The organism is Maridesulfovibrio salinus, assembly GCF_055394525.1.
This window is the reverse complement of sequence record NZ_AP042461.1, coordinates 2808187-2865857: the sequence shown is the minus strand read 5'-3', so window position 1 is coordinate 2865857 and position 57671 is coordinate 2808187. Positions and strand designations below refer to the sequence as shown.

Genomic DNA, 57671 nt, shown 5'->3' with positions numbered 1-57671 from the left:
TGGGTATGGTCTATACCCATTAAGTACCCAATAGATCGCCTTGTGGGTAGAATGTTATTCTGATTTGATGCATTCATTGACTGGCTCTTTGTATTTTACTTTTTTCACTTTGCGTACAGATGACTCAGGAAGAAATAGCAGATACAAATATGAGAGATGCAACAATTAATATTGTAGTGTCATTAGTTGCAATGCTCATTTTTCTTTGTTTTTCATTTGTGCATCGTAGTGAAATTCAAAATTCCACTTCCACTTCCTCTGTGGTGGTATACAAAGGCGTATACCTCGATAATTAGTTCACATATTCAGGAGAAAACATGAGACGTTTTACTGCCTTATACCTTGCGCTTATTTCGCTGTTTATAGTCGTGTCTGTATGCGGCTGTTCTCAGCAGGAAAAGACCGGTCTTGAAAAAGTCAAAGACTCCGGTGAAGTCAGCTTTGCCATGAGCGGCGGTTATCCACCTTTCAACTATTTCAACAAACAAAATGAACTCGTTGGATTTGATGTTGATGTCGCCAAAGAAGTTGCCAAAAGGCTCAATGTAAATCTCAAGCCTGTTACCACTGAGTGGAGCGGGATTATCGAAGGACTGAGGTCCGGTATTTACAGCGGCATTCTCGGAAGTATGGCCGCGACAGAGCAACGCAAGATGGTCGTGGATTTTTCCACTCCCTATTATTATTCCGGCGCTCAGATGTTTGTTCGTTCCGATTCTCCATACACATCCCCGGAGGATCTGAAGGATAAGGCGATCGGACTGGTTACCGGAACCACTTTTGAGCAGGATGCCAAGAACCTTGGTGTCAGTGATATCCGTCTCTATAAGGATGATACCCATACTCTGACCGAGCTTTCAAACGGAGTCATTGAGGGTGTTATAACAGACCGTGTTGTAGGCGTTAACGCTATGAACAGTGGCAAATTCAAGATCAAGCCCCTTGGATCTCCGCTGCGAAAGGAAGACATTGCGGTAGCTTTCAGAAAGGAAGATAAAACCCTTACTGAAGAAGTTAATAAGATTCTTAAACAGATGCATGAAGACGGCACTCTTACTGAAATCAGTAAGAAGTGGCTTAAGGTTGATATTACCAAGAAATAATAAGGAAAGGGGGCTAAGAGCCTCCTTACTTTTTTGAAAAAAAGGAAAACAGATGTATTTCGATTTTTCAAGTCTGCCGGAGTATGTGCCATATTTTCTGCCGGCAGCATGGATGACCCTGGAGATTACCGTGTTGGGTATTCTGCTGGGGCTTGTCCTCGGTCTGATCACCGTGTTCATGCGGATCTCAGACAAGCGGATTTTGAATTTACCGGCCCATGCGTACATATACATTATCCGCGGTACTCCATTACTGTTGCAGTTGCTCTTTATTTATTTCGGTATGCGCAGTCTGATAGGACTTTCCGCTCTTCCGGCAGCAGTGCTGGCGCTTGGAGTGCATAACGGAGCGTATATCGCTGAAATTTTCAGAGGTGCCATAACCTCCATTGCGGAAGGCCAGATGGAGGCAGCGCGCAGTATCGGTATGAGCTACCCAAGAGCCATGCTAAGGATTATACTTCCCCAGGCTTTTAAGCGGGCGGTTCCGGCTCTGGGTAACCAGTTTATCATTGCCCTGAAGGATTCGTCACTGGCCAGTACTATCACCATCAACGAGTTGCTGCTTAAATCCCAGCAACTGGCCTCATCAAACTTTATGATGATGGAAATGCTGTCTATCGCCGGTGTGTTTTACCTTATTTATACCGGAGCTTTCACTTTCCTGTTTCATGGAATTGAAAGGAAGCTCGATACAAGCAGGGCATAGGGAGGACATATGCAGGATACAATCAGTATAGAAGGCGTTCACAAATGGTTCGACACTCATCATGTTTTAAAAGGGATTGATCTTAATGTCGGCAATTCGGACGTTGTTGTAGTCATTGGGGCAAGCGGTTCAGGAAAATCAACACTGCTGCGCTGTGTTAACCGCCTTGAGGACTACACCAAGGGTGAAATCTGTATCAATGGTGATAAAGTCCCCAGCAATGAAAAAGATATAAACAGTATGCGCAGCAGGGTTGGGATGGTTTTTCAGCACTTCAACCTTTTCCCGCACATGAATGTACTTGGGAACGTCATAGAAGGACCTACCCAGGTGAAAAAAATGTCCAGAAAAGAAGCGGCTGATCTTGGAATGTCCTTTCTCGACAAAGTCGGAATGGCAGACTGGGCGGACGCTTATCCGGAGACTCTTTCCGGCGGACAGAAACAGAGGGTGGCAATTGCCCGGGCGCTGGCCATGGAGCCGGAAGTTATGCTTTTTGATGAGCCCACATCGGCTCTTGACCCGGAGCTTGTCGGCGAGGTTCTCACCGTTATGCGTGACCTTGCTGAAGACGGTATGACCATGATGGTCGTGACCCATGAAATGCATTTTGCAAACGAGGTAGCGGATTCCGTGGCTTTCATGGATCAAGGTGTAATCCTTGAACAGGACAAGCCCTCTCAGTTGTTCTCAGCTCCTTCAGAGCCGCGAACTCAGGAATTCCTCTCTCAGATTATATAATTATAAACCCACAGGAAGTTATGACTGTTTACACAGAACGGCAAGAAGAATTGGCAGGCGTTATTGACGACGAATCATCCAAATCCGACTGGACTGACTGGAAATGGCACATTCGTAATACCATCAAAACAGTCTCCAGTTTCGAAAAAGCCCTTGGGATAAAGTTCAGCGACGGCGAAAGAAGAAAGCATGAGCTTACTTTGCGTAAATTCCCTCTGGCAATTACTCCATATTATCTGTCGTTGATTGATGTGAATGACTATGAAAACGATCCTGTTTTTCTTCAATCTTTTCCATCACCTGAAGAACTCAAGATTGATCGTTGCGATATGACCGACCCTCTGCATGAGGACGAAGACAGTCCAGTGCCGGGGATTACACACCGTTATCCGGACCGAGTACTTTTTCACATAAGCAACCTGTGTTCAATGTACTGCAGGCACTGCACCAGAAAGCGCAAGGTAGGTGATCAGGATTCTGTTCCGTCACGGGAACAGCTGGAACAGGGTATCGAATACATCCGCAATACCCCACAGGTACGTGACGTCCTGCTTTCCGGCGGTGATCCCCTTATGCTTTCTGATGAAAAGCTGGACTGGATTCTCACCAAGGTCCGGGAGATTGAACACGTTGAAGTTGTGCGCATTGGCACAAGAATGCCTGTGGTGCTGCCGTACAGGGTCACGGACAATCTGGTGAATGTGCTTAAAAAACATCATCCGCTATGGGTCAACACCCACTTCAACCATCCCCGAGAGGTTACGGATTCCTCAAGGAGAGCAATCGCCAAACTTGCTGATGCAGGTATTCCTCTGGGGAACCAGAGTGTCCTTCTGGCAGGAGTCAATGACTGCCCGAGACTGATTAAAACCCTGAACCAGAAGCTGGTAAAAAACAGGGTGCGTCCATACTATCTGTATCAGTGCGACCTTTCAGAAGGTCTTAGCCATTTCCGTACACCGGTAGGAAAGGGTATCGAGATTCTTGAAAGCCTGCGCGGACATACCAGTGGTTTTTCCGTACCTACTTATGTAGTTGATGCTCCCGGCGGTGGTGGTAAGATCCCAGTAATGCCGAACTATATTGTTTCCTGGGCCACAAACAAAGTTGTTCTCAGAAACTACGAAGGTGTAATCACTACTTACACTGAACCGGATTCATACGAGAGTAATTATTGTGACCGTAACTGCACTGATTGCAACCTCCAGCTCAAGGAAGAAGATGCTGAGGAAAAGGCAATCGGTATTGAGAAACTCATCTCTGATTGGGATGATACTTTGAGCCTTACCCCGGAAGACAATGAAAGAGCGGAGAGAAATTCAGATGTCGCATGATTCCATTTTAACTATTGGAAACAGTGATATTCAGGTCGGGACTTTCAACGACCGCATTTATCTGATGTCTTTATCTGACGAAGATGTTCCGGAAATAGTTGAAGATCTAATCGGTATGGCTGCAAATGATGATTTGTCCAAGATCTTTGCAAAGATTCCTGAATCACATGAAGCTCCTTTTCTTGCCAGCGGGTTTGAAAAAGAAGCAGTGGTTCCCGATATGTTTGCCGAAGATGATGGAGTTTTCCTGAGTCTCTACCGTTATCCCTGGCGTAGAAAGCAGGAAAACAAGTCTGACCTTGATCATGTGCTCTCTGTAGCCGAGAGCAAGAAAGGAAAAGGAAATGTCTCCACCCTGCCGACAACCCTTGATATGCGCAGGCTGGGACCGGGAGATGCGGACGCGCTCGCGCATCTCTACGGTCAGACCTTCAAGACTTATCCTTTCCCGATCAATGATCCGGAATTCATCAGTCAGGAAATGGTTGATGGAGTCCGCTTCATGGGAGTTTTCGAAGAGGATATTCTTGTCGGTGCGGCTTCCGCTGAAATCAGTGCAGACGGGCACAGTGCCGAGATGACGGACTTCGCTGTGAACCCTGATTATAGAAGCATGGGCATCGCGGGTGCTCTTTTGAGAGCTCTCGAAGATGAATGCGCAGAACTTGAAATCCGGTGCTGTTTTACTATAGCCCGAGCCTGCTCTCATGGAATCAATTCACTGTTTTCCAAGGGAGATTATTCCTACTCGGGACGGCTGGTAAATAATACAAATATCAGCGGCAGTCTTGAATCCATGAATGTTTGGTATAAAATATTATAGCTGTTATCCAGGCTAATAAGAAATGAGCCGGTTGTGCGCCTTATGTGTATGATCGGCTCGTTTGATTTTGTTCAGTTTAAAAATATAATGAACTTTACGTGCTTCATAATGGGAATGCCTCTGTCCGGAATGATTTCCGGACAGAGGCATTAATTTTGGTCTGTTCTCAAAGACAGTTGGCAATCAGTTTTTATTAGTTGTTATCCTTAGCCGTTTGCTGGGCGAAGTCAGGTAGTGGAGCTGGCGGCTTTTGCCAGTTTTTAAAGAGTCCAAGTATTACTGTCAGCAATACTACAGCCCCGTAAAAGACTCCCATCATCTGTATTCCACTAAGACCGACGGCATTTCCGCCAGTATAGATAAATGATGCCGCTGCAAATCCCAGTAATGTCGGGAAGATCATGGAAAACAGCATCCATTTATACGAACCAGTCTGAACCTTGATCATGATCGTGGTCGCGAGGCAGGGCGGATACAGTGCGAAGAAAACCATGACAGCCAGTGCGTGAAGCGGGGTGAACCCTCCTTCCTCGGATTCGTTGCCCATCCGTTCTTCCAGACTTTTGTTCTCGTCAGCTCCCTGCTGGTATAGGACTCCTATAGTAGCTACACTGGATTCCCTTGCCGCAAAGGAGGACAGAATTGCCACGTTGATTTTCCAGTTGAAACCGGCCCATTGTGTGACAGGTTCCAGAGAGCGTCCAATCATGCCAAGGAAACTGGTACTGATCTGGACTTCCTTCATCTGACGTCTCAGGGCCTTTCTTTTAGAACTCAGTCCTCTCATGGCTCTGTTGACTTTTTTGGCATCCTTATCTGATCCTGGTTTCAGGAATCTGAACATGTAAGGGTACTTTTCCTGATAGCGCTCAGAGAGAGCCAGTGATGCATCCTTACCCCTGATGGTCATTCTCTCAGCTTTGTAATCAGAGTAGACGTTAATCAGCGAGAGGATAGCTGCTTCGTCTTTGAATTGATCAGCATAAGAACTGGTTGCTATCCGTTTCTGGAAAGCAGTGATAGCTGAGTCCATCTGAGCTTCGAACTGCGTCATTTGCTGTTCCGGTACTCCCGGGAACTGGAGCAGGGTAAAAACGCAAACAGAAACAGCCACAACGATACTTCCGACTTTTTTAATGTACTGCCATGTACGCTCAAGGGCTCGTTGCCCCACGCCGAAAATGGTCGGCGGATGGTACTTGGGAAGTTCCATGACAAAAGGAGCTGTCTCTTTACTTTTGAGTACGGTGGCAGTCAGAAGACGAGCGATAAGCAGAGCCGCAAAAATAGTGAAGGTTGACAGGAAAAGCATTGCCCATGATTTATAAGGGGCAAAGAATACGTTTACTAAAAGGGTATAAAACGGAATTTTAGCGAGGCAGTTCATATACGGGACAGTGAGAATGGTAGCCATTCTCGATCGTTCGTCGGGTATGCCCTTGGTGGACATAACACCGGGCACGGCGCACCCGCCAGCAAAAACACCACCCAGAATATATGGAAGTGTTGATTGACCGTGTAATCCGAAAGAATGGAACAGCTTATCCAGAATAAAAGCGATTCTGGCCATGTATCCGCTATCCTCTAATATGGCGATCAAAGCGAAAAGGATCAGAAAGATCGGGATATAGTTCAGCAGCCCGTTGGCGGAGTCAACAATCCAGAGGCCCATAGAGCGGAGGTAGGGGTCCTGCAGAAGTCCTGCATCTGGAAGGGCCATGGCAATGAAACTTCTGATTTTCGCCAGATAAGGCCACCAGTAGTTGGTCAGTTCATATCCTTTAACAATGGAAAGCTGATAGATAATGAAAACAGTAGCAATAAGGAATATCGGAGCGGCAAAGCGGTTCAGAACAATATTATCGATCAGATCGGTAATAGTGTCCTTACCTTCTTTCTCTTCGGTAACGCACGACTCAATGATGTCTGTTGCAAGACGGTCTCGGCAGCCGACCATGAAATCAGCTACGCCCATGTAGTGTTCTTCTTCAAATTCCTCTTTGATCCTGGTTGCTTCCATCAGTGGCTCAGAACCTTTCCCTAAGGCCTTTGTAACTATGCTGACCGCTTCACTGTCTCCTTCTACAAGTTTTACTGTGAGCCAGCGCAAAGGGTATTTTTCTCCCAGTCCTGCTTCTTCAAGTTTGTTTTGAAGTAACTGCAGTTCCGGTTCAAGCTTCTCATAAGTAATATCAAGAGTATTATGTTCTGTTCTGTTAGCTGTCTTGAGTATGCAGTCCCTGAGTTCTTTTTTACCTTTTCCTCTGCGCCCGATAGTCGGTATAACGGAAACACCCAGACGATGCTCCAGTCGAGAAACATCAACATACGTCCCATTGCGCTTGGCAACGTCCATCATGTTAAGTGCAACTATTACCGGGAAGCCCATTTCCATAACCTGGAAAGTAAAATAGAGGCTTCTTTTAAGTGAAGAGGCATCTACCACATTTACGAGTACATCCGGCTTTTCATTAATCAGAAAATCCCTTGCAACACGTTCCTCTAATGAAAATGAAGTCAAGCTGTATGTGCCCGGGAGGTCGATTGTTTCAACTCGAATACCTTCGTGGCGGTAGATTCCGGATTTCTTATCAACAGTTACACCGGGATAGTTCGCGATATGCTGGTTGGCCCCGGTAAGCATGTTAAAGGTGGTAGACTTTCCTGCATTCTGCTGTCCAACCAGCCCCACCAGCAGTTCTTTTGAGCTGGGATCGGTAGTGGTAGTCATTTTTTCCGTCTCTGCGTTTAAATGTTAGTGGGCCGTTTACTGTTTAAGTGATTCCACTTCGATAAGATCCGCTTCAGATTCACGCAGTGCTACTTTGTAGTTAGCTACACGGCATTCGATGGGATCGCCCATTGGAGCTCGGCGAATTACTTCTATTTCTGTCTCAGGAACAAAACCAAGATCAAGAAGTCTTTGACGCACTGCGCCCTCGGAACGGTGGCAGATTATTTTAACACGGTCACCGGACTTGATGTTGCCCAGCAGGCAGCATTTCCCTTTCCGCTTTCTCATTCTTTTCTGTTCATGCATGTCTCTCTCCTTGTTTGAAGTTGAAAACGAATATCAACTCCAATTGATTAGTCAAGTAAAGCGAGGCATTTGTCAAGAATAAGAGTCATGTGATTTTGTATTTAATTGTATCGCAATGAGTTTAATGGTTCTGATGTGGGGTAGTTTTTTAAATAAAATAAATTAGTTAATGATGTTTAAAGTAGTGGCTAACTTGTACACCTCAAGGCAAAGGTAATAATTGGAACGTAATTTCAGTCTATGGGATTTCGTTCTGCTATAATTATAACTGATTGGAGGGGGAGGGGCGTATTTCTTATATGAATGATTATAAATTTAGTGACCTGTTCAAAACAGTATTATACAATGTAGAATATGAAAGACATAATTAAGGACTGCCCGTGTACCGGTAAGAGTTCAACAACCTATGCTGCTCCCTGGATATTACTGCTGCTGTTCGAGCATACCGAACTGCATGGGTATGCTCTGGCCGAAATGATTGGAGAATATCTTGAGCCTTTTGGCGCAGGGTTGAATATAACAGGAATCTATCGCCATCTGAATGCACTCGAAAAGCGAGGAATACTCACCTCAGAGGTGGATATTAGCGGTAAAAAGCCTTCCAGAAAAAAATATAGGCTGACCGAATCCGGAGAAGCCTGTCTGCAAAACTGGATTTACACCATGCAGATGCAGACAGGACTTATTGAGTCATTTATTGCAAAAGCAAAGAAAGAACTTCCCCCTTCCTTCTTTTTATCGAGACAATGATTTGATCATGTTCAAGTGTTTCCTGAAAAATTGTCATAAGATCCTTCCTGTAATCCTTGTTTTCGTGCTCTGGGAAGTTACAGCCCTGTCAGTTGAGTCTTTCCGAGGGGTTGAGTTCCCTGATCCTTTTGAGACAATTCATCGTTTATATGAATTGTTCAACGGGCAGAAATTATCAGGCCACAGTCTTTCAATGCATATCCTCGCAAGTCTGGAAAGATGGCTGTACGGATTCAGTATCGCCGTTGCCGGTGGAATCTCATTCGGTTTACTGGTCAGCTGGAGCAGGTGGTTTGAAAGGACTACCAGAGGAATACCGCAGTTTTTACTGCTTGTGCCCGGGCTTGCATGGATTCCGGTTGCAATACTGATTTTAGGTATCGGCGAGTCCGCCACGGTGGCAATGATCAGCATTTCAGCTTTCGCGCCGATCGCCATCAGTGTGATCGATGGCATCAGAGGAGTGGATTCAAATTATATCAGAGCTGCCGAAATGATGGGGACAGGCCGGGGCAGACTTTTCTTTCAGGTTCTGCTTCCCGCATCACTTCCTTCAATTATAAGTGGACTCCGCATCGGCCTTGGGACCGCATGGCGTGTTCTTGTTGCCGCAGAAATGGTCGTTGGAACCGGCACAGGTCTGGGCTATTCAATTATACAAGCCCGTTGGACACTGGATTATTCCGCGTCTTTTGCCTGCATCGGTATAATCGTGGCAATTGGATTGTTTTTCGAAAAATTCCTTTTGCGATGGCTTGAAATGAAAACTGTCGATCTTTGGGCAGCTTAGGCGGATACGGATGATTGGATTCAATAATGTCTGCAAGAGTTTCAGTGTGAATGGCGGGAAGCCTGTTTCAATTATTCATAATTTGAATCTGGAAGTTGAAAAAGGGGAACTGGTTTGCGTGCTGGGACCGAGTGGATGCGGAAAGACGACTTTTCTTAATCTTGCCGCAGGTTTTATTTCACCGGATTCAGGGAATATCAAAGTTGAAGGACTTCCGGTCAGCGAGCCCGGTCCTGATCGCGGTGTTGTCTTTCAGGATTCGAATTTATTTCCATGGTTGAGCGTCCTTAATAATGTTGAGTTCGGTTTGAAGCAGATGAAGTACAGCCGCAGTAAATGTACTGAAATTGCGTCAGAATATCTGAAAATAACAGGAATGGACGAGCATGCGGACAAATATCCCCGGGCTCTTTCCGGAGGGATGCGCCAGAGAGTAGCAATTGCCCGTGTACTGGCTCTTGAGCCGAAGATAATGCTCATGGACGAACCGTTCAGCGCTCTTGATGCAAATACGCGGGAGCATCTTCAGGAAAGTCTTGTAAAATCATGGAGAGGTAAAGACCGAACGATAATTTATGTAACTCACAGTGTGGATGAAGCTGCATACCTTGCTGACAGGATTATTATACTGGGAGATGCAGTCACCGGTATTCATGCGGATATGCACATCAAGCGTTCAGGGGAAAGGGACAGGTTCTCAAGCGAAATTTCCAGTATCCAAAAAGAATTGCGAGCTATTTTAACACGAATGCCATGCTGCATAAGCAGATAAGGATCAGTAAATGAAAATTAGATATTCAATGTTGTTACTATGTCTTTTATGCTTTTTAACGGTCTCCGATGCCATAGCTGATTCACGCGAGATCAGATTCGCCTTTCAGGACAGGATAGGAAGTGTCATACCGATTGTTGCAGTCAGTAAAGGTTTCTTTGAGGCTGAAGGATTGAATGTGACCCCCCTTACTTTCAGCAGCGGTCCCGCTTGCGCGGAAGCCATTTATTCCGGAGCTGCAGATGTCGGAGCTATGGGGGATACAACAGCTGTCATCACCGTAAGCCGAACGGACAGATTCAAGATTATCGCCAGCCACGCTACTGGAGAGCATCGGCACAGGATTATGGTTAGGAAAGGCAGTGCTTATTCGAGTCTGGAAGACCTTCGCAGTAAAAGACTGGCTGTCAAGAAGGGGACTTCTACATACGGTGGATTGTTGAAAGCTTTAAAGCAGGGTGGAGTGAAAGCCTCCGAAATCAGAATTACGGATCTTTCTCCAGCGGTTATGAATGATGCTTTGGCAGCCGGTTCCGTAGATGCATTCGTGGCCAGCGAACCTACTCCATCCCTTATGGAGGGCAAGGTTTCCCAAGAGCTTATGACATTGGGTGGGCTTGGAAATGAGTATCCCATAATGCTGCTTGCTTCTAACGAATTACTCGATAAAAATACTGATGAAATGGTCAGGCTTATGAAGGCTCTCAAAAAGGCTGAAAATTACGCAGCTGAGAATCCTGAACAGGTTATCGAGATAATGCGGCAGGAAACAGGCATGCCTGCTGCAGCTGTGAAAAGGGCTGTACAGCGCCATGAGTATCACCTTCGGTTAGATACAGGAATAATTAACAGCCTTGCTGATACTGCACTGTTTTTGAAAAATGAAGGGCTCATCGTTAAAGTCCCTGATTTTGATAAGGTCTGTGTCTTTTCCTATGTAGAATAGGATTTTGACTGGTCGCAATATAAATTTGATGCCGAGAATCGCGCGAATGAATCCCTTGTTATTCTTTTGAACAGCTGGGAATTTGTTTTCCGGGCTAGGTGTAGAGTATCCCAACATTCTTGGGGGGTAAAAATTTAGAGGCAATACGGCCTGAGTATATGTTTTAAGCTCTTTAAATTCAAAACCATTGCCCTTGCGATAAATTAAATCTACATTCGCCGCATTCAGTCCGGGGTAAATTCAGGCTCGGCTGAATGATCAAGACAAGGTAATCATTTGAATAAGAAAGAAAAAAGGTGAAATTATGAGTTTTTTTAAAAGACTGAATAAACTTGTTCCGACAAGTGGCAAGATATCAGCTATCTTTATCCCCTTGTTATTGTGGGGACTTTGGTGGGCCTATTCGGGCATTGGCTATATGTTTTCCGTTACCGAGTGGCCTGAGATATCCCCGTCTGTTCATTCGGAGATAACAGCGGTTCAGTCCGATCCTGCCTTCAATAATCCGGATGTATCTGATGCAGAGAAGGAACGTATTGAAACTTTGAAGGGCAGAGTTCTGGCATTGGCGATTGTGTCCCGTTTGGAGACCGAACTGGCTGACGGGTGGACCCCGCAGTATCTGTTCGTGAATCCTAAATCCCATTTTGATAACGCGGTCAATCGCAAACTTGGAGTTCTCACAGCTACAACTCTTTTGCAGAAGTTCTTCTCCACTACCATGGCTAAATATGGTTCCATGGACCCTGAGAATAAGTGGATGCAAGAAGCTCGTGAGCGTGATTTTACCTATGGTCCTCGTATATGGGGTTTCTTTGAGAGATCTTCCAATTCAGCATATCAGGATGGCGTGGCTAACGTGCACAAATACGCCGATAAGCTGATTGGTATGAAGGTAACCAAAAAGAAGAAGGATGATGTCCGTGCCATTGTCAATATTAAGGCCAATGAAATCTATGAGATGTTGACCTTTATCCTCTCCAAGAACTTCATTGACGTTCCACTCGGTTGGCTCTCCGCACCCGGCGGGACTTTGTCATGGTCCGAGCTGGATGATCGTGTTTACTTCGCGCAGGGCATGACTTTGGTTCTGCGTGATGTAATCACCGTGCTGAAGGAACTGTACCCCGAGAAGATTACTAATGTGGACAAGGGTGGAGCCCAGAACCTTGAAGAGGCTATGACGGCCATGAACAAAATCTGCACTTTCAACCCTGCGATTGTCTTGCGAGGTAAAGAAGATTCCATGTTCGCCGATCACCGCGGAAAAATGGCTCGCTATATGTTCACCGTGAGAGAGCGCCTGCTTGACGTGGCGGAGACTATCCGAAGATAATCTCTCCCTCTGTTTCATAATACAATTCAAATAAAGGGCTTACATCATTATGATGTAAGCCCTTTCAGATTGCTGACTAAGTCAGGCTTTATTTTTTCTAGCGGTGAAGAGTTGTTTAGTCTTCGCGGCTATCAATGATCAGCAGGTGGTAACCGAACTGTGTTTTTACGGGGCCGTGAACTTCGCCAACGGCTTCATTGAACACAACAGTATCAAATTCCGGGACCATCTGGCCGGGGCGGAACTCACCGAGCTCGCCACCGCGCTGACCGGAAGGACAGCTGGAGTGTTTCTTTGCGAGTTCACCAAAGTCTGCGCCGTCCTGAATTTGCTTTTTCAGGTCCAGACAGGTCTGTTCATCACTAACCAAAAGATGTCGTGCAGATGCTTTTGCCATTACGTACTCCTGTAAGTTTTAATATAATATTCTTAATTGGCCTTATCGTCTTGCCATTACGCTTTGATGCGTCGCAAAAAATGACCTTGCATGAATACGCAAGGACTGCAAGGTGAAATCCTGCATTAATATCTTACAGATCAATCCGGTCCAGGAATTCAACTAGCGTGCGCACGTTTACTTGCGGGAATTACAGGTGAAGTAGCAGTTACCGGTTGAATGTATTTCACGTGAGGATTATTAGTAAGTAGGATTATGCTTCGTGACAATTAGGCCGCTGAATCATTAAGGTTCCACTTTACAATTCGATACTAAGTCATCTTTATCCAGCGAATAGAGGGCATCGAGAAAATGCATTTGAAAGCTGCCGGGACCATCGGCCTTGGCTGCAGCCATCCCGCCAGCAGTATTCATTATAACCATACCCGCCACGCCTGCATCAAACGCAGATTCGGCTACTGCAGCACAGGCTCCACAAATGGCTGTAGAAGTGCATCCCATGCCGGTCACTTTGGGCATTAGAGGACTGCCGCCCCGCAACCAAACAGTATTTGCGGGGGAAACCACCATATCCAGCTCTCCGCTTACTACCACTACACAATCAAAGAGCTCTGCAAGATATCTAGCCGCTGCCTCGGCCGTTTGCGTCTCATGCATGGAGTCCACACCTTTGGTCTGTCCGTCTGCGCCAGCAAGAGCCATAATCTCTGAGGGGTTACCACGAATAATAGTAGGCCCGACTTCCTGAAGAATTTTTGTAGAGGTCTGCGTCCTGAATGAACTTGCGCCAACACCTACCGGATCAAAAACAACCGGCTTAGATTCCGCCTTTGCCGCCTTCCCGGCAACAAGCATGCTGGTAATCCATGGCTCGCTCAGCGTCCCGATATTCAACACGAGGCTGTTTGAAATGCCTACCATCTCCTGCATCTCTTCCTGCGCATGGGCCATGATGGGTGATGCACCAATAGCCAGCAAGGCATTGGCCGTATTATTCATCACCACATAGTTGGTGATACTGTGTACAAGCGGTGTTCTGGAGCGAATCTGTTCAACAACATTCCAAGCCCGGTCTAGTATAGTCATAATGCAGTTTCCATCTGTTTGTTTTTTCTAACATTTATCAGCGCCTTCTCTCCGTTACCCTGAACGCCCGTTGTGGTCCAGTAGTTGATTATAAAAAATGCCATAAGGAAAGTAGCAATGCTGATCGAATAAAAATGTTTTGAAGTAGTTTGATGGATGTCAACGGGGTTAAGCTAACTATAACGAACGTAGAAAAAACGAAAAAATCCTTGCTATTCGTATGAATAACAAGGGTTTAGCGTTCTTTGTAAAACTGTATGGGACGGTATGAAAATGATGGAATGGTGGAGGCGGGGGACATCTAATTTGGGCTGTATGGTGTCGGTATTGTTGGGTTTTTTAAGTTGAGGAAATTGGTGTACTCGTGTGGGTACTCGTGGTGTGGTAAAAAAATTAAATCTCTGGGTAAATTTGATGTAGGACTTTATGCATGCCTTGTGGTTTATATCCACGTTCAACCATTTTTGAAATTATCAAATTTTTTAATACTTCATAATTTAACCCCGGTAGTTGTGAGGTTAATTTTTTGAGAACTTTTCGTCCTATGCATTCATTTTCCCAACTCTCGTTAAATTTTTTTTCTAATTCATTTTTGATTTGGGAAATTTCACTTTGGAAGAATGATTCTTGAAAATCTCTTTCGAGTCCTTGTAGTTTTTCTAGGTTATGTAAGATGTTTTTGCGAAATGCAGCTGCAATATCGTCTTCATTTGGGTTAATTCCAATATTGATTTTGCTAACAATTTTTGAATTTAAATAATCTTGGAAATTATCAACTATTAATTTGGGAATACAATCATACGCCCAAGATTTTAAAGAATTTTCAACATCTTCTATTGAGTTAAATTTATTATTAAAACCTGCTGAATTTAAAACATCATATATGATTTCTGGGTTTAATAAATAATTTTCAATGTGATAAGCGTTCCAAGATAGTTTTTCCATAGATGATTGCAGATCAAAACCTCTATCTCTGTCGACAATACAGTACACTCTAGTTTTATCACCTCTTTCTTCTAGAATTTGTGTGTATAATTCGGCAAATAAATATACTTTTCGTTTAGATGTGCCAGATATGATGTTGAATTTACCTGCAATTTCTGGAAAAAGTTTAAGCACAAGTTCTTTGTCGAATTCGGAATTTTCGCCTTCTAAAAATAGAATGTCGGAAGCAGGGGAGTACTGTGACATGTCACCAACTAGATTTAGGATTGCCAATTCTATGTTGTCTTCTGATGAAATTCTATGAAGTTGTTGCGACTCAGGAATACATTGATAAGCTGGTAACATATGGTAGACTGAAGAGTCCTCGTAGCGAGCCACTTCCTTAAGTAAAGCATCAGAGTGGGTAATTAGCCATGTTTGATTTTTACCTTTACCTAACTCATTTTTGTAAAATATTGGTAATTCGCGAATTAGTCTTGGGTTTAAATGCAATTCTGGTTCATCGAATAGCAGGATTGAGTTTTTTACATTTAGGTTGTGCAGTCTAAGGTATCCCATGACAATTTCTTTTTCGCCAAGGCTAAGTTCATCTATGTCATGAATAGAACCATCGGAAATTTGAACGTTAAAACTTATTATTCCATCTTGTTGAACCAATGGTGTAAGAAATGTTTTATTTGGAAAAAATTTTGAAAAAAGTGATTGCATAGATTCTTCAAGGTTTTTTCCTTCATTATTCATGCCTTTCTTTTCTAACAACAGGCTTTTTAAGTATGACGCAGCTAGTTCTTGTTTTATTTGGCTGTATTTATTGGCAGTGTTGTAGAGGGAACTGTTTTTATAGTTTTCAAAATTATTAGAAAAATTTACATTTATATTTGTTGAACTTACTTTGTTAAAGGTGCGGTTTGCTCCAATTAAATCGATGATTCCAATTTTATTAGGTTCAAATGAACTGAGTGCAAAGTGAATAACTTTATCATTTCTGAATTTCACAGATCCATTTGGATCTATTTCAATCATCGCGTTATGTTTTTTTAGGCCAACGAGTATGATAAATTGCGAGGTTGCCTCATCTACCAGTTTTGAAAAATTGTCCTTCTCGTCTATCGAGATCGTATAGTTTATTGATGATGCTGGTTTTGAATATGGAATTTTATTGTGCTGTCGTATTAAATCAAGTTCATTGAAGCTTCTTGCATTGCTTCTCATGTATTCTTTTTCTTCATCAGTAAATTCAAAGTCTATTTCTATGTGGATTGGTTGGTTTGCATCTCTAAACAATGGCTTGATGTTGACTTGTGTTCCTCTTTTTAGTTGGAACTCATTCCAGAACATATCTGTTTCATCGTTTCCATAAGAACCGTAATAACTTTTTAGAAGCCTTATTGCATCAAATATTGTAGATTTGCCGCATCCGTTAGGGCCGGCAATTACTATAAAATCTTTTAAACCTTTGGCTTCGAAATGGGATATACCCTTAAAGTTTTTAATCAGTATTCTTTGTATCTTCATTATGTTCTCGTGTGTTGGTTAAGCTTGCTAGTGAGACTTGTATATACTCAATATTTGTTATTGTTAAGCTGTTAAATAAGTAAATGTTTATTTGTTTGTTGATTGTGTTTTTATTTGCCTTTGCCCCAAACACCACCTATAATCACCGCAAAACCTGCGGCGAATAACACCAACATTCACCGCAAACAAGGGCAAAAGCAATGTGGATACACGAACATCAAGACTGGCCGAACTTCTCTTGGAACGCGGAAAAGCTTATTTCCAAACTGGCAGACGTCCGCCATCGACAGGGCGTGCTGCTGGGTAAGATTGGGAATCTGGGCTTTGATCTGAGAAATGAGGCGGGCCTGAAGACTCTCACCAATGACATCGTTCATTCTTCAGCCATAGAAGGGGAACTCCTCAACCCTGAGGAGGTACGGTCCTCTATTGCCCAGCGTCTGGGAATCGACATTGCCGGGCTGAAACCGGCAGGGCGTGATGTAGACGGCATAGTCGAAATGATGCTCGACGCCACTCAGCGATATGCGGAGCCGTTGACCAAGGATCGGCTCTGCGACTGGCATGCGGCTCTTTTCCCAATGGGGCGCAGCGGCATTAAGCGGATAACCGTTGCAGACTGGCGTCCTGCGGAAGTTGGAGCCATGCAGGTTATCTCCGGGCCTATGGGCCGTGAGAAAGTCCACTTTGAAGCTCCACATGCTGACCGCCTTGAAGATGAGATGGCTCGATTTCTGGAATGGTTTGAGAGCGAAGATGATACTGATCCGGTTCTACGTGCCGGAATAGCCCACCTGTGGTTTGTTACCATTCACCCCTTTGAAGACGGCAACGGGCGTATTGCGCGTACAATCGCGGATATGGCCTTGGCCCGTGCTGATGCGGCGGCAGAGCGGTATTACAGCATGTCCACGCAGATTGAGCTGAAGCGTAAGGATTATTATTCCCATCTGGAAAGGCAGCAGCGCGGCACGCCAGAAATCACCAAATGGCTGGAGTGGTTTCTGGATTGCCTGAAAGAAGCCCTGATCAATGCTGAATCCACGCTGAGCCATGTACTCCATAAAGCCAGCCTGTGGGAACGGATATCCCAGCAGTCTCCTGTGAATGAACGTCAGCGGTCTGTGCTTGAGCGCATGCTCGACGAAAATTTCAAGGGCTACATGAACTCTTCAAAGTACGCCAAGCTGGCAAAATGCTCCACAGATACAGCCCTGCGTGACATCAAGGATCTGAAGGAGCGCGGAATACTGGTGCAGAACCCCGGAGGCGGGCGGAGTACTAGTTATCGTTTGAGTGAGGGGTAGGGATGTATTTTGAGTATTTTTTATATTTTTCCGCCACAGGACTGCCTTACGACTAGTCTGCTTTCAAGAACCACCTTCCGTGTCGGTCGTTTAGGATCATCAATACGTTTAAGCAGCAATTCACAGGCAGTCTGCCCAATGGCATAAGTCGGTTGCTCCACTACAGTGATTGCGGGTCGGGTCATGGAAGTCCATATGGATTCGTCGAAGCTCGCAAAAGCTACGGATTCAGGAACAGGCAATTCTTTATCTCGTATGGCTCTGAATGCTCCAGCTCCAAGTCTACCGTTACTGGTGATAATCGCTTCAGGTGGAGTCGCAAGATTCAATAATTGTGTGACTGTTTCATGGGCGGCCTGATCCGTGGCTGGGAGGGTTTTGGTCATTACGTTCTCATCTGCAAGTCCCGCCTCTCGTACAGCCTCGGCGAAACCAGACTTACGCTGCTGCCCTGTGGCGCTGTTGTCGCCGAAAAGAGCTGCAATGCTTTTGTAACCGTGTGCAAGCACATGTCTGGTTAATTCCACAGCAGCTTGATGGTTATCTATAAGAACCATGTCGGCAGCATATCCGCGAACCTCTCTGTCGATGACGACAATGGGCGATGTGTAATATCTGGTCAGTTCAAAGTTGTCTGAAAGTCGCAGGGTAGGAGCTAAGATAATTCCGGCAGCGTTTTCACTCTGCATCATTTCAAGGTACATACGTTCTTTTTCATGGTTTTCATCAGTATTACAGAAGATTACGCTGTAATTGTTCTTTTGGGCTACATCCTCTACCGCTCTTGCTACTGAAGCAAAAAATGGACTTTGAATATCAGCAACGATAAGTCCAATATAGGTAGATTTTTTAGAGCGTAATCTTTGAGCCGCTTTGTCTGGTTTGTAATTGGTTTTGGCAACTACTTTCAGTACTTTTTCACGGACTTCCTGCCGGACATTAGGTTTACCGCCTAAAACTCGCGAAACAGTAGCGGTAGAAACTCCTGCCGCTTCAGCAATATCTTTTATTCTCATATGTTACCTCACTTAATATATAAAAATGTAATCGATTTCATAAAAATTTACAACTTTTTTAATGCAAAATGGCGGTATTTTGTCTCTAATGGCTTATTTTTTAAAATATATTTTGAGCTATCCCCCTGTAGAACTCTATCTATTTACAAGATTTAAATTGTATGTATAATAAAACCAAATTCTTTAGCCAGTGGAGTATAAGGTGAAATAACAAATCTTTTTAAAATAAATTGTAATCGATTACAAAAAAATTTCAAAAATAAGAATTGTTACAGGAGGCAGGCATGATCAGTTTTGACCAGACAAGCATTGAGTTGGGAGCAACTGCTTCAGGAAAAACTGAAGCAATTGAAAAAGTAGGTAAGATTCTGGTGCGGCAGGGTTATATTGAGCCTGAGTATATCGATAGTATGAAACGCAGGGAAGGCGTTGCAAATACTTTTCTTGGAAACGGTATATCCATTCCGCACGGACTGCCCGAAAACAGGGATAAAATTATTAAGACAGGTGTTGCCGTTCTGCAGGTTCCGGAAGGAGTTGCCTGGAATCCCGGAGAAATTGTAAATCTGGTTATAGGCATTGCTGCCAAATCTGACGAGCATATTGAAATCCTGACCAACCTGACCCACGTACTTGATGATGAAGAGACTGTAGCCCGCCTTGTTGTAACTAAAAATGCGTCAGATATCGTGGGTGTTCTCAGCGGGGAATGCAAAACAGAATCCCGTCCGGCTCCGATTCTTGATGTATCAGATTTCGATTCGTCTATTGATGTGACTGTTATGGGTGAGCATGGATTGCACGCCCGGCCTGCAACTTATTTTGTGGATATTGCTAAGCAATTCAATGCTGAAATCCAGGTTGAGTTTGATGGTCGTTCCGGTAACGGGAAAAGTCTTGCCTCCCTTCTAAAACTTGGTGTTTCCGGCGGAAAAACTGTTCGTATTCACGCTAAGGGTTTTGATTCCGGAATTGCTCTTTCTGCATTGAAGGAAGCCGTGGATGCCGGTCTTGGTGAAGAGGCAGAGGACGCTATTGATACGCAAGTTTCGCATGGTTGGATGCCTGAGAATGTAAAGAAAACAATTCCCGGTTGTACTGCATCCCCCGGACTTGCTTTAGGTCAGGTGCATCAGTTGACTCAGAGGCGCATTGTGGTTGAAGCACTGGCTAAAGATCCGCAGCATGAATTAGACGAATTGAACCATGCAATTAATGCTGCACGTCAGAATTTGCACCATTTATATGAAGAAGTGCGGGCTAAGTCAGGTGAACCGCGTGCGGCAATTTTTAAGGCTCATGAAGCTTTTCTCGACGATCCTGAAATGCTGGCCGAAACCCATGACCTGATTCGCAATGGTAAAAGCGCAGGTTACGCATGGCGGCAGGTGATTGATGACCGTGTCCATGTAATGGAGCAACATGCCGATGAGTTGCTTGCAGCCAGGGCTATGGACTTACGTGATGTTGGGCGTCGTGTGCTGAAGCACTTGGCAGGAATTGTACAGGATGAACCGTTCACTCCTGAATCGCCAGTGATACTCATAGCTGAAGATTTAACTCCATCTGATACGGCACAACTGGATCCCGCTTTAATACTTGGTTTCTGTACAGCCAGTGGCGGGCCGACCTCACATTCTGCCATTATAGCCCGTTCGCTCGGAATTCCCGCCATAGTAGGAGCCGGTCCCAGTCTGCTTGAAGTTGCCAATGATACCGTTGCAATTTTAGATGGTGATTCCGGTAACCTTTATCTTGAACCATGCGAAGCAGACATCAAGACCGCAAATGAGACCAAGCTGCGGTTGGAAGAGCAGCGTAATGAAGAATATCGGACCCGGTTCGAACCTGCTTTAACCACCGACGGTGAACGTGTCGAAGTCGTTGCTAACATAGGTAAGGTCAGCGAGGCGGAAAAGGCCGTCAATGCTGGAGGCGAGGGTGTGGGGCTCATGCGTACCGAATTTCTTTTTCTGGAGCGGGATACCCCTCCGGACGAGGAAGAGCAGTACCAGAACTATAAGGCCATGGTTGAAGCTCTCAACGGCTTGCCCATAATCATTCGCACCCTTGATATCGGTGGTGACAAAGCTGTCTCATATCTGGATCTGCCGCCGGAAGACAACCCGTTTCTCGGTGAACGCGGAATCCGTCTCTGTTTAAACAGACCTGAAATGTTCCTAACCCAACTGCGTGCCATCTATCGTGCATCCAAGTACGGACCTATCAGAATCATGTTTCCCATGATCGCAACTCTTGAAGATCTTGATGCGGCAAAACGGCTTGCTGAAAAGGCCCGTATTGAGGTTGGTGCTGAGTCTATTGAGATCGGAATCATGGTTGAAGTTCCCTCTGTTGCTGCTATGGCCCCTGAATTCGCGAAGGAAGTGGATTTCTTCTCTGTAGGTACTAACGATCTGACTCAGTACACCATGGCTATCGACCGTGTTCACCCGACCCTAGCCGCCAAGGCGGATAGTCTGCATCCGGCAGTGTTGCGCCTCATCGAGCAGGTGGTCAAGGCTTCTGAGGAAGCCGGAATATGGACCGGCGTATGCGGCGGATTGGCCGGGGAACCTCTCGGAGCCGCCATTCTTGCGGGATTGGGTGTCAAGGAACTTAGTATGGTTGTGCCTAGTATTGCCGCAGTAAAGGCTCATATGCGTGCCATAAGCATGGAGTCGGCCCGTAAGTTGGCACGGAAAGCATTAGCCTGTCGCAACGGTAAGGAAGTGCGGGCTTTAAGCTTGCCTTAATGTGGAGAAGCTTATGTCCACTAAAACTAATATCGTTACTGTGACTATGAATCCGGCTATTGATCTGGCCTGTAAGATTCCGGATTTTACTGCTGGAAAGGTCAACAGGGTCACACAGTATCAGACTGATGCGGCAGGCAAGGGTGTAAATATTGCCGTTCTGCTACGCAAGTTTGATCTGCCGGTGATTGTGACCGGATTTCTTGGCCGGGACAATGCAGGTATATTTGAAAGGTTATTCAAGGAGAAGGGGCTTGTTGATGATTTTGTCCGTGTTCCGGGTGAAACTCGTATCGGCATTAAAGTCCTTGATCCGAGTACGGAATCAACCACTGATATCAATTTCCCTGGCCTGTCTCCGGGTGAGGAGCATGTAGAAGAGTTGATGCACAGGGTTGGCAAATTGGCCGAGGATGCGTCGATGGTGGTGATCGGCGGAAGTCTACCATCCGGTGTTTCTCCGGATGTCGTCGGGCGGCTGGTAGCAGTCATTAAGAGCAAGGGAGCAAAAGCCGTTGTTGATACCAGCGGTCCGGCTCTTGTCAGTGCGATTAAGGTGGGGCCGTGGTTGATTAAGCCTAATGACGATGAGTTGTCAGAGTTGGTTGGGCGTCCACTTAAGGATAGCCGGGACATATTTGATGAAATGAGAAACATGAACAGGGCCGGCATAGCCAACGTGGCTGTTTCCCTTGGAGCGCGGGGCGCCTTGTTCACAGATGGAGAAGAGGAACTTTTAGCTAAACCTCCGGAGATAGATCCGGTCAGCACTGTGGGAGCCGGTGATGCCATGATAGGCGGTCTGGTGGCGGGAGTTGCGCTTGGGCTTTCATTAAAGGAACGGGTGCGCCTTGCAACATCCCTGTCTGCCGCGACAGTGGCTCAGGCTGGTCCCAGTCTGGAAAGAATTGATGTTGCTAAGGGATTGGAAGAACAGGTAATTGTTGAATCAGTAAGCTTGTAAGGGAGAACTTTTATGTCAAAGATTGTTGCCGTAACGGCATGTCCTACCGGTGTTGCTCATACCATTATGGCTGCCGAAGCACTGAAGAAAGTCGGCGCCAGCATGGGACATAGCGTTGAAGTGGAGACTCAAGGGGCAGAAGGCGCAAAGGATGTCCTTAGCCAGCAGGTCATTGATGATGCCGATGTTGTTATCATTGCTGCAGATATTCATGTTGACCCTACAAGGTTTCAGGATAAGCCCATGCATGCTGTCTCTACAAGCGATGCCATTCGCAAGACAAAGGAAATTATTGAGATAGCTTTGAAGGAAGCTGAGGATTTTAGCGCACAGGCTGTGTCTTCTGCTTCAGAGGGTGGACGTAAGTATATTGTAGGGGTCACCTCCTGTCCGACCGGCATAGCACATACTTTTATGGCTGCTGAAGCATTACGTAAAGCTGCTGAAGCTCTTGGGCATGAAGTTAAGATTGAGACTCAAGGATCTGTTGGGGCCAAAAATGTTCTTAGTGATGACGATATAGCGCGTGCTGATGCTGTAGTTATTGCTGCTGATGCATTTGTCGATCTTAAGCGTTTTGCTGGTAAGCCACTTTATGAAACAGGTACCAAGGATGCCTTGAGGGATGGCGGATTGGTTGTCAAATCCGCATTGGCTGCTGTTCCTGTCGTTCAGCAGGATCTTGCCGGACAGGTTGAGGAATTGAAGAAAGAGCGTTCCGCAGCCCGGACCGGACCATATCGCCATCTAATGACTGGTGTTTCCTATATGCTCCCGGTTGTTGTTGCCGGTGGTTTACTAATTGCGTTGGCATTTGCCTTCGGTGGTATTTACGCCGGTGATCAACAAGGGACCTTCGGCTGGGCTCTTATGCAAATCGGTGGGGCAGGGGCTTTTTCCCTATTCGTTCCTGTTCTTGGGGCATTTATCGCATATTCCATAGCTCAGCGTCCCGGTATTACTCCCGGTTTGGTCGGTGGGCTACTTGCTACCAATGTCGGTGCCGGATTTCTCGGTGGTATTGTTGCCGGTTTCATTGCCGGGTATCTTACCAAATTTCTTAATGACAGGATTAAGCTCCCCCAGAATCTGCAGGGACTCAAGCCTGTATTGATCCTACCGTTTTTATCTACTCTCGTAGTCGGCTTACTTATGATTTATGTAATTGGTCCGCCGGTAAAGATTGCCCTGACATCCCTTTCCGAATGGTTGCAATCCATGCAGGGGACTAGTGCTTTAGCTCTCGGATTATTACTTGGTGCTATGATGGCATTTGATATGGGCGGTCCGGTAAACAAGGCTGCATACACCTTTGCCGTAGGATTGCTCTCCGCAAAGATTTACGGGCCTATGGCCGCGGTAATGGCTGCGGGTATGACTCCGCCGCTTGGTTTGGCTTTGGCTGCTACTCTTTTTAAAAATCGTTTTACCGAAGATGAGCATGAAGCAAGCAAAGCAGCTTTTGTTTTGGGAATATCCTTTATCACCGAAGGTGCAATTCCGTTCGCTGCGCGTGACCCGTTCCGGGTAATCCCATGCATCATGCTAGGTTCTGCTGTGACCGGAGCCATCTCCATGACCATGAAGTGCACCTTGATGGTTCCACATGGTGGGATTTTTGTGCTGCCAATTCCTAACGCCGTTACCGGTCTGATTCCATATACTGTAGCTATCATCATCGGAACAATAGTCACTGCAGGGGCTCTATTTGTAGCTAAAAAGCCTCTTGAGCAGGCAACATAGAATTTAACTGAAACAGCTAGCATAAAAGCTCCCCAACTTAACTTTGAGTAGGGGAGCTTTCTTATTGTTTGGGACGATTGTTTCATAGCTAGATAAGGAGGAGTGCAGGTCATATTGAGCTGGAACCTACTGAGATGAAAACACTTGTGCTTAAACATCAAGCTTGGTAGCATGAATTTAGTATTTGTATTACTTTGCATTTATGTGGTTTATGATCATGTAATTTAATGCTTGATTTAAAATGTATGTATCTATTTAGTGTTACTAAGTAGGAAATTGTTCGACGCATTGCGGCTCAATATGAGTGTTGTACTTCTCTGGTGTAAGGGATTTAAATATTTTTAAGGAATAATTTCGAATGGATAAATTGAAATGTAAGATCGAAAAATACTGGAATTGGCGGAGTTCAAGTTACGCATTAGATGTTGAGAAATCACCGGAAACGGAAAAGGCCTGGGATACGACAATAAAAACTTTGGCAAAGTCCGGTCAAAATCAAGATGCATTGGATATAGGCACCGGGCCCGGGCAACTAGCCTTTTACCTCGCCGGTGCAGGTTTTAATGTAACGGGGTTAGATATTTCCCCGGAAATGATCAATAACGCCCGGAAAAGGGCGGAAGAGATGGAGCTTTCTATAGATTTTCGTACCGGTGATGCGGAACATCTGGATTTTTCCGATAACAGCTTCGACGTCGTTGTATCCAGAAATCTTATATGGACATTGCCCAATCCTGATCTGGCACTCAAAGAGTGGCATCGAGTCTTAAAGCCCGGTGGGCGCATTATTGTTTCAGATGGTTTCTGGCAAAACCAGACATGGAAACGGTTTTATCAAATACCAACAAACCTGTTCAAGAGTGTCTTTCAAATGAACAGTAGGATCTCATTACGTTTTTTTCTTCATTACGCCAGTATGATGAAACATTTGCCTTTATATGAAGGTGTTAAAAAAAACGAAGTACAAAAATTATTACAATGTGCCGGGTTCAATGACGTTTCGTCATGGGATATCGGGCAGTGCTTTGGGAAAAATCCTTATGCATTTGCGTTGAGTGTCAGTCCTTCGTTCTTCATCGTTTATGCCGACAAATAACTACATTTAAAAATTCTTCCATAGAGGTTTTTATTTATTCGCACGGATTGGAGTTCCTACCTGAGCGACTCTTTTATCTGTATTAAACTATTTTATTTAAGGAGATTGCACGATGCTTTCAAAAGTAAGCACGAATTTTTCTAAGTGCTTGATTGTGTTTTCTATGATGCTAGTGGTTTTGACTCTTTCCGCTTTTAATGTATCCGCTGCACAGCCTAAAGTTGTACGCATCGGAGACCTTTTCGCTAACACCTATACCAGCCTTGATCCGCAGAAATCATCTTTCGGTTGGTATACGTCTACTTTGGGGCTTTCCGAGACTCTGTTCCGGATTGATGATAGGTATGCTGTTGTTCCTTGGCTGGCCGAGTCTGCTTCTGTTGATGGAAATACTTGGACCATTAAGCTTCGGGATGATGTAGTCTTTTCCGACGGCAGCAAGCTTACTGCTGATATCGCAGTAAAATGCATAGAGCGTGCAAATAGGGTAAATGAAAAGTCTCAAATGCTTAGGGGCGCGTCTTTAGCTGTAGTGGATGCGAAGACATTTACTATTTCTACCCCTAAGCTCCTGCCTACAGTTCTTAACGAGCTATGTAATGTCTATATGGCGATGGTAAACCTCGATGCCTCAAAAGATATAGATAATGCTCCTGTCTGTACTGGGCCGTTCAAGGTTGATAAGTTTGAGCCCGGTGTATCTACCAAGCTTGTGCGTAATGATAATTATTGGGGGGGAAAGGTAAGTCTTGATGGAGTTGAGGGGCTGTATGTTGCAGACGCGGATACTCTCTCCCTTGCTTTTCAGAATGGAGAGATTGATGCATATATCGGTCCCACAACCAATGATCTCAGCATCTTTTCTGCCTCTCCTGAAAAGTATAAGGTTGTCGCCATTCCTGCTTCCCGCCTGTATTATTACTACTTAAGCATGGAGCGGCTTCCGTCTAAAGAACTTCGTGCTGCAATCAATATGGCTATTAATCCTAGTGATGTATGCATTTTACTCGCTGGTCTGGCCAGTCCCACTGTAGGTGCCTATGGTACTACTACAGCATATGGTAATATTACAAAGCACGGTTTTGACCCTGAGCAGGCGAAGAAGTTTATTGAGGAACTCGGCTATACTCTTGATGAGAATGGCTACTATGCCAAAGATGGCAAGGAAATTGAGCTGGACATCGCTTACTACGCAGCTCGTTCAATTGATAAAATAGTTCTTCTTATGCAGGAACAGTTAAGATCTGTAGGCATTAGGGCCAAGTTGAGTGTTACCGAGGACCCGGACGGGACCTATATGAGTACTGGAGATTTCGATATCGGCGTATACTGTATGACCGCAAATCCTTCAGCTGACCCTTATTATTTTATGGAACGTGTAGTCGGCGGTGGTAAATATACTTCCGGCAGGTATAACAATGCCAGAGCCAAGAAACTTCTCAAGCAGCTTTATTCGGAACCTGTCGCAGCACAACGGGCAAAGCTTGCCGTTGATATTCAGCAGCAGATTGTCAACGATGAAGCTATGGGCTTTTTGGCAATCCTTAATAAGACTACGGTCATGAGAGCCGGGGTTGCAAATTGCAGTGAAAGAAACCCGATCAGTTTCTACTTTTTGAATGCCAATACCACTATAAATGACTGATGCATAAAGCTGATATGTTCTTCAACGGCGTGTGGAATTATACTCCACACGCCTTTTTGTGTCTTACAGGTTTACTATGCTGAAATATTTCCAAAATCGTCTACTAAGGCTCATTCCTGTGCTTTTAGTGATAACATTCATTACATTTTCTCTTATGTTCCTTGCCTCAGGAGATCCGGCACAAAAAAAGTTGATAGCTCAGGGGATAGCACCAACAGAGGAAGTGCTCGAAGCCACTCGGGAGAGCATGGGGTTGAATGATCCCTTTCTGGTTCGGTACGGAAACTGGTTATGGTGTTTCGTGCAAGGAGACCTCGGTGAGTCTTACGCAAAAGGACTGCCTGTATCCCGGCTTATGTGGAATGCAATGGGCAAAACAGCAATGGTGGCAGTTTCTGCGCTGGCACTTTCTCTGATTGTATCCATCCCACTTGGAATCTGGACCGCAGTCAAAAGAAACACAGTTGCAGATTATCTTGTCAGGTTTTTAACTTTTTTAGCCAATGCCGTACCATCTTTTCTGGCTGCTCTATTGTTGATTTATCTTTTTTGCGTGTTTCTTCAGTGGCTTCCAGTACTTGCGAAAAACAGTTTTCAGGGGCTTATCCTGCCTACGGTCGCTCTAGCCATGCCGACAATGGGTAAATTTATCAAGCAGATAAGAGCAGAGGTGCTTGGTGAACTGGGACAGAACTATGTAACCGGAGCTCAAGCAAGAGGGGTGAAGTCCGGTACTATCCTTGTTAAAGACGTACTGCATAATTCCATGCTTTCCATATTGACAGTTATAGGTTTTGCCGTGGGGCATCTGTTTGCCGGCAGCGTTGTCATTGAGGCTATTTTTCAGTGGCCGGGAATGGGAAAGCTGGTAATGGATGCCATTACAGCCAGAGACTACCCGGTTATACAGGGGTTCGTAGTTTATATTGCCATCATTTATGTACTCATTAATTTGCTGACCGATCTAGCCTACCGTTATTTTGATCCAAGGGTCACTGAGAGTTGAGAATAACCGTATGAAAACAATACATAAAGATTTTTGGATGTGGGTATTCATCGCTATAGCCCTTTTATTGATAGTAGGAAGTTTGTTTGCTCAGCACTTTGCTCCGAATGATCCGTATGCCACGCACATAATGCGTATGCGGGAGACTCCGGGTGCTGAGTATCCAATGGGTACGGACGCTATGGGGCGTTGTGTCTTTTCTCGTCTGCTATACGGTGCTCGGACGAGTATTTTTTCGGCTCTGAGTCTGGTTCTCGTCACTGCTACGTTCGGGGCTTTTGTGGGCATTCTTTGCGGCTATTACAGCGGTTCTGCCGATAAGATTGTTATGCGTTTTATCGATGGCATTATGGCCTTTCCACAGATGGTTCTGGCTATTTCTGTGGCCGGTATTTTAGGAGGAGGAATGGGCAACGCAATGCTGGCCATGGGATTTGCTAGCTGGACACCATATGCCCGCCTCGCACGCAGTCGGGTTCTCTCGCTAAAAAACGAGGAGTTCATTCAGGCCGCCAGAATTTCAGGCTGTAGTGATGGTGTAATTATGGCCAAATATATTTTGCCGAATATTTTTAATTCACTTCTCACCTTTGCAACTTCCCAGATTGGTACAGTCATGCTTGGTTTTGCAGGGCTTTCCTTCCTTGGGCTCGGCGTACAGCTTCCTCAGGCAGAGTGGGGTAGTATGATCAGTGAGTCCAGAGGAATGCTGCGTACAGCTCCATGGACTGTGATGTATCCGGCTGCGGCTCTGGTTATTACTGTAATGGTATTTAACTATCTGGGGGATGCCTTGCGTGATCGTATCGACGTTAAGGATCTCGGTGAGGATCGTGTATGAAAAATACAGTATTAAAGCTGCAGAATCTTAGCGCTGGATATAATGGAGAGGATGTCATACGAGACATTTCCTTTGAGGTAGGTACGGGAGAGATTTTCGCATTAGTAGGTGAGTCCGGATCGGGTAAGTCTACTGTCTTAAAGACTATAATGGGGCTTCCGTCCAATGGAGTACGGATTTCCGGCGGCGGATTAACTTTTAATGGGCGGAATGTAAGTAAGCTATCTGCTGAAGAGCGTAGGCAACTGCTAGGGGAAAAATTGTGCACGGTATTTCAAAATCCAGCTACTTCTATGAATCCCATACGGAAGATACGCAGCCAGTTTCTGGATACTATGCGTAGCCATAACCGTAGTGATACTGAAAAATCTCTCGCTGCAATACGGACTGCGTTCACCAAGCTTGGGCTGGGCGATGCTGATCGGGTGTTGGATTGCTGCCCTTTTGAACTTTCAGGGGGGATGTGTCAGCGTGTGTCGCTGGCCATGGCTATGGTAATGGAACCAAGCCTTATTCTTGCTGATGAACCTACCAGTGCTCTGGATGTGATGAACCAGAGGCAGGTTATAGAGGAATTTCGTATTTTGCGTGAAGAGTGCCGGGCATCAATCCTTTTGGTTACTCATAATATCTCTCTTGCATCGCATATTGCTGACAGGGTGGCCATCATGCACCGGGGGGAGATTGTTGAATGTGGAGTTACCGGAGAGGTTCTTAATTCACCGCAGAACTCATATACGAAAAAATTGATATCCGATGTTCCCTGTTTGCGGACAGCCTATCCTGTTCATAATTATTCATCTAAGTTTCTTGAAGTGAGCAATGTAACAAAACGGTACAGTGTTGCTGAACGGACGATAGAAGCAGTCAGGGACGTCGGTTTTACTCTTTCTCATGGTGAGGTGTTAGGAATTGTGGGGGAATCAGGATCTGGCAAGAGCACGCTTTCCAGACAACTCTTGCAGTTAGAGAAGACGGATGAGGGGAGTATTAGATATGATGGAGAAGAAGTTACGGCCATGAACAGGCGGAGCCTATGCACCCTTTATCGTCGGACACAGATGGTGTTCCAGATTCCGTTAACCTCTTTTGATCAGAATAAGAGAATTCGCGTAACCATGAGGGATGCTGTACGCAACCTTACTAATCGAAAAAGGAAAAATGCGGCGGATGAATATATCAATGAATTGATGTGCCGAGTAGGACTTACACCTGAGTTGGCGGATCGTTATCCTTGGGAAATATCAGGAGGGCAGTGTCAACGTGCAGCCATAGCCCGAGCCTTGATTGCTGAACCTGAACTCCTTATCTGTGACGAAGCAACCAGTGCGCTCGATGTTTCTTCTCAGGCTCGTATTGCGGACCTTCTACGTTCTTTGGTTCGAAAAAGTAACATGAGCATGATTTTTATTTCTCACGATATTGCCTTGGTCAGTGGCCTTTGTCATACCGTGATGGTGATGAAAGATGGTCAGTGTGTGGAGTATGGTCCGGTAGAAAAAATTATTACAGCTCCAGAAAGCGAATATACTATGGAGTTATTAAAAGCATCGTCTTTTTGTTAGAAGGATTAGTATCCAACTCCTTAAGTTGGGCCATTCATAAGTAGAGTTTTCTTGCGGTGATTAATACGTCTGTTCACCGCAAACAACCCCAAAAACAATACCCCTCCACGAACATCAAGACTGGCCGAACTTCTGATGGAACGCTGAAAAGCTGATTTCCAAACTGGCAGACGTGCGCCATCGGCAGGGCGTGTTGCTGGGTAAGATTGGGAATCTGGGCTTCGACGAATAAAGAATTTAGCGACAACTAATAGGATTGATTGATCCTCAATTAAGCTTTGCTCCGCAATTTCATCTCCTCAACCCCACAATAAAGCACAGGCACAACAAATACGGTAAGTATCGCGATAGTCATTCCTCCGAATGAAGGGATTGCCATGGGCACCATGATATCCGAACCGCGTCCTGTTGAGGTCAGTATTGGCAATAGAGCAAGGATAGTGGTTGCTGATGTCATCAGTGCAGGACGGATTCTGCGTTGCGCTCCGTAGATAATCGTCTGCCTGATCTCGGCTACGGAGTTCATTTTTTGACCTTTCTTGCTCTCATCAAGGTAGGTCGCCATGATGACCCCGTCGTCTGAGGCAATGCCGAACAGGGCCAGAAAGCCGACCCAGATGGCAACACTCAGATTTATGGGGCTGACCTGAAAAAGCTCACGCATATCTGTGCCGAACATGCTGAAGTCCATGAACCACGGTTGCCCGTAGAGCCAGACCATGAGGAAACCTCCGGACCACGCTACAAAGATCCCTGAAAATACCATCATGGTGGTGGCAATGGACTTGAACTGCAAATACAGAATCAGCACGATAAAAAGCAGGGCCAAGGGTAAAATTACAGCCAGCTTTTTCTGCGCACGAATCTGGTTCTCATAGCTTCCGGCAAATTCGTAGGAGACTCCTGCCGGAATTGTAAGTTCACCGGACTTGATCTTTGAATCCAGAAAAGCCTGGGCCTGTTCAACCACATCCACCTCGGCAAATCCGGGTCTTTTATCAAAAAGCACGTAACCGATGAGGAAAGTGTCTTCACTCTTGATAACTTGAGGTCCGCGTACATATTTTATTTCGGCAAGCTGGCTGAGCGGTATCTGCTCGCCTCCCGAAGCACTGACCAGAATATTGTTTATGGCGTCTATGTTGTCCCGCAGTTCCCGCAAGTATCTTACACGCACAGGGTAACGCTCACGGCCTTCGACCGTGGTGGTGACGACCTTGCCGCCCACAGCTACTTCAATAACGTCCTGCACCTGAGAAAGCATGACGCCATATCTTGCAATGGCTTCACGATCAATAATAATTTCAAGGTAAGGCTTGCCTACAATGCGGTCGGCTATAACAGCTTCCGGCTGAACTGATCCTACCTGTTTAAGCAGTCTTTCAAGATCTAAGGCTACCTTTTCCAGAGTTTGCAGATCAGGGCCTTTGACCTTTATGCCCATGGGCGCACGCATGCCGGATTGGAGCATAACGATACGGGCAGCAATGGGCTGCAGTTTTGGTGCGGATGTAACACCGGGAACTTCCGCGGCTTTAACTATTTCATCCCAGATATCATTGGGCGAGTTGATGCCTTTCCATGATTTGCGGTCCGGGTTAAGGCCGGGATTAAGGGACGGGCGCCATATTCTGAAAGGCTTGCCGTCAGGATCAGGAATCAGCTCTCCGTTGCTATCACGTTCAAAATAACCCTGCACAAGATATGGATAGCCATCATTGGCAGGAACCAGATCACCTTCCACATTGCGGAAGAAATCTTTTTGATCAGGATAGAATTTGAAACGCAACCTTTCACCGGATTGATCCACCAGATATTCCGACTTGTAATTGATGACCGTTTCAATCATGGAGATAGGTGCGGGATCAAGGGGAGTTTCTGCTCGTCCAAGCTTGCCCACGGCGGACTCGACTTCCGGGATGGACTGGATCATCATGTCCTGTTTGCGCAGCACGTCCATAGCCTCGCCGATTGATGCATGGGGCATGGTTGTGGGCATGAACAGGAATGCGCCTTCATCAAGATCGGGCATGAACTCCTTGCCCAGCCCGGGGAAAACATGGGCCAGCTTTATATAGGGCGGAGTGGACTTGATTGAATCAGGTAAAAATCCTGTAAGGTTGGCAAACCCGAGCCATATGGAAAGCCCAAGTGTGACAACTAAGGTCGGCAGGCTCAGGAAAAGCAGTTTGTGATTCAGGCACCAGCCCAGCATTTTGGGGTATCCGCGCCTGAACAGGTCAAAGAAGAGCATAAGCCCGCCAATGATGACAGCCACGAAAAGATAGTTGGTCCCCATTCCTTTTTCAGGTCCCAGCGGCAACCATGATTTGGTTAGCACGTAGGCAACCATGATAACTATGATCCATGTTTCTGCATAGTTGGCATATTTGTGGAATCTTTCGGGAACAAAAGGAAGTACGAGCTGCTTAATTCCAATATAGATAAAGAACAGCCCTGCCCACCATTTGAGCAGTATGGAAACAGCAATACCGCAAAGCATGTAAATTCCGGCAGTGAAGTATGTCCGCCTGTTCTTGAGGAACTTTCTGCGGGATGTGAAAAGCAATTCCGCAGCCGGGGGCAGTATTGTCAGGGCCACTATAATTGAAGCCAGCAGAGCGAAAGTTTTGGTATAGGCCAGCGGCTTGAAGAGTTTACCCTCTGCTCCGTCCATTGCGAATACTGGCATAAAGCTGACAATTGTCGTGGCAACGGCGGTCATGACCGCGCTGCCCACTTCGGCCGTTCCTTCGTAGACAAGTTTTAACCTGCTGACTCCCTCTTTGGCGTGCTCTATTTTCTTGAGGATATTTTCGCAGATGATGATACCCATATCGACCATGGTACCGATAGCGATAGCAATCCCCGAAAGCGCTACAATATTTGCATCAACTTTGAATATCCGCATACCCATGAAGCACATAAGTACAGCAAGAGGAAGCAGTGATGAAATCAGCAGTGAACTCTTTAAGTGAATCACCGCAATAAGTACCACGATGATCGTGATCAGGATTTCTTCAGTCAGTGCTGTGTTAAGGGTTCCCAAAGTCTCATGGATCAGCCCGGAGCGGTCATAGAATGGAACAACGGTTAGTTTGCTTTCAGTGCCGTCCGGCAGAATCTTTGAAGGTAGTCCCGGTGAAATGTCTTTTATCTTGTCTTTGATATTTTCAATGACCTGTAGCGGGTTCTCCCCATAGCGGACAACCGCCACCCCGCCCACAACTTCTGCTCCTCCTTTATCAAGCGCACCACGGCGCAGGGCTGGTCCTTCGGTTACTCGGGCAACATCACGAACATAGATGGGAATGTTGTTGACTACCTTGACCACTGAACTTTCAATATCGGACAGCTTCTTGATGAAACCGATGCCGCGAATTACGTATTCGGCATTGTTTATTTCAATGGTCCGTGCTCCCACATCGAGGTTGGACATCTTCACCGCGCGGTAAACGTCATTGAGCGTCACCTTGGCGGCACGCATGGCATCAGGGTCAACATCAATCTGGTATTCTTTGACGAATCCGCCCACAGAGGCAACTTCACTTACTCCGTCGGCTGAAAGTAAAGCATAGCGCACGTACCAGTCCTGAACAGATCGCAATTCATCAAGGTCCCAGCCTCCGGTAGGATTCCCCTGTGGATCGCGTCCTTCAATTGTGTACCAATAGACCTGCCCCAGCGCAGTAGCGTCCGGTCCCAGTGCCGGCTTGACATTGGCGGGAAGTGTTCCGACAGGCAGGCTATTCAATTTCTCAATGAGTCGGGAACGCGACCAATAGAAATCCACGTCCTCGTTGAAAATGACATAAATAGTGGAAAATCCGAACATCGAGTAACTGCGGACGGTCTTAACTCCGGGAATTCCGAGCAGAGCCACGGTAAGTGGATAACTTATCTGATCTTCCACATCCTGAGGTGAGCGGCCCATCCATTGGGTAAAAATGATCTGCTGGTTTTCACCGATATCCGGGATTGCATCAACAGGCACAGGGGAGCGGTCAATGCCTCCTATATCCCAATTGAAAGGAGCGGTGAAAATCCCGCCACCGATGACCATGAGCAGCACAATTGCAACAATGAGCTTTTGCTCAAGGCAAAAAAGAATGGTTTTCTCTGTGAAAGACTTTGGCTTGGGACGATTAATATCTTGAGTGTTGTTTTCGCTCATATCGTTCTCCGAACCCTATTCTCCGGCCTTGATCTGACGCTCAACTTCTCCGCATTGGAGCATGGCTTCCCCGAAATAGGGGTTGCGTATGTCCTCATCGGATTGCATCCACTTGGCTCCCTTGAAATCAAAGGCCATGGGGCAGAATATTTCGTATACCGGCTTGGTGGACTTGATGCCCAGTTTTTCAACGGCGTCAATCATGCCGTAAGAAAGCGGTTCCAGTCCGGCACGGACTTCCACGAGATCTTTTGCCTCACGAATAGCGGTCATACCGTCATTGATGTTTTCCAGTGCTTCCATCCATATTTTATGGGCTTCTCCGGAGAGTGATGCGTGATCTATTTTTTTTAGCTCTTCAGCTATGAGTGCGGATTGCTTCTGAGCATTTTGCAGATTGTCGGCTGCAAGAGCGTCAGTGAATGCTGAATAGGCATTAAAGACTTTGCCGAGTTGAATCTGGAAGGCTTCAGGGGCTTCAGCCTTGTTTGCAGAATTGGCGGCGAGCGCCGCAATTCCGAAAGTTGTATCCAGTCGCTTGAAGTGGTTCGCAGTTTCAGCTGTGATTGATTTCAGTCTTTGTTGGTCTTTTATATCACTGCCGAGCACGGCATCGTTCCTGAGCAGCATGGACAGTTCTTTCCATGCAAGAGATGCGTCACCTTTGAGACCGGAAGCATCAATCTTGTCGAGACTTTCAAAGAATGCGGAGAATTGTTTGCGGCTGTTCTCAAGGTCACCGAATTTGGCAATCTCCATGAGGGAATCAAAATCTTTTTTCAGGAAGACCAGTTTTGATGCAAAGATAGGCGGCAGGGTGCGATCAGCCTTTGCCTGTTGATCCATCTCCTGCATAGCTGCAGAGTCGGAGCTGTGGTCATGGACGACGCTTTTTACGCCGCTTTCAGGGTTCATCATGCTTGGTTTAGCAATGATCTGGATGGCGCTGTCGATCTTGAAGTTACCTTTGGTGACAACCTCTTCGCCTTCACTGAGACCGTATTTGACTATATAGAAGTCTCCGGCCTTGGGACCGAGTACTATTTCGCGTCCTTCGAAGACGCCTTCCTTACCGGGAACGGCAATGTAAACCACTGCCCGTTTACCAGTGATGAGCGGAGCTGAAGCAGGGATAACCAGTTCAGTTCCGGCCTGTTTTTCTTGCTTGTTCACAGCACGTACAAACATTCCCGGCTTGAGCTTCATTTCCTTGTTGGGAACTTCCAGCCGTACCCGGACTGTACGGGTTTTCTCATTAACCACTGGATCAATGTAGACAACTTTACCTTCGAAGTTTTTGCCGGGATAAGCTTCAGTGTTGAAACTTACCTTCATGCCCATTTTGATCCACGGCAGGTCGGATTCGTACGCTTCAAGAATAACCCAGACTCTTGAAAGATCGGCAATGCTATAGATCGGGGTTCCGGTTTTAACATAAACGCCTTCGACGACATCCTTTTTAATAACGATGCCGCTCATGGGTGAGTAGAGAGTTATGTGTTCAGCTGCTTTTCCCCGTTTGATAATGTTTGCTATCTGGCTTTTGGAAAGACCTAGCAGCCGCAGTTTTTCACGTGAGGCCTTTTCGGTGCGGGCCGCTGTATCCTTTACCACTTTCATGGAGCTGTCTTTAAGGGCGGATTTGGCCTTTACAGCCTGAATCAATTCAGCCTGTGCTGTAAGTAATTCCGGGCTGTAGATGGAAGCCATGGCCTGTCCTTTGCGTACGGAACTACCTGTATAATCGATATAAAGCTTGTCTATACGTCCACTTGTCCAAGCAGTGATGGTACCGATACGGGTTTCATCATAATCCACCTTGCCGAGCATGCGGGTTTGCACATTGACGCTTTGCCTTGTCACCGTGGTCGTGGCTATCCCGGCCAGTTTACGAGCTGTTGCGGTCAGGCTTATCTGGCGCAGGCTGACCGCTTCGTCTCCGGACTCGCCGCCTTTTTCAAGGGGTATGAGATCCATAAAGCATATGGGGCATTTACCGGGCTCAGGTAACTGTATCTGGGGATGCATGGAACAGGTCCAGACTACATCTCCGGTTTCTGTAACAGTGGCTTCAAGTCCATGGTCTTCGTGTTCGGCAACTAATTCTTTTTCCGCCTGCTGCCCCTTTGATCCTGAAATGATGTATCCGGCTGTAAACGCGGCGATAGCAACAAGGATGATTGGAATAAGTAAATGTTTAAATTTGTTCATGATGGTTCCGTGTATTTAATTCCCGGGGATGGAAATTTTTGATTGTGGCATGATCTGACCGTGGATGGAACAGGGTATTTCACGGCCGACCAGATATTCGATTGTGGCTACGCGCCTGGCCTGTTCGGCAAGAGCTTGATAGTAGGCCAACTGAAATTCAATGAGCGTTCTCTCGGCATCAATGAGATCTCCTGAAGTTGCTGTGCCGGACTGGAATGCTTCGATGGAAACACCGAGAGATTGCTCAGCCTTGGGGGTCAGGCTGTCTCGGTAAAGGCTGACTTTGCGGATGGCGTCCTGATATTTATAAATCTGGAGTTCCAGTTCAGCGGTCAGGTTACGCTCCAGACCCGCCCGCTTACGGGAAGCTGACTTTACTTTACTCTTTGCCTCGTTCAGCTGTGCATTCTGCTTGTCCATCCAGATAGGGAGATTGACGGACATACCAGTTATAATCGGGTCCTTGTCTTCATTGGTGACATTAGGGCTTCGTGAGTCTCCGGTCTGAATGTATTCAACACCGAATGAAAAGTCGGGGTAATAGTCTTTATGAGCCAGTTCTACGGATATTTTTTCTCTTTCAACAGCATGGGCAAGTTCTTTCAGGCGGGGGTTTCCGCTTTTGAATTCGTCTTTCAATTCATCAGCAGACATTCCTATTTCCATGACCGGAATTGATTTTGGAAAAGGCACTGTTTGTTTATCTGTATTGTTCATGATTGCCAGAAGTTTCGCCACAGTGGGTCCCTTACGCTCTTCAAGTGAGCGTAAACGCTCTTCAAGTTTGCCAAGCTCAACCTGAGTTCTGATCACCCCGTCGTACGCTCCGGCTCCTGTGGAATATCGGGCGCGGGCCACGCTTTCGAGGTATTGCATCAGTTCTATATTCTCGCGGGTGATGCGGATTGCCTGAGCGAGATAAGCATAGTCGTAGTATGTTTTTTTTACCTCGGTGAAGATTTTCAGCTTCAGATTGTCAAATCTGGCTTTTTTAATATCGGCATCCCGCAAAGCCTGCTCTCCTTTTAAATCGAGCTTGCCGAACCAAGGCAGGGTCTGGGTTAATCCATATTTAAATTCCTGCGGTCCGGTTCGTGTTTCAACGGGTTGGATGAACCATGCGAAATTGAATCTGGGGTCCGGGAGGCTGGAGACACTGGCTTCTCGCTGCAATGCTGCTTTCCAGCTGTAAAAAGCTGCGTACAGGTCATCGTTGTTACGGGCTGCATCCACGAGGTAGCCACTTAATTCTTTGAGTTCACTATGTGTATTGTGGATGCTCTGGGTATTGTTAGTTGCCGCCTGCTGCGCGAAAGTCGGTATTGATTGTGAAAGTATGCACGCGCTGAAAACAAGCGTAAGCGTATATTTTGTTATGGAAGTTCGATCCATGAAGTTCTCCCGTTGGTTGATCCGTAATGATGGCCAAACACTGAGCAATTACTATTCCATGCCAATGTTTTTAATTAATACTGTACATTAAGAAACTGGATAATTCATCAGTTCAGGGCAGATTTTTCGTTTTTGCCTTGTTTGTGCAAAATTTGTTTATAAAAAATCAATAATTTTAGATTGTTGAAAGTTGATTTGCACATATATATGCATTTTTTTGTACCTTAACTTCCTATAAAAACATACTAAAATAGGATGATATTCTTCAAGTATTTATTTTTTGTCGGGCGATGTGCAATTATTTTCACATTGAAGTGCTTCAAGTCGGAGTTTCTTGGCTCTTCTTTTTGGTAATGACTTGAAATAACATCTTAATTTTATGATGGAATGTTATGTGAAAAAAGTAGCTATAGCTCTGGGAAGATAGCTTTAAATGATGTACTCTGGACAGTGAAAAAATTTAAGGTCAGGGAAATCGCACCATAAAGGTCATTACATGAAAATACGTTTTAAACTGTTACTGCTTTTGCTCACTGTATCAATAATCCCCCTTGTTCTTGTTCAGGCCGGGGTTCTTGAATCTTTGCGGTCACTTTCCGATGATATTGGAGGGGAGGTTCGCAGAGAGTTGGTAAGTAAAAGCAGTGTTGAGCTCAAAAGACTTGTGGAAGATCATGCACGAGTCCTGTCTAAACAGCGCAGAATCGTGGAGCTTAACTTGCAGCATATTTCAGCTGAGCTTGCAGAGTGGATTGAAGATGGCAATGAGTTCAGTCTCCCTGAGGTTTTTCTGGGCGGCAACTTCGGGCAGGAAGATTTTGCACGGAGGGAAGATAAGTATGAGCAACGTGATCAGACCATGATGCACGGCCCATATGCTCTGGATTTCGATTCGGTCCGTTACACTGTGGGACGCCGTACCGGTCAAAGTGCAATTCTGCCTAACGGAACCTCCGATTCTGTGCTGCCCCTGCTGAAAGCTGTGGAATTGAAAAATCCAGAACTGACATTGTGGATCAGGGCAGTATTCAATTCAGGTGAAAGCCTTGATTACCCGGCAACAAGCGGAATGAGAATGAAGATGCACAGGGCTGTCCCGGTGATAAATGAGAGCCCGAATCCAAGCTGGTCCATACCGAAGAAGGATATACTGACCGGCCGTACAGTTCTTACTGCTTCCTTGGGTGTATTTGTAAATAAGAAGGCAGTCGGGAGCGTGTCCATTGATGTTCCTCTGGATACTCTCTTGCACGGTTACAATCATCTTGATGTCTTTTCACATAATATTGATTCCCTGTTGGTGAGGCTTGAACCAAACGGTAATGGAAGCGGTGGTGTTGAGGTTGTGGCAAAAGAGGTCGCGGCTTCCAGTCGTAAGAGCATGGGGCATATGTGGGAGCCCCCTTCCACACAGATGCTTCTTTCATCCACGGATGCAGCTCTGTTTTCTAGGTTTCAAGGGTTTCTTAAATCAGGGAAGTCCGGCGTTATGAGTATGCCGTATAATGGCCGTGACAGCATTTGGGCTTTTTCTGCTCCTGATGAGCGTGGAATTTCACTGGTGCTGATTCTCCCGCATGATGATGTTGTGGCTCCGGCAGATAAAGCAAGATCTTATGTCCAGTTGGCAATTAATGATCAATATCTGCAGACAGTCTTCGTTTTGATCGCTGTCATTCTGCTGGTTTCTCTGCTCGCTTTTATGTTCTCAAGAAGATTTACTGAAAACATTTTGATCCTTGCCAAAGGAGTAAAGCGTATTGCCTCCGGTGATTTTTCTGCACGAGTTGAAATCACAGAGGAAGATGAAGTCGGAGAACTGGCTCGAGATTTCAACTCCATGGCTCCGTCATTAAGGGAGCATATTGAAATAAAGAGTGCACTTGATGTGGCTATGGAAGTCCAGACCAATCTACTACCACAGAATTCTCCCTACATTGAAGGTTATGATATTTATGGTGAAAGCATGTATTGTGATGAGTTGGGTGGAGATTACTTCGATTACATCCGGCCTGAGCGGGATGGAGAGAATATGCGTTTTGCCATCGGTGATGTCAGCGGCCATGGGGTCCCGGCTGCTATGCTTATGGGGTCTGTGCGTGGGTATCTTCGGGCGCGGACACTTAGCGGCGGGGAGATGGGTGAGATTCTCACCGATGTAAACAGTCTTGTGGCGCAGGATACCTATAAGACAGGCCAGTTTATGACCATGCTCATAGTTGAGCTTGATCCTGCCAAAAGTGAATTGCGCTGGGTCCGGGCCGGGCATGAACCGGCACTCATATTCGATCCCGCAAAAAATGATTTTATCCGTCTTGAAGGTGAAGGGATTGTCCTCGGAGCTTTTGAAGATGTGGAATATTCCGAGAACTGCTGTGCAGGTCTCAATGAAGGTCAGATCCTCGTGCTGGGAACTGACGGCATATGGGAAGCTTCCGATAAGGATGGAGAATTTTTCGGTAAGGAAAGACTGTGGAATTTGCTTAATTCCATGCAGAATTCATCTGCAAAGTCTATTGTCTCCGGTATTTTTGCTGCAGTTCAGGATTTTACCGGAAAAGACAAACAGGAAGATGATTTGACCGTTGTGGTCATAAAGAAAGAAATCAACAACACGCCAGAGGAGTTGTAAAATGAAAAAAATTATGAACATTAGCGCAATTATGGCTTTTATTCTCGTTATGTCCACCGCAGCATTTGCCATGAATATGGGTAATTCAGGTCATTCCGGTCACGGAGATGGTGAAATGCAAGGTTCCATGCATGGCGAAAATGGTGGAATGCAAGGCTCTATGCATGATGGTATATCCATGATGGAAAGAGGTCTTGCCCACATGAAGCATGGGGCAGAACTCATGCATGACCCGGCCACCATGAAAGAAGGTATGGGACTCATGAACAAAGAAATGATGCCCATGCATAATGGCATGAAGATGATCGAAAAAGGATCCGAAGGTGGTAACCACCACTCAATGGTCAAAGGTTCAATGGGCCATGCCAATAAGGGGATGATGGAATTAATGAAGGGTATGGGCCTGGTCAAGAAAGGCGACAGCAAAGGATTTCAGATGATGGACAGTGGCCTTGAGAAAATGGAGAAGTCCCTTGAAGAAGTGAAGGGAATGTCTGGCATGTAGTTGGGAAATTGTTTTAATTTTAGTATTGTACTGAATACTGACAAGCAACAATTTATAAAAGAATCATTTTAAGAGACCCTCTTCATCTCGTTGGAGGGGGTCTTTTGTTGTATTCGTATCGATTAATCAAAAAACGTTGTGCATAGTCTTTGGACATTTCAACAATTGATTAATTCTTTTGAGATGAATGGAAAATACTAAGAATACACACAGCATCACCCTGAATCGCTTGGAGACATGACCCCAGTCGAGTTTGTCCAAACACATTCACCCCAAGAAATTTTACTTACGGATGGCACTAACTTGGGGAGGTTTACATTTCAAGTGCACCACGGCTTTCAATTCTTCTGAGAATTTTTAAGATATCCGGCGGTTCAATCTCACTGACAACCATTTTGCCGATCCAAGGGAAACAGTTTAGTTCAAGGCGGCTGATAATAGTTTGGGCGTGTCCTACGGTCCATGTGTTTTTGAATTTGGTGTCCATTCGCGGGCAATTGATTCAAATTCATCTTCTCCACTTGCCGCTGCTTGCTGGTCTTTTTTGTATTCGGAGGGGGTTATACCTCGTTCTAGAATTTTACGTTGTTCATCTCGCTTATCTCGTGCTTCTTTAAGGCTGTCGCAGGGAATGAGCCTATAGCCATCATTTTTTCTTTGCCGTTAAAACGATACCGGTATCTCCATAACTTTGTGTCCGAGGGGGTGACTTCAAGACACAGTCCGTTTGAATCCCCAAGGCGGTACAATTTCTTTTTGGGTTTTGCGGCTTGAATCTGCTTTACGGTAAGAGCCATGCGGGTTTCTCCTTTTTGCGAGTAGATTGGATGAGTATTTGCGATATACTCGATCGTCTACCCATATCAAACCACGGATGTCAACGGGGTTAAGCGTACTATAACGAACGAAAAAAAGAAAAACCCTTGCTATTCGTATGAATAACAAGGGTTTAGCGTTCTTTGTGAAACTGTATGGGACAGTATGAAATCAATGAAATGGTGGAGGCGGGGAGAGATTCCATAAAAGCGAACATCAAAAGGCCCGTAGCGTTTGCCGCCGTATATTTTGTACTAGGGTATGTACTAAACTGGAAATTTGTCAATTCGATTCCTGAAATGGGAATCGAATTAGATTGTTTGGGCTGAATACTATTCCTAATCCTAATGCCGCAGGTTAGATTTATGTCGGAACTCCATCTTGTACAAAACTTGATAATATAAAAGGGTTAACTCGTTTCCTTCGTTAACCCTTTTATGCGTTTTTTGCGTAATATGATTCTTTAGCTAGTTAGAAGTATCCACCCCTATTGACCTCTTTATTTCTCAGTTCTACGATGCTGTTATTTTGTAAAGTATAGAGAGTGTCATGTGTTTGAAGTCATTAAATAAATGGGAGAAAACATGCTTAGGAGTATTACGCTAGATAATGTTGCCAGCTATAAAGAGGAAGCCCAAGAGATTGGCCCTTTGCAACCCTTAAATTTTATCTATGGGGAAAATGGGTGTGGTAAAAGTACGATAGCGGAACTTCTTGATTGTGAATTCAATGAGAGGACTCCAAGGAAAAATTTTTCAAATTGTTCTGTCTGCTCAGGATGGGAAGAGGGAACCAGTAGGAAAATTTGTGTCTATGATGCTGATTTTGTGAAGAGTGTTATCGAGCCAACAACCTTTGATGGCGTTTTTGTTATGGGTAAAGATGCTCCTGAACTTGAGAAGGAGCTTGTTGATAAGGAAGTAGAGATAGGTAAGCAAAACAAGGTGATTTCTGATGCAGAAGGGAATATCACCCAAATAAGTGATGAAATAGCATCAGAAGTAAAGGAATTTACTGATTATTGTTGGAAAATAGGGACACCTTATAGCGGAATGTTCAATGAAGCATACATAGGATACAAAAAACCTCATAAGAAATTTATGGCGCGGTGCATTGAATTTGCCGAAAAAGAGGAAGAAAGTAAAAGTTTAGAAGAGTTACAAGAAGCTGCTAAATTATACTTCTCACCAGATGGTAGGCCAGAAGATTTAAATTCTCTTCCTATTTTTAGCTGGGTAGAATTCTCTAGTCTGGAAGGGCATTCAATTTTGGAAAAAGCCATAAAAGGGAAAGAAGATACCACTATTGCTGAGTTGATTGCGACTTTAGGCAACAATGATTGGGTTGACCAAGGTCGTGACTTTTTTGATGGGGTGAAGTGTCCCTTTTGTCAGCAGGAAGCTCCCAAGTCACTTCGAGAAGATTTAGAGAGCTATTTTGATGAGACTTATAAGCAGCAAAAAGAAATTTTGAGTGAGTTTGCGGAACAATTTGAAACTGAAATGCAGCAGCTTGTCCAGAGTATAAATGATTATGCTGAACTCGAAAATGAATTATTTAAATTTGAAGATGTTAAACTTGCCTTAAAAGCTATTGAAGCATCAATTATTAGAAATAAAAATGAAATTAATAGAAAAATAAAAGAACCTAGCGAAGTAATCTCATTTGAAAAAATTACGGAGCAGCTTGAATTTATCTTTGGCGTAATAACATCATCTAATAAGGCTATTGAAGTTTACAATAAAAAGCTAGGTACGTTTGATGATGGAAAGAAGCAGTTAAAGAAAGATATTTGGACTTACTTGGGTGCTAAGGTTAGTCCTGCTTACAAAGCATATAAAAGAAAAGTGAGTGGACAAAATAGGGGTATAACAAATCTCATTGATAAAAAGTCTGCTGCAGAGAGTGAAATTACTAACTTAAAATTGAGAATTAGTGAAATTGGTGAAAAACTGAAAAATATTGCAAAGCCAGCCCAAGACATCAACAATATACTTCAGCAATTTGGTTTTTCAAATTTTACTATAACTCAGGTAGATGAACAGGCTAAGTATTCAATAGTCAGAGAAAATGGAGATCTTGCAAATACCACACTAAGTGAGGGTGAGAAAACATTCATAGCCTTTTTGTATTTTTATCAGATGGTAAAAGGTGTTGATCCAGAATCAAACACATTGGACGATAAGATCATTGTTTTTGACGATCCTGTTTCGAGTTTGGACAGTAAGGTGTTGTATGTTGTTTCAAGACTCATTAATGACCTTATGAAAAGTCGGAGTGAAGTTAAAATTCACCAAATATTTTTGCTAACCCATAATATATATTTTTTTAAGGAAGTTACTCCAAGAAGTAACGATCATGCACTGCTGGCAATTTCAAATTTTTGGTTGATTAGAAAATCTGCTGACAAGTCAATTGTTGAAAACCATGAGTCAAATAATCCAATAAGATCAAGCTATCAAATGCTGTGGGAAGAAGTAAAATCCGCAGATAAGTATCCCGATCTTGACTTAAGAAATACTCTTAGGCGTATTTTGGAAAATTATTTTAAAATATTTGGTGATATGAATATTCGAGATTTAGCGACTGGATTTTCAGGAGATAATGAACAGATTTGTCATTCATTGCTGGATTGGGTGAATGATGGTTCTCACTACGTAGGTGATGATCTGTTTATTGCTCAAACACCACAAGCAAGAGAGAATTACCTCAAAGTTTTTGAAGCAATCTTCGCTAATAACGGACAGGGCGGTCACTTTGAACTCATGATGGGAAGGGTTCCTCAGCCTATTGGGTAGGTTGTTCACCAATCAACATTTGTTTTAGTGTGCCCAACCTACTCAAAACGATTGATATTAAATCGGCAATATAGATATAATGCAATTAACAAAAATAGAATAATATAAGTACTAAAACTTCATTTAAAATAAGGCTTAATATGCTCATCTGCTTCGACAATGGTTATGAAACAGAGTTTCATTGGGATGACTTTGAATCAATATTTAAAAGGCTTAACATCTCCAGATTCGGTCAATTTGATATATGTGACAATACATTCAATCATCCTAACTACTGTGAATATAGAGATAAAATTAAAAAATATAGTTTTATCCTTCACTACAAAGGCCAAGATACAAGGGTGATAAATTCTATATATGAAGTGGCTATAAAAGAAATTTTAAAAGAAGTTAAAGAAATAGGTCATTATAACCCTGCTATGCCTTTATCGTCATATGTTGTGTTTGAGTGTATTTATCCTCATAAGCCCAACAATAGTCTATATAATGCAATAATAGAAAAAGAAGAAGAGGACTTTAGATGCTATCTCGAAGCGCAAAAGATAGAGGACGAAGAGAAAAACAGAAGAAAAGAAGTTAATAAAAAATTTCATAAAACTAGATTAATAGCAAAAAATGTAGAGCATCAAATTAACAGTCAATTATTTAACATTCAAAAGACAGAAGAAGCCTATTTAAATGTCCTCTTCATAAGAATCATAAAACATGATGCTTCATTGTCTAAATTTAGAAAAACAGAGGAACAAATTAGCAGACAAGTGATTTTTGATAGAAAGACAACAAGAAAACAGATATTAAAAAAATTTTATTCTAATTTGAAAAAATATTTCCCGCATACAAATAAAAAACAGTCAACATAAACAATACGCCATCACATCTAATCAGTAGAATCAACACAACTATAACTACTCATTAAGATTACATTTTAAGTATACCCTAATTGGAATAGGGTGCTTTTGTTTTAAGTTTCCATTTTAGGTTTGAAAATAAGCTTAAAATGGAATTCCAATTGACATTTAAATTTCAATTGGAATATATGTAACTCATGGAGACATCGAATGAGTAAAATATATACCTATGCAAGAGTAAGTACTGCTGATCAGAATTTAATCGCCCAAAAAGAGGTTTTAGAGGCTGCTTACCCAGAAGCGATACTATTTGAAGAAAAGCAGAGTGGGACCAGCATGAAGGACCGCAGCGAATTAGAAACGATCCTCAAAGTCGTAGGTGAGGGCGATAAGCTTGTAGTTTGGAAACTTGACCGACTAGCTAGAAATATGGCTGATCTTTCTCGCATTGTTGAACATCTAGAAGGCAAGTCAGCAAGTCTTGAAATACTAGATCAGAAAATTGATACAGATACAGCTAGCGGTAAAGCCTTTCTTCAGATGCTTGGAGTCTTTGCTGAATTTGAAACTAACCTACGCAAGGAACGACAAGCAGTAGGAATTGCCAAAGCAAAAGCTGAAGGAAAATATAAGGGGAAACAAATTAATCAAAAGAAACACGAAAAAGCCAAAGAACTTCTCAGGGCTGGTTACAAAGTGGCTGATATTGAAAAACTTTCTGGGTTGAAAAAAAGCACCATCTACAACATCAAGTCAAAGTTTGATATTTAAAATAGTAATGCTTGTGTGAATTTTCGTTTGACATTCTATAGCTAGGCGTGTAAATGCTTACTTACGTAGGGTAGCGAAGACCTGTTTTAAAATTGGCCGCATATATTTTTTATGCGGCCTTAAACTATTTAATCGCTGAAAGGCACATGGAGAAGATTATGAACTTCGCCAAAATGAGAAACGGCACTCACCAAAACCGTGAACAAAATTTAAAACCAAGAGGTAATATTTATGATGAACATTTTTGCTCAGGAGTCTTCTATTGATGATCTAAAAATCCCAGTGCATTATTCTTATTTACTAGATGCATACAACAGAAAAGGATTTAAAAACCTTGGAGGACTAGTAGATAAAATATGGCAAAAAGCAAGAAGAAGCTTAAAGGGTAACCATAAAAAAACTAAAAAAAGATATAACAATGTATTACATCAATTTTTATTAAATCTATATATTACTTATTCAGCTTGTGAATATATGTATCTTGCCGTCCCATTAAGTGCTTCAGATTATAGTAAAGATTCACGACTTTATTCTTTGTCTTTTACCTATGAGGCTGTCAAAAACGTACTTACAATATTAAAGGAACAAGAATTAATATATACAATCAAAGGGGAGTGGGCAGGAGAATATTGTGAAGGAACCAGAACTAGAATTATACATACAGAAAAACTAAGAGATTATTTCAAAGAATACCATGTTGATCCTGATTTAACGATAGTCGAACACGAAGCAATAGTTTTAAGAAAAAAAACAAAGAAAAAGAGGAAAGGTAAGAAAACAATTAGGATACCGGGGGAAAAAATTGAGATTACAGATGAGCTGATAACAGAAGAATATCTTCAAATGTTGAAAAACATAAAAGAGATAAACGAATTTCAGAGCTCAGGTGTATGGCAATTAGATATGTCGAAAAGAGATTATATATTAGAAATCATAACTGTTAAAAATAAAGAAAAAAAACAAAAGAAAAAAAACTCTCAGCACACCAAAAATAAACGCAGAACCATTTATCCTCCAAATCCATATAGGCATAAATATTGTCGGGTGTTTAATTGTGACTTTGGACATGGTGGTAGATTCTATAGTTTTTGGATTCAGACAATACGAAGTAAGTTTCGGGAAAAAATACTTTGCAACGGACAACCAACCGTTGAGCTCGATTATATCGCTCTTCATCCTAATTTATTGTATAGCAGATCGGGAATAAAGCTTTCTACTGATCCTTATAAAATTACTGGATACAAAAAAGAGAGAAAAATTATAAAGTTGCTATTTAATATGCTCATTAATGCGAACACTGAGCGGGGTGCTATGTCTGCTCTCGTGGAAAAGATTGATGAAAGCGATGAATTAAAGAAAAAATTCGGACATTGTAAAGATAAAGAATGGATCAAGCAAGCAATTGTAGCTATAAAAAAGAAGCATGCTAAAATAAAACAATATCTTGGCACTGGTGTCGGCACAGAACTCCAGAAAGAAGACTCCGATATAGCAGAAAAAATACTCTTAGAATTAACACGAAGAAAAATTTATGCTGTATGCATTCATGATTCATTTATTGTTCAAGAGCAACATGAGAACATTCTGGAAGAGCTGATGAGAAAATACTCTAAAGAAGTATGTGGAATTGAACTCGATGTAGACAAAAAATAGCCACTTTTGAAGCACTGTAACTCGTTTAACCCAGTAGTTACGGTGCTTCTTTTTCCTCGTATAATGGAGTACAGCCTTATATCTTTCTCTATTTCTGTATCTTTGGAGAGAGAGGTGACCAAGAGAGATAGGGATAAAGAAGAAGAAGAAGAAGAAAGAATAGAATGAATTAGAGTTGATTAAATTAAATTACATAGATAGAGTTTGGTGACATAGATTGAGATAGATATAGTTATTAATTAATTTAATTTATTATTAAAGTAAAAAAAAAAAATTATTATTATTTTTAAACAATGCATAGGTACTGAGAGAGAGTTAATTAATAGGCTGAAAAAAAAATAAAAAAATAGTATATTATATGTAAAAAACTGTTTTTTAACATAACTTAAACCATCTATCTAAAACAATATATTTTTAATGTGTGATTAATATGTTTGAAACCTTGAGAAAAACGAGCTTGTGACCATGAAGCTCGGTTTTTTTATAATTTTTATACAGTTTTGAATGACTGTTTTTTGAACACCCTCAACAAAGAATCTATGTCCCATTTAGAGACTACTGCAAGATGATAAAAATACTCTTGATTTGAATCAAAAATATTAGTTCCTGTATTTCCAGACTCGTCCATATGCAAACATTGAACGCTCCTTAATCGTACTGATTGATCTTTTTAGAGAACATATTTTGATTTCATCAAATGCGTAAGGTCTAATTCTTGATCAAAGCTGATTTGTGAGACTATTTTTTCATACATGGTTTTAAGATTATATGCTTTACCATAGCGATCCATAGTCATACTTCCGAAGGAGTGTCCATCGAATTCATGAAGTAGCTTTAAGTCAACTTGCTTTTGCTTTAAGTGGTCAATAGCAGTGTGTCTAAAGCTATGGAAATCTTTCTTTGGTGTTTGGGTGCTCGTAATGCCACAAAGTGCCTTATAGCCCTGTTTAGAGCCTACTCCATGCCCATTGAACCAACGGCTAACTGCTTGTCCGTATCCATCTCGACCATAGTTTAATTCTGGAAACAAACGTTTGTGACCTTCTGATTTCAGTTTTTCCGCATAAGCAGGGAGATTGAGTGTTTTGCTTAAAAAATCATGAAGTGGAACTTTTCTTCTGGCGTTCTTATTTTTCAGTTTTTTAGTTTTAGTGTCGTCATTAATATCAATATACCAAATATCTCCTTCTTTCTTGATGTCATGGAGATGAAGCTGGGCTATCTCTGTTTGCCGCATTCCTGTGAATAGGGCTATTGGAATCACCCAGAACATGAAAGGTTTCTTAAAGCTATCGTTTAAGTATTCGTCTGAATTAAAAAGACGTTGAAGTTTATCATTGCTATATACAGCCCTTAATTCAGAATCTTTGGTTGCAACAGATAGTTCTAATCCTTCGGCAGGGTTAACGGTCATCTTTTCCAGCTTTATAGCGAATTTGAATAGGGATGAAAGTCTATTCAAATTTTTGTTTACTGTGGTCGTGGACATTGGATTTTTAACGTTCATTTTAAGAATTTCTCGAATTGATTTATTTCTGAATTGCTTGGATTTATTCCTGTTTGCTGGAAGTTTAGTCAATGCTTCCCGGTAGTCCCTAACAAGGTGATAATCGATGTCTGCGCAAAAAATGCTTTCCCCTGCGAATTCGAGAAAGTTGTTATAGCAAGCAAGGTTTTCTGATTTGGTTTTTTCAGACCATCTACCAGCGGATTCACGGTCAAAGGTGTATTCGGTTATAATGACAGATAAAGGGGTTTTCTCGACTGTTATTTCTTTTTGAGGAACCTTTTCAGTGATTGGAGCCGTTTTAGTTTCAGAATTATCAACTATGTGATTGGAAGAGGTCTGCATTCTATATTGTTCTGGTATAGGTGGATTTTCACCTTGGCTACGAGCGTAAATCAAGCGGTGTGCGTCAATATTTGCTAGTGAAACTTCATTGAGAAAATTGCCATCCATATCAGTTGCAGGGTAGTCAATTCCGCACTCATTAGCCGCAAATTTGGCAAGACGACGCGCACCAAAGAACTTTTTATTCTTATGTTTTTCAAGCATTTCATTGAGGGCATGCTTTTCGAAATCTTTAAAGTCCTTGAAGTCATATCCACTAAATTTTTCGAGAAATTTCATGTGACGATAACCAGTTAAGCTGTCATCAAGAACTTTGTTGTAAACAGTAAGGGTTTGATGAAATACAGTCTTTAAAATTTTGCGTTTATCGTCATTAGATAGTTTATTGTTATCCATTAATTCTCTCGCTTTGTTCAGTAGGGCTGATATTTTTTCATTCAATAACAAAGCCTTGCTCTGAGCTTCAAGTTTATTTCCAGTTCTCAGAGATTTTTTGATTTCTTGTTTACCGAGATAAGGACGAAGCATTGAAGGGATCGCCTTGCGGTAATGATATGTGTTGCCCTGAAGGCATAAAAAAAGGCTCATAACATGTCCTTTTGTACTAGCTTATGTACTAAACTTGTACTGGATATGCTACGAGCCTTTTTTTCTTTGAAAAAGTCCAATTATTTCAATTGGGTGGTGGAGGCGGGGAGAGTCGAACTCCCGTCCGAGAATGCTCCACCAAGATGTCTACAGGTTTAGTTCAAGTATTGTTTCTCGTCCACATGAACGCCCCTGAACAGGCAACACATGGACCAGCGCGTGCTAGGTTCTCACCCTCTCACGGACGTGCAACGCGAGAGTAGCCAGCCTGATGGGGTTGTTGTCAAAGCTAATATCAGACATCAAAGCTATGACATGGCAAGCTTAATTAAGCTGCCATTGCGTAATCGTAATTGTCGTTTGCAATTATGATTGTGCCGCTTTTTACGTGGCCAGCGGCGCCACGACCTGCAACCTTGGCTTCATTCACCCCCGTCGAAACCTGTGCGCCCCCATTTCAAAGAACTGCTTCTGTTAATATGATATGCATTAACAAAGATGATGCAAGGGTGTGCAACAAAAAGAAATTTGCAGCCCTTGCGGGTGAAGAGTGTTGTATCTATATCATTGTTCGGCTGTTGGCAAGGCCCTGTTAAGGAGACTGGTGATTTTCTTTCCAGCCATTTTTACACGGGCCGCAGAGTTTGTCGCACAAGGAATCGGCAAGAGGGTCAAATCCCCCTGTCCGCACTTCTCCGGTAAGCCTGTTGCGGCAGGAGTATTCAATTTCATATTCACAGACCCAGTCTGACAGAATATCTCCGTTAACGTCAGTGCATTTGATTTGAACTGCTCCGAAGTTAACTCTTTGATCAATACACCCCACCTGCTGATCACATCTGTATTCAATAGTTTCCGCATATGCGCCTGAATAAAACAAAGCAACTATCAAAAAAGGGAGCAGGGGGGATAAAAGGCAGTACAATGTTTTCATGTTTTCTCCCTGTGTCTGACTTAATGTGAAAATAATTCTAGAATATTAAGTCTTTCTTGTCACTGAACAAAGTGATAGAACTCTTTGATATTTTAAATTGAATCTCGGGAGGAACTATGCAGAATCCTTTTAAATTCTATCAGTATGAAGATAATGCCTACATTTACGATACCAACCAGAAAAGAGTTTTTCAGATGGGTGTAGATGAAAGTGCTGATGTTGATGAAGGCTTGGAAAAAACAATCCTTAATGAAGGTGAAGAAATCAGTAAGGAGAGAGCGTGGGAGATTTGTGGTCTGGATAAATTGCAGCCTTGTTGAGTGTTCCGGGGAAGTCTGGCTTAAGCTCAGTCATAACTTCCCCGAATGCTCCCACACATTCGCTGCATAATTCATCTGTGGACTTTTCCTGAATAAAATCCATTGTGTCAGAATGGGTGAAAGCCTTCTTGTAGGGGCGGTCAGTAGTTAGCGCATCATAAACATCCGCAACGGAGATAATCCTGGCCCAAAGAGGAATCTCAGATCCACTTAATCCGTGTGGATAGCCTTTACCATTCATTTTTTCATGATGATGCAATACCGCCGGGATAATGTCTTCCATACTGGGAATCGGCTTAAGTATTTCCGCACCAAGAACGGGATGCTGCTTTATGACCGCAAATTCCTGATCGGTGAGTGGACCGTTTTTCAGCAGGATATCATCACGTATTCCGATTTTGCCCAGATCATGAAGGCGGGCGGCAAACTCAATTCTTTCAACTTCAGTGGTTGAAAGAGTCAATTTTTCCGCAATTTTTACTGAAATATGCGCTACGGTATCTGAATGACCGCGAGTATAGGAGTCCTTAGCCTCAAGAGCTTGAATCAGGCTCGTGATACTTCCCATCAGCAATGTTCTTTCTTTTTTAAACAGCTCCCGTTGCTGCAAAAGAATCTGGAAATGGTCGCTTAAGAGCTTCTCGGCAGTAATTACAAGCTGATCAATATTGAACGGCTTCACCAGAAAAGCCGATGCTCCTTTATGAAGCAGTTCACGCATTGTCCTGCGGTCTGATCCGGAACTCATTATCACAAAAGGAATATGGGCGAGTTGCGGATGATTCTGGACTTTCTCACATAGAGTAACCCCGTCCATCACAGGCATGCAGATGTCGGAAAGGATCAGGTCCGGCGCAACTTCGCTGACAATTTCATAGGCTTCAGCTCCATTTCTGGCTGTCACCACCTTGAATCCTGCGGCACTAAGTCCTGTCTTCACTATCTTCAGAATATATTTGGAATCATCTACAACCAATACCAGTCTGTCCCGAAGCAGTTTTGATCGGTTCAGGATATCCTGTATATACGGCAGTAGATCGCGTCTGGCTTTATTCTTTGTGATATAGGCTGATGCTCCGACTTCAAACCCTTTTTCGATCTGGTCGTTCTTTTCGTTGCTGGAGAGAATAATGACAGGAGTAGACTGCGTTTCTGGGTTGTTTTTGATCTCAGTGCATAGCTGATACCCGTTGATCCCCGGCATGGTAATATCTGTTATGACCAGATCGTAATGATTCTCACGGGTAAGACTCAACCCCTGAAGGCCATCCTCGGCTTCAGTAACATCAATAGAGTGCTTACGCAGTTGAGAGCAGATGACAGAACGGATGGTTTTGCTATCATCTACTATTAATACCTGCGGGTTACGCATCAATTCTCCGTTTTATATAATTATACTTATAATGCGTGCACGCCAATAAGCCACAGCCGCCTCAGTTTTCATAATTACAGCCGTATAAAAAGTAAAGGCCGAAACACTTTGTTTCGGCCTTTACTGACATATCATGGTAAAATTTATTTAGAGCTGTAAGGGAGCATTTCAATCCACAGAACAGCACCCAGTTCTACATCCTTACCTTTAATCTTATAATCCGCATCGTTCAGACCTGCAAAACCCCACCATCCGGCTTTGGGACATACAAATGTGAAAACTCCATTGGAATCACAAAGAACTTCCTGTGTAACCATGCAGTCAGAGGGAGATGTGTATTTGGAGTCTTTGTTATAATATTCAACTTCAACTCTGGTAAATGGAGCCGGTTTTCCGTCCAGAAGCACAATTCCCTGAAAAACATTGCCTGCATAGTTACCCCAAGGGCGGGTGAGTGGAACAATTTCGGTCTTGACTCCGAGGGCCTTGTTCCATTCTTCTCCTTCATCGAAAGCTGAAACCACAGTCTTGGTGTAATGGATAATATAATTGTCCTCAGCAGGTTCCGGATAAGGAGTGGGCTCCATAAAAAATGTGTACATACCGGGACGTTTGAACTTGTACTCGGCTTTAAAAGCTTTGTGGTCCATTATCTGAGTTTCTTTAAGTGATTTCAGGAGACTTGTTTCTTTCCCATCAAAATATACGCTGAACTTTTTAGGAGTGACAAGATCCATTCCGACCATTTCAAAGGGGTGTGAAAAAGACAGTTGTAATTCTGCAGACTTTTTGGACGGTGAAATGATTGACTTCTCGGGAATGAGCATTCCGAAATGGGCAAAAGCAGTACCGCAGAAGCTCACGACAAGGACAGCAGTCAGCAGAAGTAGATTCAGTTTTCGCATCAGTTAACTCCTAAGTTTAGGTTTGTTTAATTACTTCTTTCTGGAAGCAACGAAGGCAGCAACACCGAACAGGCCGAAGATATAACCTATCCCGGACAATATTTCGTGAATACCAGGACTTTTTTCCTGCTGATCAATCAGCATTCTTTTGATTGTTTCAAGCTTAGTATTCAACATTGATATTTGTTTCTTTAATTCAGGTAGTTCAGAAACATTAACAGAGGAGTCAGGAGAATCGCTCTTTATTTGCGCAATATTATTTTGTTGAGCAGGAGGGGATGTTTGTGATTCGGGGAAGATCTCGTCTGCGGTCAGAATCCATTCACCGCGGTGTCCTTCAGATGCAACAAGGACTATTTTTAGTCCTGACGGCTGGGATTTAATACTATCCGGTATAGAAAAAACAAAATCTCCGTTATCATCAGTAATACCTTTTAAAATTAATTCATCATCAATGAGCTTCAAGACTTGAATCTCTCCTTGATGCACTCTTTTTTTCTTACTGAAATAACTTTCAGTGTAAACTTTATCGCCCTCGATATAAGCGAAAACACTGACTCTGTGAGCATGAACTATTGAAGGGACAGAAAGTAGAATCAACAACATCAGCAAGGAAGAGATATTACGGAAACTGTAAGAATTAAAAATCAATTAAATCTCCTTTGCGTTTATTCAATTTAAAGTTGTCAGTCTTTTGTGTTACTTGTTTAAAAAATGTAGTACAACTATGAACCCTCAAGGTCAATGTTGAATAAGAAATTTCTTACAGATCAAAAAAAAGCCGGTATGGCCGGCTTTTGCAAAATTCTGATTATGTTTGGGGTCAATCAAATGTGAAACCAAAGTTGATAGTTGTATCAAAGAAACCGTCAGGATCATTTGATTTGGTTCCGAGAGTTTTAAGATATCTCATGTCTGTTCCTATAGTTAATCCTGAATCAAATTCATACATTATGCCTGCACCACCACCAAGAACAGGAGCTCCGTCAGAAATGTTGAAGATGGTATCCGGGTAGGAGAACAGTGAATAACCTCCGTGCAGTGCTACGTATGGTGTCCAATGAGGATCTGTATAAAATCTGTAAAGCAGGGCACCTGTTAAAGTATAGGTATTAAAACTTTTACTTTTGTAGTCATAAGTTGAGTTTGTAGAATTACTGATGCTACCGGATTTACCTGATGTACTGCTGACGGTAAAATCTCCACCGACTCCCCATCCTGAAGGATAGAAATGTCTTACAGTAGCACCGCCCATTGCTCCAAAATTAGAATATGGCACTTTACCTGACGGTTCCATCTTGAACTGTGTTCCTGCCGCACCGCCTACATAGGTCTCGCTCTTTTTCTTAGGGACCAGAAAACCGCTGTTTTTTTGTCTTCTGGTGTTTTTTTGTACCCTGACAGCCAGGTCATAATCTTTTTTGGCTATATCTCCCGGTTCCTGCATTTTCTTGTCCTCCGCTTCCGGGCGGTGAATTGCTGCTGGCTGAGTACTGTGCGAATATTGTGGCAGGGATGGGGGAGCTGCATTTTCAGGTGTCTGAACAATCGTCTGCCGCACCGGCCAGAACCCGAGTCCCTGTGGCTGACTTACTTTTACATAACGGATTTGTGGAGGACTTGTATGCGAATTGTCAGACTTTATGTCATTTGGTGCGACCTCATAAGTTTTATCCGAATTTTCCCTGGAAATTGTTGAGGACTCAGGTTCAATGTCTTTTGACTTACCTTCCAATTCCGCGAGAATATCTTCAGTAGATGGCTTCGTGTTCTGCTGCTCCACTGTATTATTCGTCTGAACCGTTTCCTCTGTTGAATCCGGTTCCGGTTTATTGATTTCCACAGTCGCGGTAGGTGCAGCTTGACTCTGGACAACACCCGCATCAAGTAAGTTTTTTGTTAGAGATTCTCCGTCTATGGTTATTTCTCCGATTGTGGTGTCTCCGGATTTACTTAGCTCCCTTACATCAACATTTTTCATCAAAGCAAGATTGCTGCTTTCCAGAAGGGCTTTGCTGGATGAAATATTGTTTGCAGGCATTACCCCGGCAAGCCTAACTTTGACCGGAGTGTTGTCATCTTTGAGTATGATAAAGGTGTCGGCGCTTTCTATGGCAACTACTTTTCCCTCCCAGGCTATGACTATAGAGGGAAGAGCAAGAAGGATAATAATAAAAGCCGCGATTGTTTTTTTCATATTTACAACCAGGTTGAATTTAATGCTTTATGTAATGAAGATCGGTTATGTTTCGATAAACTTAACCTGATCAGCTATTATAAATTGTTTTTGATTCTTATATAATATTTTCTCGGCAATAATTCATCCCTGTCTGTACTCATTTGTTATCAAATTTAATTAGTGGTATGATCTATTGCAAACAATATATTTAAGGAACCTAAATGTATAAACTTTTAAATTTTCTGGTTTTGTTGTCAATACTGATGCCAGTTGGGGCACAAGCAGAGAAGCTTTTGTTTGTTACTCTGGATAACACTCCCCAAGCTTATTTTGAAGGAGAACAAGTGACCGGTTTTTTGACTGAGATCGTTAACGAAGCTGCCAGAAGGGCCGGATATCAGTCCCAAGTTAAGATTGTACCATGGAAAAGGGCACTGGGGATGACAGAGAAAGGACTTGCCGATGCTGTATTTAATGCCGGTTACAATTTTGACCGTGAAAAATACCTAAGATACTCTAAAACTGTGTTAATGACAGAAAAGGTTGTGGCCATAAAAAAAACCGGAACCAGTTTTTATCTGGGATATGACTTAAAGGAGGCTGAAGGATTAAGGGTAGGAGTTGGTAGAGGTTTTTTCTATGGAAACAGGATTCAGGAAGCCATAGAACAAAAAAAATTCAGGAGAATAGAAGAAGTCCCAAATATTGATCAAAATATAAAAAAGCTGTTGCTGGGTCGCATAGATATTTTTTTCGGAGATTACTATCCGGTTATGCGTTTTTTAAGTGATCAGGGACTCCTGGATGAAGTTGAGTTTATTTCAGATAATAAAACCGCTGCTCCGATTATTTACGCAGAATCTGAGACTTATCTGGCTTTTTCCAGAAAAAAAAGCACAATTCCCTTTTTTCGAGTGAATAGTGCTCTGGAAGAAATGAAACGGGATGGCACTTATGACTCAATCATCATGAAATATATGCCTCACATTAAGGATTTAATAAAAACTAACGCCAGCCGATAGGCTCATAACCTTTCTCTCGCAGACAACGTTCGACAAAATTTCTATAAAGTGAATCCTCGGTATCCTGAACCGCTCCTCCTGCTGCACCTCCGGCGGCTCCTCCTGCTGCCCCGGCAAGGGCGGATGACCCGGGACTGCCGGTCACAATTCCTATTCCAAGTCCTATAGCTCCTCCAACCAGACCGCCTTTAAGTCCAGTTTTTGCAGCAGTTTTGCCTCTTGATTGTTTACCAACACTTTTTTCTGCGAATTCGAGGCAATAATTAATATCCTCAGAGGCTTTGGCCTGTCCAACTTCCTGATAGTGCTCATTAGGATAGAGTTTTGGCTTTTTTGCACAGGCAGGGCAGGCAATAACAATGACTATAAGTGCGAAGAATACTGTTTTGATATTTGTTTTGTTACTCATTAAGGTTGTCCTTCGGTAATTTAATTGTGAATTTAGAGCCTCTGCCAATCTCCGTCTCAACTTC

46 protein-coding genes and 1 other RNA gene (1 of these 47 running past the window's edge) are annotated in these 57671 nt (G+C 43.6%); 27 read left to right on the top strand and 20 right to left on the bottom strand.

Annotation, left to right across the window (positions count from 1 at the left end; genetic code table 11):
• The first annotated feature begins 317 nt into the window (after positions 1 to 317).
• Genes ACZ5PW_RS13005 through ablB form a run of 5 tightly spaced genes read left to right on the top strand, consistent with a single transcriptional unit; the run spans position 318 to position 4710 of the window.
• On the top strand, positions 318 to 1103 hold the full coding sequence (locus tag ACZ5PW_RS13005) for an ABC transporter substrate-binding protein (RefSeq protein WP_464554410.1): 786 nt from the start codon (positions 318 to 320) through the stop codon (positions 1101 to 1103).
• A gap of 52 nt (positions 1104 to 1155) precedes the next feature.
• Positions 1156 to 1812: an amino acid ABC transporter permease gene (locus ACZ5PW_RS13000; RefSeq protein WP_464554406.1), complete on the top strand. Its 657-nt coding sequence runs from the start codon at positions 1156 to 1158 to the stop codon at positions 1810 to 1812.
• Between the two features lie 9 nt (positions 1813 to 1821).
• Positions 1822 to 2553 carry an amino acid ABC transporter ATP-binding protein gene (locus ACZ5PW_RS12995; protein ID WP_464554402.1) on the top strand — a complete coding sequence of 244 codons (732 nt, stop codon included), beginning with the start codon at positions 1822 to 1824 and terminating at the stop codon, positions 2551 to 2553.
• A 20-nt stretch (positions 2554 to 2573) separates the two neighbouring features.
• Positions 2574 to 3887: a lysine 2,3-aminomutase gene (gene kamA, locus ACZ5PW_RS12990; RefSeq protein ID WP_464554398.1), complete on the top strand. Its 1314-nt coding sequence runs from the start codon at positions 2574 to 2576 to the stop codon at positions 3885 to 3887.
• Positions 3877 to 4710, top strand: coding sequence for a putative beta-lysine N-acetyltransferase (gene ablB / locus ACZ5PW_RS12985; protein WP_464554394.1), 834 nt, complete (start codon positions 3877 to 3879; stop codon positions 4708 to 4710). The genes kamA and ablB overlap by 11 nt, the downstream gene beginning before the upstream one ends.
• A 193-nt stretch (positions 4711 to 4903) precedes the next feature.
• Here the strand turns inward: ablB and feoB are convergent, their stop codons facing one another.
• Positions 4904 to 7441 carry a ferrous iron transport protein B gene (feoB, locus tag ACZ5PW_RS12980; protein WP_464554391.1) on the bottom strand — a complete coding sequence of 846 codons (2538 nt, stop codon included), beginning with the start codon at positions 7439 to 7441 and terminating at the stop codon, positions 4904 to 4906.
• 36 nt (positions 7442 to 7477) lie between these two features.
• A complete protein-coding gene (locus tag ACZ5PW_RS12975; protein ID WP_464554388.1) occupies positions 7478 to 7750 on the bottom strand; it encodes a FeoA family protein in 273 nt (90 codons plus the stop codon).
• 354 nt (positions 7751 to 8104) lie between these two features.
• Here ACZ5PW_RS12975 and ACZ5PW_RS12970 point away from each other — a divergent pair, with 354 nt between their 5' ends.
• From ACZ5PW_RS12970 to ACZ5PW_RS12950, 5 genes are all read left to right on the top strand, one after another.
• Entirely contained in the window at positions 8105 to 8500 is a 396-nt protein-coding gene (locus ACZ5PW_RS12970) for a PadR family transcriptional regulator (RefSeq protein WP_464554384.1), read from the top strand.
• Between the two features lie 7 nt (positions 8501 to 8507).
• Entirely contained in the window at positions 8508 to 9290 is a 783-nt protein-coding gene (locus ACZ5PW_RS12965; protein ID WP_464554379.1) for an ABC transporter permease, read from the top strand.
• 10 nt (positions 9291 to 9300) lie between these two features.
• A complete protein-coding gene (locus ACZ5PW_RS12960) occupies positions 9301 to 10062 on the top strand; it encodes an ABC transporter ATP-binding protein (protein WP_464554375.1) in 762 nt (253 codons plus the stop codon).
• 10 nt (positions 10063 to 10072) lie between these two features.
• Positions 10073 to 11008, top strand: coding sequence for an ABC transporter substrate-binding protein (locus ACZ5PW_RS12955; RefSeq protein WP_464554371.1), 936 nt, complete (start codon positions 10073 to 10075; stop codon positions 11006 to 11008).
• A gap of 304 nt (positions 11009 to 11312) precedes the next feature.
• The gene (locus ACZ5PW_RS12950) at positions 11313 to 12344 is read left to right on the top strand and encodes a hypothetical protein (RefSeq protein ID WP_464554366.1); all 1032 of its coding nucleotides are present in this window, start codon (positions 11313 to 11315) and stop codon (positions 12342 to 12344) included.
• A gap of 115 nt (positions 12345 to 12459) precedes the next feature.
• Here ACZ5PW_RS12950 and ACZ5PW_RS12945 read toward each other — a convergent pair whose 3' ends face one another.
• The 3 genes from ACZ5PW_RS12945 to ACZ5PW_RS12935 form a co-directional block, all read right to left on the bottom strand.
• Positions 12460 to 12741, bottom strand: coding sequence for a peptidylprolyl isomerase (locus tag ACZ5PW_RS12945; protein ID WP_464554362.1), 282 nt, complete (start codon positions 12739 to 12741; stop codon positions 12460 to 12462).
• A gap of 285 nt (positions 12742 to 13026) precedes the next feature.
• Positions 13027 to 13827 (bottom strand): hydroxyethylthiazole kinase, encoded by an 801-nt coding sequence (gene thiM, locus ACZ5PW_RS12940; RefSeq protein ID WP_464554360.1) that lies wholly within the window; start codon positions 13825 to 13827, stop codon positions 13027 to 13029.
• Positions 13828 to 14220: 393 nt separating this feature from the next.
• The gene (locus tag ACZ5PW_RS12935) at positions 14221 to 16287 is read right to left on the bottom strand and encodes an AAA family ATPase (protein WP_464554356.1); all 2067 of its coding nucleotides are present in this window, start codon (positions 16285 to 16287) and stop codon (positions 14221 to 14223) included.
• Between the two features lie 200 nt (positions 16288 to 16487).
• On the opposite strand from ACZ5PW_RS12935, the gene ACZ5PW_RS12930 reads away from it, so the two are divergent.
• Positions 16488 to 17594, top strand: coding sequence for a Fic family protein (locus ACZ5PW_RS12930; protein WP_464554352.1), 1107 nt, complete (start codon positions 16488 to 16490; stop codon positions 17592 to 17594).
• A 20-nt stretch (positions 17595 to 17614) separates the two neighbouring features.
• Here the strand turns inward: ACZ5PW_RS12930 and ACZ5PW_RS12925 are convergent, their stop codons facing one another.
• Positions 17615 to 18610 carry a LacI family DNA-binding transcriptional regulator gene (locus ACZ5PW_RS12925; RefSeq protein WP_464554348.1) on the bottom strand — a complete coding sequence of 332 codons (996 nt, stop codon included), beginning with the start codon at positions 18608 to 18610 and terminating at the stop codon, positions 17615 to 17617.
• Between the two features lie 284 nt (positions 18611 to 18894).
• Here ACZ5PW_RS12925 and ptsP point away from each other — a divergent pair, with 284 nt between their 5' ends.
• From ptsP to ACZ5PW_RS12885, 8 genes are all read left to right on the top strand, one after another.
• A complete protein-coding gene (ptsP, locus tag ACZ5PW_RS12920) occupies positions 18895 to 21366 on the top strand; it encodes a phosphoenolpyruvate--protein phosphotransferase (protein ID WP_464554343.1) in 2472 nt (823 codons plus the stop codon).
• A 13-nt stretch (positions 21367 to 21379) separates the two neighbouring features.
• Positions 21380 to 22330: a 1-phosphofructokinase gene (gene pfkB / locus ACZ5PW_RS12915; RefSeq protein ID WP_464554340.1), complete on the top strand. Its 951-nt coding sequence runs from the start codon at positions 21380 to 21382 to the stop codon at positions 22328 to 22330.
• Between the two features lie 12 nt (positions 22331 to 22342).
• Positions 22343 to 24073, top strand: a complete 1731-nt coding sequence (locus tag ACZ5PW_RS12910) for a PTS fructose-like transporter subunit IIB (protein WP_464554338.1) — start codon at positions 22343 to 22345, stop codon at positions 24071 to 24073.
• Positions 24074 to 24431: 358 nt separating this feature from the next.
• On the top strand, positions 24432 to 25169 hold the full coding sequence (locus ACZ5PW_RS12905; protein ID WP_464554335.1) for a class I SAM-dependent methyltransferase: 738 nt from the start codon (positions 24432 to 24434) through the stop codon (positions 25167 to 25169).
• A gap of 163 nt (positions 25170 to 25332) precedes the next feature.
• Positions 25333 to 26814 (top strand): ABC transporter substrate-binding protein, encoded by a 1482-nt coding sequence (locus ACZ5PW_RS12900; RefSeq protein WP_464554331.1) that lies wholly within the window; start codon positions 25333 to 25335, stop codon positions 26812 to 26814.
• 76 nt (positions 26815 to 26890) lie between these two features.
• Complete coding sequence (locus ACZ5PW_RS12895) at positions 26891 to 27820, top strand: ABC transporter permease (protein ID WP_320175655.1); 930 nt, start codon at positions 26891 to 26893, stop codon at positions 27818 to 27820.
• A 10-nt stretch (positions 27821 to 27830) separates the two neighbouring features.
• Positions 27831 to 28661 (top strand): ABC transporter permease, encoded by an 831-nt coding sequence (locus tag ACZ5PW_RS12890; protein ID WP_464554327.1) that lies wholly within the window; start codon positions 27831 to 27833, stop codon positions 28659 to 28661.
• Complete coding sequence (locus tag ACZ5PW_RS12885) at positions 28658 to 30226, top strand: ABC transporter ATP-binding protein (RefSeq protein WP_464554324.1); 1569 nt, start codon at positions 28658 to 28660, stop codon at positions 30224 to 30226. Before ACZ5PW_RS12890 ends, ACZ5PW_RS12885 begins: the two co-directional genes overlap by 4 nt.
• A 271-nt stretch (positions 30227 to 30497) precedes the next feature.
• On the opposite strand, the gene ACZ5PW_RS12880 is transcribed toward ACZ5PW_RS12885, so the two are convergent.
• From ACZ5PW_RS12880 to ACZ5PW_RS12870, 3 genes are read right to left on the bottom strand one after another with little or no spacing between them, the layout of a single operon-like run.
• Positions 30498 to 34400, bottom strand: a complete 3903-nt coding sequence (locus ACZ5PW_RS12880) for an efflux RND transporter permease subunit (protein WP_464554320.1) — start codon at positions 34398 to 34400, stop codon at positions 30498 to 30500.
• 15 nt (positions 34401 to 34415) lie between these two features.
• Entirely contained in the window at positions 34416 to 36611 is a 2196-nt protein-coding gene (locus tag ACZ5PW_RS12875; protein ID WP_464554317.1) for an efflux RND transporter periplasmic adaptor subunit, read from the bottom strand.
• Positions 36612 to 36626: 15 nt separating this feature from the next.
• Entirely contained in the window at positions 36627 to 38003 is a 1377-nt protein-coding gene (locus ACZ5PW_RS12870) for a TolC family protein (RefSeq protein WP_464554315.1), read from the bottom strand.
• A 496-nt stretch (positions 38004 to 38499) separates the two neighbouring features.
• On the opposite strand from ACZ5PW_RS12870, the gene ACZ5PW_RS12865 reads away from it, so the two are divergent.
• A complete protein-coding gene (locus ACZ5PW_RS12865; protein ID WP_464554312.1) occupies positions 38500 to 40635 on the top strand; it encodes a PP2C family protein-serine/threonine phosphatase in 2136 nt (711 codons plus the stop codon).
• A 1-nt stretch (position 40636) separates the two neighbouring features.
• Positions 40637 to 41140: a hypothetical protein gene (locus ACZ5PW_RS12860; RefSeq protein WP_464554307.1), complete on the top strand. Its 504-nt coding sequence runs from the start codon at positions 40637 to 40639 to the stop codon at positions 41138 to 41140.
• A 313-nt stretch (positions 41141 to 41453) separates the two neighbouring features.
• On the opposite strand, the gene ACZ5PW_RS12855 is transcribed toward ACZ5PW_RS12860, so the two are convergent.
• Both ACZ5PW_RS12855 and ACZ5PW_RS12850 read right to left on the bottom strand, forming a co-directional pair.
• Positions 41454 to 41627, bottom strand: a complete 174-nt coding sequence (locus ACZ5PW_RS12855) for a phage integrase central domain-containing protein (RefSeq protein ID WP_464554305.1) — start codon at positions 41625 to 41627, stop codon at positions 41454 to 41456.
• Between the two features lie 85 nt (positions 41628 to 41712).
• Complete coding sequence (locus ACZ5PW_RS12850) at positions 41713 to 41937, bottom strand: Arm DNA-binding domain-containing protein (protein WP_464554300.1); 225 nt, start codon at positions 41935 to 41937, stop codon at positions 41713 to 41715.
• A gap of 603 nt (positions 41938 to 42540) precedes the next feature.
• Here ACZ5PW_RS12850 and ACZ5PW_RS12845 point away from each other — a divergent pair.
• The 4 genes from ACZ5PW_RS12845 (at position 42541) to ACZ5PW_RS12830 (ending at position 48026) form a co-directional block, all read left to right on the top strand.
• Positions 42541 to 44754, top strand: a complete 2214-nt coding sequence (locus ACZ5PW_RS12845; protein ID WP_464554297.1) for an AAA family ATPase — start codon at positions 42541 to 42543, stop codon at positions 44752 to 44754.
• A 140-nt stretch (positions 44755 to 44894) separates the two neighbouring features.
• The gene (locus ACZ5PW_RS12840; RefSeq protein ID WP_464554293.1) at positions 44895 to 45614 is read left to right on the top strand and encodes a hypothetical protein; all 720 of its coding nucleotides are present in this window, start codon (positions 44895 to 44897) and stop codon (positions 45612 to 45614) included.
• 198 nt (positions 45615 to 45812) lie between these two features.
• A complete protein-coding gene (locus tag ACZ5PW_RS12835; RefSeq protein ID WP_464554289.1) occupies positions 45813 to 46373 on the top strand; it encodes a recombinase family protein in 561 nt (186 codons plus the stop codon).
• 231 nt (positions 46374 to 46604) lie between these two features.
• Positions 46605 to 48026, top strand: coding sequence for a hypothetical protein (locus ACZ5PW_RS12830; protein WP_464554286.1), 1422 nt, complete (start codon positions 46605 to 46607; stop codon positions 48024 to 48026).
• 670 nt (positions 48027 to 48696) lie between these two features.
• Here the strand turns inward: ACZ5PW_RS12830 and ACZ5PW_RS12825 are convergent.
• The 3 genes from ACZ5PW_RS12825 to ACZ5PW_RS12815 all read right to left on the bottom strand — a co-directional run bounded on the left by ACZ5PW_RS12825 (position 48697) and on the right by ACZ5PW_RS12815 (position 51400).
• Positions 48697 to 50466 carry a tyrosine-type recombinase/integrase gene (locus tag ACZ5PW_RS12825; protein ID WP_464554282.1) on the bottom strand — a complete coding sequence of 590 codons (1770 nt, stop codon included), beginning with the start codon at positions 50464 to 50466 and terminating at the stop codon, positions 48697 to 48699.
• Positions 50467 to 50560: 94 nt separating this feature from the next.
• Positions 50561 to 50920, bottom strand: a transfer-messenger RNA (tmRNA) gene (gene ssrA / locus ACZ5PW_RS12820).
• 138 nt (positions 50921 to 51058) lie between these two features.
• A complete protein-coding gene (locus tag ACZ5PW_RS12815) occupies positions 51059 to 51400 on the bottom strand; it encodes a hypothetical protein (protein WP_464554277.1) in 342 nt (113 codons plus the stop codon).
• A gap of 116 nt (positions 51401 to 51516) precedes the next feature.
• Between ACZ5PW_RS12815 and ACZ5PW_RS12810 the strand changes: the two genes are divergently transcribed.
• Positions 51517 to 51720 (top strand): hypothetical protein, encoded by a 204-nt coding sequence (locus ACZ5PW_RS12810; RefSeq protein ID WP_464554274.1) that lies wholly within the window; start codon positions 51517 to 51519, stop codon positions 51718 to 51720.
• Here ACZ5PW_RS12810 and ACZ5PW_RS12805 read toward each other — a convergent pair.
• The 4 genes from ACZ5PW_RS12805 to ACZ5PW_RS12790 form a co-directional block, all read right to left on the bottom strand.
• On the bottom strand, positions 51665 to 53092 hold the full coding sequence (locus ACZ5PW_RS12805; protein ID WP_464554271.1) for a response regulator: 1428 nt from the start codon (positions 53090 to 53092) through the stop codon (positions 51665 to 51667). The two genes, ACZ5PW_RS12810 and ACZ5PW_RS12805, sit on opposite strands and share 56 nt — an antisense overlap.
• 143 nt (positions 53093 to 53235) lie before the next feature.
• A complete protein-coding gene (locus ACZ5PW_RS12800; RefSeq protein ID WP_464554268.1) occupies positions 53236 to 53997 on the bottom strand; it encodes a DUF4198 domain-containing protein in 762 nt (253 codons plus the stop codon).
• Between the two features lie 30 nt (positions 53998 to 54027).
• A complete protein-coding gene (locus ACZ5PW_RS12795) occupies positions 54028 to 54648 on the bottom strand; it encodes a hypothetical protein (protein ID WP_464554265.1) in 621 nt (206 codons plus the stop codon).
• Between the two features lie 172 nt (positions 54649 to 54820).
• Entirely contained in the window at positions 54821 to 56194 is a 1374-nt protein-coding gene (locus tag ACZ5PW_RS12790) for a hypothetical protein (protein WP_464554261.1), read from the bottom strand.
• A gap of 203 nt (positions 56195 to 56397) precedes the next feature.
• On the opposite strand from ACZ5PW_RS12790, the gene ACZ5PW_RS12785 reads away from it, so the two are divergent.
• Positions 56398 to 57198 carry a substrate-binding periplasmic protein gene (locus ACZ5PW_RS12785; protein ID WP_464554258.1) on the top strand — a complete coding sequence of 267 codons (801 nt, stop codon included), beginning with the start codon at positions 56398 to 56400 and terminating at the stop codon, positions 57196 to 57198.
• Here ACZ5PW_RS12785 and ACZ5PW_RS12780 read toward each other — a convergent pair.
• Positions 57182 to 57607 (bottom strand): hypothetical protein, encoded by a 426-nt coding sequence (locus ACZ5PW_RS12780; RefSeq protein ID WP_464554255.1) that lies wholly within the window; start codon positions 57605 to 57607, stop codon positions 57182 to 57184. The two genes, ACZ5PW_RS12785 and ACZ5PW_RS12780, sit on opposite strands and share 17 nt — an antisense overlap.
• Positions 57600 to 57671, bottom strand: the final stretch of a protein-coding gene (locus ACZ5PW_RS12775) for an ABC transporter substrate-binding protein (protein ID WP_464554251.1). Its footprint extends 2118 nt past the window's final position; 72 of the gene's 2190 nt are visible here — the last part of the coding sequence; the start codon falls outside the window, past its right edge; the stop codon is at positions 57600 to 57602. Before ACZ5PW_RS12775 ends, ACZ5PW_RS12780 begins: the two co-directional genes overlap by 8 nt.

What these genes read in the sequence shown, in the direction of transcription:
- ACZ5PW_RS12830 (WP_464554286.1), top strand. Translation starts at nt 46,605, where the DNA reads ATGATGAACATTTTTGCTCAGGAGTCTTCTATTGATGATCTAAAAATC.
- kamA (WP_464554398.1), top strand. Translation starts at nt 2,574, where the DNA reads ATGACTGTTTACACAGAACGGCAAGAAGAATTGGCAGGCGTTATTGAC.
- ACZ5PW_RS12945 (WP_464554362.1), bottom strand. Translation starts at nt 12,741, where the DNA reads ATGGCAAAAGCATCTGCACGACATCTTTTGGTTAGTGATGAACAGACC.
- ACZ5PW_RS12785 (WP_464554258.1), top strand. Translation starts at nt 56,398, where the DNA reads ATGTATAAACTTTTAAATTTTCTGGTTTTGTTGTCAATACTGATGCCA.
- ACZ5PW_RS12930 (WP_464554352.1), top strand. Translation starts at nt 16,488, where the DNA reads ATGTGGATACACGAACATCAAGACTGGCCGAACTTCTCTTGGAACGCG.
- ACZ5PW_RS13000 (WP_464554406.1), top strand. Translation starts at nt 1,156, where the DNA reads ATGTATTTCGATTTTTCAAGTCTGCCGGAGTATGTGCCATATTTTCTG.
- ACZ5PW_RS12950 (WP_464554366.1), top strand. Translation starts at nt 11,313, where the DNA reads ATGAGTTTTTTTAAAAGACTGAATAAACTTGTTCCGACAAGTGGCAAG.
- ACZ5PW_RS12835 (WP_464554289.1), top strand. Translation starts at nt 45,813, where the DNA reads ATGAGTAAAATATATACCTATGCAAGAGTAAGTACTGCTGATCAGAAT.
- ACZ5PW_RS12870 (WP_464554315.1), bottom strand. Translation starts at nt 38,003, where the DNA reads ATGGATCGAACTTCCATAACAAAATATACGCTTACGCTTGTTTTCAGC.
- ACZ5PW_RS12995 (WP_464554402.1), top strand. Translation starts at nt 1,822, where the DNA reads ATGCAGGATACAATCAGTATAGAAGGCGTTCACAAATGGTTCGACACT.
- ACZ5PW_RS12815 (WP_464554277.1), bottom strand. Translation starts at nt 51,400, where the DNA reads ATGAAAACATTGTACTGCCTTTTATCCCCCCTGCTCCCTTTTTTGATA.
- ACZ5PW_RS12895 (WP_320175655.1), top strand. Translation starts at nt 26,891, where the DNA reads ATGCTGAAATATTTCCAAAATCGTCTACTAAGGCTCATTCCTGTGCTT.
- ACZ5PW_RS12910 (WP_464554338.1), top strand. Translation starts at nt 22,343, where the DNA reads ATGTCAAAGATTGTTGCCGTAACGGCATGTCCTACCGGTGTTGCTCAT.
- ACZ5PW_RS12880 (WP_464554320.1), bottom strand. Translation starts at nt 34,400, where the DNA reads ATGAGCGAAAACAACACTCAAGATATTAATCGTCCCAAGCCAAAGTCT.
- ACZ5PW_RS12780 (WP_464554255.1), bottom strand. Translation starts at nt 57,607, where the DNA reads ATGAGTAACAAAACAAATATCAAAACAGTATTCTTCGCACTTATAGTC.
- ACZ5PW_RS12935 (WP_464554356.1), bottom strand. Translation starts at nt 16,287, where the DNA reads ATGAAGATACAAAGAATACTGATTAAAAACTTTAAGGGTATATCCCAT.
- ACZ5PW_RS12925 (WP_464554348.1), bottom strand. Translation starts at nt 18,610, where the DNA reads ATGAGAATAAAAGATATTGCTGAAGCGGCAGGAGTTTCTACCGCTACT.
- ACZ5PW_RS12845 (WP_464554297.1), top strand. Translation starts at nt 42,541, where the DNA reads ATGCTTAGGAGTATTACGCTAGATAATGTTGCCAGCTATAAAGAGGAA.
- ACZ5PW_RS12810 (WP_464554274.1), top strand. Translation starts at nt 51,517, where the DNA reads ATGCAGAATCCTTTTAAATTCTATCAGTATGAAGATAATGCCTACATT.
- ACZ5PW_RS12805 (WP_464554271.1), bottom strand. Translation starts at nt 53,092, where the DNA reads ATGCGTAACCCGCAGGTATTAATAGTAGATGATAGCAAAACCATCCGT.
- ACZ5PW_RS12850 (WP_464554300.1), bottom strand. Translation starts at nt 41,937, where the DNA reads ATGGCTCTTACCGTAAAGCAGATTCAAGCCGCAAAACCCAAAAAGAAA.
- ptsP (WP_464554343.1), top strand. Translation starts at nt 18,895, where the DNA reads ATGATCAGTTTTGACCAGACAAGCATTGAGTTGGGAGCAACTGCTTCA.
- ACZ5PW_RS12955 (WP_464554371.1), top strand. Translation starts at nt 10,073, where the DNA reads ATGAAAATTAGATATTCAATGTTGTTACTATGTCTTTTATGCTTTTTA.
- ACZ5PW_RS12905 (WP_464554335.1), top strand. Translation starts at nt 24,432, where the DNA reads ATGGATAAATTGAAATGTAAGATCGAAAAATACTGGAATTGGCGGAGT.
- ACZ5PW_RS12900 (WP_464554331.1), top strand. Translation starts at nt 25,333, where the DNA reads ATGATGCTAGTGGTTTTGACTCTTTCCGCTTTTAATGTATCCGCTGCA.
- ACZ5PW_RS12790 (WP_464554261.1), bottom strand. Translation starts at nt 56,194, where the DNA reads ATGAAAAAAACAATCGCGGCTTTTATTATTATCCTTCTTGCTCTTCCC.
- ACZ5PW_RS12960 (WP_464554375.1), top strand. Translation starts at nt 9,301, where the DNA reads ATGATTGGATTCAATAATGTCTGCAAGAGTTTCAGTGTGAATGGCGGG.
- ACZ5PW_RS12800 (WP_464554268.1), bottom strand. Translation starts at nt 53,997, where the DNA reads ATGCGAAAACTGAATCTACTTCTGCTGACTGCTGTCCTTGTCGTGAGC.
- ACZ5PW_RS12840 (WP_464554293.1), top strand. Translation starts at nt 44,895, where the DNA reads ATGCTCATCTGCTTCGACAATGGTTATGAAACAGAGTTTCATTGGGAT.
- thiM (WP_464554360.1), bottom strand. Translation starts at nt 13,827, where the DNA reads ATGACTATACTAGACCGGGCTTGGAATGTTGTTGAACAGATTCGCTCC.
- ACZ5PW_RS12825 (WP_464554282.1), bottom strand. Translation starts at nt 50,466, where the DNA reads ATGAGCCTTTTTTTATGCCTTCAGGGCAACACATATCATTACCGCAAG.
- ACZ5PW_RS13005 (WP_464554410.1), top strand. Translation starts at nt 318, where the DNA reads ATGAGACGTTTTACTGCCTTATACCTTGCGCTTATTTCGCTGTTTATA.
- pfkB (WP_464554340.1), top strand. Translation starts at nt 21,380, where the DNA reads ATGTCCACTAAAACTAATATCGTTACTGTGACTATGAATCCGGCTATT.
- ACZ5PW_RS12875 (WP_464554317.1), bottom strand. Translation starts at nt 36,611, where the DNA reads ATGAACAAATTTAAACATTTACTTATTCCAATCATCCTTGTTGCTATC.
- ACZ5PW_RS12965 (WP_464554379.1), top strand. Translation starts at nt 8,508, where the DNA reads ATGTTCAAGTGTTTCCTGAAAAATTGTCATAAGATCCTTCCTGTAATC.
- ACZ5PW_RS12885 (WP_464554324.1), top strand. Translation starts at nt 28,658, where the DNA reads ATGAAAAATACAGTATTAAAGCTGCAGAATCTTAGCGCTGGATATAAT.
- ACZ5PW_RS12855 (WP_464554305.1), bottom strand. Translation starts at nt 41,627, where the DNA reads ATGGACACCAAATTCAAAAACACATGGACCGTAGGACACGCCCAAACT.
- ablB (WP_464554394.1), top strand. Translation starts at nt 3,877, where the DNA reads ATGTCGCATGATTCCATTTTAACTATTGGAAACAGTGATATTCAGGTC.
- ACZ5PW_RS12970 (WP_464554384.1), top strand. Translation starts at nt 8,105, where the DNA reads ATGAAAGACATAATTAAGGACTGCCCGTGTACCGGTAAGAGTTCAACA.
- feoB (WP_464554391.1), bottom strand. Translation starts at nt 7,441, where the DNA reads ATGACTACCACTACCGATCCCAGCTCAAAAGAACTGCTGGTGGGGCTG.
- ACZ5PW_RS12890 (WP_464554327.1), top strand. Translation starts at nt 27,831, where the DNA reads ATGAAAACAATACATAAAGATTTTTGGATGTGGGTATTCATCGCTATA.
- ACZ5PW_RS12865 (WP_464554312.1), top strand. Translation starts at nt 38,500, where the DNA reads ATGAAAATACGTTTTAAACTGTTACTGCTTTTGCTCACTGTATCAATA.
- ACZ5PW_RS12975 (WP_464554388.1), bottom strand. Translation starts at nt 7,750, where the DNA reads ATGCATGAACAGAAAAGAATGAGAAAGCGGAAAGGGAAATGCTGCCTG.
- ACZ5PW_RS12860 (WP_464554307.1), top strand. Translation starts at nt 40,637, where the DNA reads ATGAAAAAAATTATGAACATTAGCGCAATTATGGCTTTTATTCTCGTT.